The sequence below is a fragment of the Candidatus Cloacimonadota bacterium genome, from assembly GCA_016932035.1.
GTDB lineage: Bacteria > Cloacimonadota > Cloacimonadia > JGIOTU-2 > JGIOTU-2 > Celaenobacter.
In genome coordinates, this window is the sequence record JAFGDR010000009.1 from 57,672 (window position 1) to 107,315 (window position 49,644).

27 protein-coding genes, 1 tRNA gene and 1 pseudogene (1 of these 29 cut by a window edge) are annotated in these 49,644 nt (G+C 37.9%); 27 read left to right on the plus strand and 2 right to left on the minus strand.

The genetic code is table 11. The annotated features are described in order from the left end of the window. From JW794_01225 to JW794_01340, 24 genes and pseudogenes are all read left to right on the plus strand, one after another. Positions 1–696, plus strand: the 3' portion of a protein-coding gene (locus JW794_01225) for a sulfite exporter TauE/SafE family protein (protein ID MBN2016748.1). Its footprint begins 6 nt before the window's first position; only the last 696 of its 702 coding nucleotides appear in the window; the start codon falls outside the window, past its left edge; its stop codon occupies positions 694–696. Continuing rightward, positions 693–1,925: an NAD(P)/FAD-dependent oxidoreductase gene (locus JW794_01230; GenBank protein MBN2016749.1), complete on the plus strand. Its 1,233-nt coding sequence runs from the start codon at positions 693–695 to the stop codon at positions 1,923–1,925. Before JW794_01225 ends, JW794_01230 begins: the two co-directional genes overlap by 4 nt. A gap of 242 nt (positions 1,926–2,167) precedes the next feature. Beyond that, positions 2,168–3,796 carry an NAD(P)/FAD-dependent oxidoreductase gene (locus tag JW794_01235; GenBank protein MBN2016750.1) on the plus strand — a complete coding sequence of 543 codons (1,629 nt, stop codon included), beginning with the start codon at positions 2,168–2,170 and terminating at the stop codon, positions 3,794–3,796. Further along, positions 3,793–4,806 (plus strand): hypothetical protein, encoded by a 1,014-nt coding sequence (locus tag JW794_01240; GenBank protein MBN2016751.1) that lies wholly within the window; start codon positions 3,793–3,795, stop codon positions 4,804–4,806. Before JW794_01235 ends, JW794_01240 begins: the two co-directional genes overlap by 4 nt. 5 nt (positions 4,807–4,811) lie before the next feature. Next, entirely contained in the window at positions 4,812–5,861 is a 1,050-nt protein-coding gene (gene rlmN, locus JW794_01245; protein MBN2016752.1) for a 23S rRNA (adenine(2503)-C(2))-methyltransferase RlmN, read from the plus strand. Between the two features lie 161 nt (positions 5,862–6,022). Continuing rightward, entirely contained in the window at positions 6,023–7,012 is a 990-nt protein-coding gene (locus JW794_01250) for a hypothetical protein (GenBank protein MBN2016753.1), read from the plus strand. A 153-nt stretch (positions 7,013–7,165) separates the two neighbouring features. Continuing rightward, a complete protein-coding gene (locus tag JW794_01255) occupies positions 7,166–8,128 on the plus strand; it encodes a hypothetical protein (GenBank protein ID MBN2016754.1) in 963 nt (320 codons plus the stop codon). 59 nt (positions 8,129–8,187) lie between these two features. Then, entirely contained in the window at positions 8,188–11,535 is a 3,348-nt protein-coding gene (locus tag JW794_01260; GenBank protein ID MBN2016755.1) for a HEAT repeat domain-containing protein, read from the plus strand. 71 nt (positions 11,536–11,606) lie between these two features. Then, positions 11,607–13,271: an HD domain-containing protein gene (locus tag JW794_01265; GenBank protein MBN2016756.1), complete on the plus strand. Its 1,665-nt coding sequence runs from the start codon at positions 11,607–11,609 to the stop codon at positions 13,269–13,271. A gap of 41 nt (positions 13,272–13,312) precedes the next feature. Further along, positions 13,313–14,257 carry a diguanylate cyclase gene (locus JW794_01270; protein ID MBN2016757.1) on the plus strand — a complete coding sequence of 315 codons (945 nt, stop codon included), beginning with the start codon at positions 13,313–13,315 and terminating at the stop codon, positions 14,255–14,257. Positions 14,258–14,391: 134 nt separating this feature from the next. Beyond that, positions 14,392–15,378, plus strand: coding sequence for a hypothetical protein (locus JW794_01275; protein MBN2016758.1), 987 nt, complete (start codon positions 14,392–14,394; stop codon positions 15,376–15,378). Between the two features lie 15 nt (positions 15,379–15,393). After that, the gene (locus tag JW794_01280; GenBank protein ID MBN2016759.1) at positions 15,394–20,835 is read left to right on the plus strand and encodes a hypothetical protein; all 5,442 of its coding nucleotides are present in this window, start codon (positions 15,394–15,396) and stop codon (positions 20,833–20,835) included. Positions 20,836–20,936: 101 nt separating this feature from the next. Next, positions 20,937–24,407, plus strand: coding sequence for a T9SS type A sorting domain-containing protein (locus JW794_01285; protein ID MBN2016760.1), 3,471 nt, complete (start codon positions 20,937–20,939; stop codon positions 24,405–24,407). Between the two features lie 12 nt (positions 24,408–24,419). Continuing rightward, positions 24,420–27,413, plus strand: a complete 2,994-nt coding sequence (locus tag JW794_01290; GenBank protein ID MBN2016761.1) for a T9SS type A sorting domain-containing protein — start codon at positions 24,420–24,422, stop codon at positions 27,411–27,413. 3 nt (positions 27,414–27,416) lie between these two features. Further along, positions 27,417–29,693 carry a T9SS type A sorting domain-containing protein gene (locus tag JW794_01295; GenBank protein MBN2016762.1) on the plus strand — a complete coding sequence of 759 codons (2,277 nt, stop codon included), beginning with the start codon at positions 27,417–27,419 and terminating at the stop codon, positions 29,691–29,693. A 162-nt stretch (positions 29,694–29,855) separates the two neighbouring features. After that, on the plus strand, positions 29,856–32,897 hold the full coding sequence (locus JW794_01300) for a T9SS type A sorting domain-containing protein (GenBank protein MBN2016763.1): 3,042 nt from the start codon (positions 29,856–29,858) through the stop codon (positions 32,895–32,897). Between the two features lie 17 nt (positions 32,898–32,914). Continuing rightward, entirely contained in the window at positions 32,915–34,108 is a 1,194-nt protein-coding gene (locus tag JW794_01305; protein ID MBN2016764.1) for a pyridoxal phosphate-dependent aminotransferase, read from the plus strand. A 52-nt stretch (positions 34,109–34,160) separates the two neighbouring features. After that, on the plus strand, positions 34,161–37,814 hold the full coding sequence (locus JW794_01310) for a T9SS type A sorting domain-containing protein (GenBank protein ID MBN2016765.1): 3,654 nt from the start codon (positions 34,161–34,163) through the stop codon (positions 37,812–37,814). 12 nt (positions 37,815–37,826) lie between these two features. After that, positions 37,827–40,280, plus strand: coding sequence for a PAS domain S-box protein (locus JW794_01315; protein ID MBN2016766.1), 2,454 nt, complete (start codon positions 37,827–37,829; stop codon positions 40,278–40,280). Between the two features lie 243 nt (positions 40,281–40,523). After that, the gene (locus JW794_01320; GenBank protein ID MBN2016767.1) at positions 40,524–40,859 is read left to right on the plus strand and encodes a hypothetical protein; all 336 of its coding nucleotides are present in this window, start codon (positions 40,524–40,526) and stop codon (positions 40,857–40,859) included. Between the two features lie 90 nt (positions 40,860–40,949). Beyond that, complete coding sequence (locus JW794_01325; GenBank protein ID MBN2016768.1) at positions 40,950–42,326, plus strand: sigma-54-dependent Fis family transcriptional regulator; 1,377 nt, start codon at positions 40,950–40,952, stop codon at positions 42,324–42,326. A 197-nt stretch (positions 42,327–42,523) separates the two neighbouring features. Then, positions 42,524–42,847: pseudogene (locus tag JW794_01330) on the plus strand (hypothetical protein). 300 nt (positions 42,848–43,147) lie between these two features. After that, entirely contained in the window at positions 43,148–43,534 is a 387-nt protein-coding gene (locus JW794_01335; protein MBN2016769.1) for a hypothetical protein, read from the plus strand. 180 nt (positions 43,535–43,714) lie between these two features. Further along, complete coding sequence (locus JW794_01340; protein MBN2016770.1) at positions 43,715–44,524, plus strand: T9SS type A sorting domain-containing protein; 810 nt, start codon at positions 43,715–43,717, stop codon at positions 44,522–44,524. A 63-nt stretch (positions 44,525–44,587) separates the two neighbouring features. Here JW794_01340 and JW794_01345 read toward each other — a convergent pair. Next, positions 44,588–44,662, minus strand: a tRNA-Glu gene (locus tag JW794_01345). 124 nt (positions 44,663–44,786) lie between these two features. Continuing rightward, positions 44,787–45,191 carry a nucleoside-diphosphate kinase gene (gene ndk, locus JW794_01350; GenBank protein MBN2016771.1) on the minus strand — a complete coding sequence of 135 codons (405 nt, stop codon included), beginning with the start codon at positions 45,189–45,191 and terminating at the stop codon, positions 44,787–44,789. Between the two features lie 141 nt (positions 45,192–45,332). Here ndk and JW794_01355 point away from each other — a divergent pair, with 141 nt between their 5' ends. From JW794_01355 to JW794_01365, 3 genes are all read left to right on the plus strand, one after another. Then, complete coding sequence (locus JW794_01355) at positions 45,333–45,926, plus strand: hypothetical protein (protein MBN2016772.1); 594 nt, start codon at positions 45,333–45,335, stop codon at positions 45,924–45,926. A 141-nt stretch (positions 45,927–46,067) separates the two neighbouring features. Next, complete coding sequence (acs, locus tag JW794_01360) at positions 46,068–48,053, plus strand: acetate--CoA ligase (protein ID MBN2016773.1); 1,986 nt, start codon at positions 46,068–46,070, stop codon at positions 48,051–48,053. A 193-nt stretch (positions 48,054–48,246) separates the two neighbouring features. Next, the gene (locus JW794_01365; GenBank protein MBN2016774.1) at positions 48,247–49,500 is read left to right on the plus strand and encodes an OFA family MFS transporter; all 1,254 of its coding nucleotides are present in this window, start codon (positions 48,247–48,249) and stop codon (positions 49,498–49,500) included. Positions 49,501–49,644: the final 144 nt, after the last annotated feature.

Below are 49,644 nucleotides of genomic sequence, written 5' to 3' on the forward strand. Positions count from 1 at the left end.
GCGCTTATACAGGGAACAACCGGATTTGGATTTTCGCTCTTTGCTGTTCCGCTACTGACGCTTTTTATCTCACCCAAAATAGTCATACCAATGATCCTTCTTGTATCAATGATCATCAATATTTCAGTTCTGTATAACAGCAGAAAATCTTTCAACTTCAAGGTTATTTTACCAATATTTCTTTTCAGTTTGATCGGCGTACCGATTGGTGCAAAGTTGTTGATCATTTTGCCTGATTATGTTCTTAAAATTATAATAGGTTTCTTCATCCTCATCTTTGGGTTATTATTTTTCTTCAATGTACATTTCAAAGTTAAGCATGAGAAGGTCACTCGTGCGATTGTCGGTTTCTTGAGTGGATTGCTGAATGGAAGTATTACCATGAGCGGTCCACCTGTGATCCTCTTCTTTGCAAATGAGAAAAAAGGTAAAATGCATTTCAGAGCACATCTTGCGTCTTTCTTTCTGCTTCTTACACTTGCAACGATTCCAGTTTACATCTATTATGGATTAATCACAAAAATAGTAATTAATTATACGCTGACCTTCAGTATTTCAGTCATTGTTGGAGTCATTGGAGGTAATTTGTTGATAAAGAAAATACACGACGATCATTTTAGAAAATTGACACTAATAATTATCATCTGTATGGGAGTATTAGCACTATATTCAGGAATAAGGGGAGTCATATCATGAAAATGCTTGATGTAATTGTCATTGGAGGTGGAGCTGCAGGAATGGTTGCAGCAATTTCTTCCGCCAGGAAAGGGGCAAAAACAGTTATAGTCGAACGTTTACCCCGCGTTGGTAAAAAGATACTCGTGACCGGAAATGGACGCTGTAACTTCTCAAATACGAATTTAAGTAAGAAAAAGTATCATGGAACCGATCCATATTTCATAGGATATACATTCTCGCAGTTTGGCAGTAAACAGATCATCGAGTTTTTTGAAAAACTTGGGATACTTCATAAAGTCGAAGATGAGGAAAAAGTATATCCACGATGTGACCAGGCAGGAGCAGTTCTTGATGTATTACGATATGAATGTCAGCGTTTGGTTGTAGAAGAGTTATGTGATCGGGAAGTCTCTGCAATAGTCAAAGAGAAAGATCAGTTTAAACTGCACATTCAAAATGGGGAAGAATATTTGTGTCATTCAGTTATTATTACTGCAGGAGGAAAAGCGAGTCCTCAGTTTGGTTCGAATGGTTCGGGGTTTGAACTCGCAAGCAAACTTGGTCATACAATTGTCGAACCTTTTCCGTCACTTGTTCAGATCAAACTGGAGGATGAGTTTCTCAATCATCTGAACGGCATAAAAGTACACGCAAGAGTATCACTGTATGCGAATGAAAGCCATATTGATACGCAAGAAGGAGAAGTACTGTTTGCAAAATACGGCATGTCTGGTATTCCGGTCTTACAGCTCAGTAGATATGTGTATCATCCCGAGTTGAAAGGAATGGAACTTATTTTGCATGTCGATCTCTTTCCGGAATTACAATTTCATGATCTGAAAAAGCTTATCTTAGAGCGATTCCAGAAGCTTCATTACAAATCGATTCAAGATGCGATGATCGGATTGATTAACAAGCGTATGATCCACGTAATTCTTTCGATAACCACTATTGATAGGGACAAACTTTGCGGTGAATTGAATTCAGTTGAAGTAGACGCACTTACGAATCAATTGAAGGATAGAAGATTTAAGATAAAGGGAACGCTATCATGGCGAGATGCTCAGGTTACCGCAGGTGGTGTAGCGACCGAAGAGATCGATGGGAAAACACTCGAGTCAAAGATCGTACCCGGTCTTTTCTTTGCAGGCGAAGTGATCGATATTCATGGAGACTCAGGTGGATACAATCTTGCCTGGGCGTGGGCATCAGGATATGTTGCCGGAATGTATGCGGGTAAGAGATGAATATCCAATGTCCAATAACCAATATCCAATGATGAAGGTGAATAAATTGAACGAATATGATTCCCTTCTCCTGGTGAGAAAAAGATCAATTTGGGTTGAGCAAATTGGGTTGCGGTCGATTGAAAAATATTCAAAATGTAAGATTGTCGAATAGGGATTTAATATGATAAATCTAAAAAAAAAATATGTTGATTTTAAACTTGGAAATTGGTCATTCCTTGTTGGCTATTGGATATTGATTTATGATCAGAATTGAAGAAATAAAACTGCCGATCCATGCTTCTCGAATGCAATTGAAAGAAGAGATTCGTAAGATACTTCAGTTGGATCCAGACGCATTTGATTATTACAAGTTGATCAAAAAAGCAGTTGATGCACGAAAAATGAATAACATTAAATTTGTGTATACTGTTGATGTGATAATTTCTAATATTACACTTGAGAAAAAAATCATAAAACGCATTAATGAAGCAAAATACAATAAAGTTAAGAAAAGACACAGGATACGAGTTGTCGAACCTTATTCTTATGAAATAGCGAGAATTCAATCCGAAAAAGCATTCCATCGACCAGTAATAATCGGTTCTGGTCCAGCTGGACTTTTTGCCGGTTTGCTTCTTTCAAAAGCAGGACTGCAACCTCTTATTATTGAAAAGGGAAAAGAGGTCGATGAGCGAGTAAAGGATGTTGAACATTTTATAAAAACAGGTGAACTCAACACATGCTCGAACATTCATTTTGGAGAAGGTGGAGCTGGCACGTTTTCTGATGCAAAACTGTACACACTTATCAATGATCATCGTACTAAATATATTTTTGATGAACTGATTGCTGCAGGAGCGCCAACTGAGATCGCTTATAGTGCACGACCGCATATTGGAACCGATAATCTTAGAAAAGTAGTCAAAAATCTTCGTGAGAAAATTGAGCAACAGGGTGGCGAATTATTATTTGAGCATGAATTGGAAGATGTTTTCATAAAAAACGATTCTATTCATCAGATTAAAATAAAAAATGAAATTCATAATGTTTCGCATCTAGTACTTGCAGTTGGTAATGCTGCACGTGATACCTTTGAAATGCTGTACAATCATGATATGCAAATGGAAGCTAAACCCTTTTCAATGGGAGTTCGAATCGAGCATCCACGTGAGTACATCAATAAACTTCAATATGGTGATTTCAATAAAGATAAGAAATTACCGCAAGCACATTACAAACTTGCTGTTCATCTAAAAAATGGAAGGGGAGTCTATACATTTTGCATGTGCCCAGGTGGTTCGGTTGTTCCTGCTGCAACGGAAGCAAGTGGTGTAGTCACAAACGGTATGAGTACGTTTGCGCAGGATAACATAAATTCAAATTCAGCACTTCTTGTTAGCGTTACACCCGACGATTATCCAACCGAACATCCGCTCTCAGGAATCCAATTTCAGAGAAGATTTGAACAGAGAGCGTTCACTTACGATGGAGGAGATTATTTTGCACCAACACAGCTATTGGGAGACTTTCTCGAAGGAAACTCAACATCGCTTTATAAGAGTGTTATACCAAGTTATAAACCAGGAACTCATTCTGGAGATTTAAGAGAGTGTTTGCCAGATTTTGTATATGAGAGTTTAAAAGAAGCAATACCTCTTCTTGATAAGAAAATGCCTGGTTTTGCGTACCCGTCAGCCGTTTTGACTGCAATCGAGACACGCAGTTCATCACCAGTTCGCATCATTCGTGGAGATGATCTTCAATCAAACATCAAAGGGATTTTTCCGGCTGGCGAAGGAGCAGGATATGCTGGTGGGATTGTATCTTCAGCGGTTGATGGCATGAAGGTTGCAGAGAAGATTATTGATTTGTACCGGGGAGCACTATGACAAAAGTACTGTTCATCTGGAAGGTCAGAGATGAGTTAAAATATTATGTAAGCAAGGGGCTTTCGTCGTTGGATGTAGAGCTCATCTTTCCTCAAAACGCGAATGAGGAATTCTATTTGGAACATGCCCAGGATGCAGACATTATCGTTGGATGGCGACCGACCCAAGCACTCCTCGATAGTGCATCGAAACTAAAATTATTCATAAATCCAGGTGCAGGAGTGCAACATCTACTTCAGATGTTTGGTGAATTACAACGAAAAAAAGACATTGTGCTTGTAAATGGACATGGAAATGCATATTTCACTGCCCAGCATATCGTCGGTTTGCTCCTTACATTGATGAACAAGATCATACCGCATCATAATTGGATGGTTGAAGGAAAATGGCGGCTTGGAGATACAGATGCGAAGTCAATACCGTTACGTGATAAGCACATCGGGCTCCTTGGGTATGGGAATGTAAACAAAAGAGTGCATACATTTCTGAGTACATTCGATGTTTCTTTTTCAATCTTAAGAAAATACTGGGATAAGGATGAAGATTATCAATATCCGACACATTTCGATAAATATTCATTTTCAGAGCTGCATGAATTTCTCAAATCAACCGATATCCTTATTATTGCAATTCCATTGACTTCCTTAACTGAAGGATTAATTGGTGAAAAAGAACTGAAACTTCTTGGTAAAGAAGGTTTACTTGTAAGTGCCGGTAGGGGGGCAGTAATTGATGAAAAAAATCTCTATGAAGCACTGAGAGATCGAACTATAGCCGGTGCTGCAATTGATGTATGGTATGACTATCAACCGGAACCTGATAAAGAGGAAAGAAAATTCCCAACAAAATTCCCATTCCATGAACTTGAAAATGTAGTCCTTTCACCTCACAGAGCAGCTTCTCCATTTGACTATCTGCGACGTTGGGATGAGGTGATAGAGAATATTAACCGTTTTGTAAGAGGAGAGAAGAAATTTCTCAACGAAGTGAATGTTGAAGAGGGTTATTAAATTCAATGCTAAATCTTAAATCCTTAACATACCCAGAATTAGAAGAGCTGATTAAATCAATAAGTGGGAAGAAATACAGAGCTACGCAGCTTTTCAAAGCTATACACCAGCAGTATGCTGCTTCAATTCAGGAAATCGATCTGCTCCCCAAAGATCTCAGGAATAAGTTAGCTAAGCAAAACTATGTCGATACACTTGTTATTGAAAAGCGTTTTGATTCACAGATAGATGGAACAAAAAAATATCTGTTCCGATTACATGATGACCATCTGATCGAAAGCGTATTGATGAGATACAAGCATGGCTACAGCGCGTGCCTTTCCACCCAGGTGGGCTGCAGAATGGGATGCCTGTTTTGCGCATCAACAAAGGGTGGGCTGGTAAGAGATTTGAGTGCAGGTGAGATTGTCGATCAAGTCTATCATATTCAGCAAGATGCTGGAGTAAAGATCTCTAATATTGTACTTATGGGAAGCGGCGAACCGCTCGAAAATTATGAGAATGTTCTAAAATTTCTTTCAATTATCCATGATGAAAATGGACAAAATATCGGATACAGACATATAACATTATCAACTGTTGGAATTCCAGAAAAAATAAAACAACTCGCTGATAAGGAATTGCAGATCACGCTTTCGATCTCACTCCATGCACCGAATGATGAACTCAGGAAGAAGATAATGCCGATTGCACAGAAGTATTCAATCAAAGCAATTCTTGATGCATGTAACTATTGTATAAAGAAAACTCATCGCAGGATCACTTTCGAATATGCTTTAATAAAGGGCTTGAATGACTCTGAAGATGATACACGACAACTTGCAGCATTACTGAAAGGTATGCTCTGTCATGTGAACCTTATCCCTATGAATCCGATAAAAGAGTCGGAACTACAACCTTCATCAAAAAAGAAAACTCAACAGTTTTGTGATACACTTACTTCAAAAAGAATAAATGTAACAATTCGTAGAGAATTAGGAGGAGATATTAATGCTGCATGCGGGCAGTTGAGACGGGATTATTATTTAACCACGAAAAGCAAAAAAAATAAATAAAGAAGAGTAAGAGTGTGGATTAACAAAAAATTGTTGACAAAAAAGTATAGAAAATTTTGGGATTTACTTGTTAGTGTATTCATCCTCAAAGCCATAATCTAATTAAATCAAATATTTTAATGATAGAAAAGAAACTAGAATTACATATTGGAGGACAAAGCATGAAAAAAATCATTATTTTGGTTGTTTTAATTTGTGTTTCATTCTTTATGTTTTCGTGCAGTAAATCAACAGACACAGATACAACAGCTCCAACAGTTACCATAACTTTTCCGGCAAATAACCAGCAATTCACACAAGGGGCAGTTATAACAATAACTGTAACTGCAACAGATGCAAGAGGTATTAAAGAAGTAAAATTCTATATTGATGGCACACAAGTTGGAACAGACGATACGACTCCGTATGAGTATGAATGGGATACCGGTGCACTTAAAGATACCACGCATTCTATCTATGCAAAAGCGTGGGATAATAATGACAATATCGGTACATCAAGTACGATCAATGTTACACTAACAAACACAGTCACAGACTATGATGGAAATGTTTATCATATCGTAAAGATCGGCGATCAAGAATGGTTATTGGAAAACTTGAAAGTAACACATTTTAAAAACGGGGATGCAATACCTCAAGAAACTGATAATGCAACATGGGCTGATTTAACCACTGCAGCATACTGCATGTATGACAATTCTACTACATACGGACAGGCATATGGTTATTTGTATAACTGGTATGCGGTTAGTGATACAAGGGGACTTGCACCTGAAGGATGGCATATCCCGTCAGATGAGGAGTGGAAAGAACTTGAAATGGCTCTTGGTATGTCGCAGGCTGAAGCTGATGCAGTAGGTTGGAGGGGTACTGATCAGGGTGGTCAGTTGAAAGAAGCCGGGACAACACACTGGGCTAATCCAAATACTGCTGCTACAAACACTTCGGGCTTTACTGCTCTGGGTGGAGGACGACGCAGCGGATCAACCGGTTATTTTACATCAATCGGGAATTATGCATTTTTCTGGACTTCTACTGAATATGATGCTGATAATATTTGGACTCGCTGGCTTGCCCATGATACTTCACAAATTGATCGAACAGGTTATCCCTTGAAGGGTGGTTACACAGTCCGATGTGTAAGAGACTAAATAGAAAAAAAAATTTGGAGTGTTATGAATATTCATAGCACTCCTTTTTTTATATTTGAATGCTACTTTAATCAAAATATTGACAAATATTTTTAAATAAATACGCATGGGGTATGTTTTTGGCAGTCATATTATAAACTTTTTAAGGAAATGATGAAAAAAATACTACTCATATTTGTTTCTATTTTTGCTATATTGTCAATCTCCTGTAATAACACCGGTCCTGACCCTGAACCAATCACGGTTACAATAACTTCTCCGGAAGATTCTCAGGAGTTCCTTAAAGGGGATATTGTTACGATATCAGCCACAGTTAATGAAAAATCTGATCTATATTTTGTTGCTTTCTTCATTGATGATGTCGATATGGGGTGTGATTTTGAACCACCGTATGAGTATCAATGGGACACTGAAATAGCTAAGAATTCTGATCATAGTATCTATGTAGAAGCATGGGATATGAAAGATAATACCGGAACTTCAAATGTTATACATGTCACTCTTATTACATCAATTACGGATATTGATGGGAATCAATACAATATCATTAAGGTTGGTTCCCAATATTGGTTGAAAGAGAACCTGATAGTTACCCATTATCGAAATGGAGATAGCATTCCAATTGTTACTGTTGATGAGGACTGGATCGTTCAGTCTGATGGAGCTTGGTGTAGTTACAATAATTCTTCGATGTTTGATAAAGTATATGGACATTTGTATAATTGGTTTACTGTGAAGGATGATAGGGGATTAGCTCCGGAGGGATGGCATGTTGCAACACTGAATGAATGGCAGGTATTAATTGAATTTCTTGGAGGTGATGGCGTGGCTGGAGGGAAATTGAAGGAAGTTGGAAATACTCATTGGAATATCCCCAATACAGGAGCAACAAATGAAAGCGGATTCACAGCGTTACCCGGTGGATATCGAAGTACTTATTATGATGGTGAATTTTTTCATTTGGGATATAATGCACATTTCTGGATGTTACAAGAATCAAGCGACATGTATGCGGAATATATTCATCTTCATTATGATTTTCCTAATGTTTTTATAAGTAATGAAGACAAAAGGGATGGTTTTTCCGTTCGTTGTATAAAGAACCAAGAAAATTAAGTTTATTGACAAGCTGTTTAACTAACTAATTTACATCAAAAGATTCAACAGGAAGTTCTATGCGTAGACTTATTTTTTTGTTGTCGCTTATTATTATCTTCATATTCAATCCATTGTTCGGGAAGAAACAAATCCTAGATGTTGAACCCTATCCATACAAATGGCAATTCCAGCAGGATACAAAACCGATTAAAACTGAAATAATTGGAAATCCCTTTGATTATGCTGGAAAACGGATTGGAATTGACGTTCGCAATTTCGAGCTTCCAAAAGCATATGAAAATTCATATCGACTTGCATGCAGATTTCCACTCATTGATTATATCTCGAATCAACCGCTGTATATGAAACAATGGGCTGAAGAAGTAAGTGACACCTTTTTGATTATTCAAAAGCAGAGGCGAATTGAAGTAACCGGATATGCTTTGGAGTTGTTAAGAGATACTGAAACATTTCCTTCCATGAAAATCTCGCATGATGTTGATTTATTCAAAGATTTTAAAGATATGTTGTTCTTTCGCTCCTTTACTTCGGAATATCGTATGGCAGTCTTAAATCTTGTTGAAAACTTTCTTATTGCAAAATCAATGATAACAAAAGCAAAGGAAGATCTGACTAACGAAGATCTGAAGTTTTTTAATGATAATCCCGGTTATTTTCTCATTCCTGATGGAGAACATATGCCTTCCTTAACCGGAGATAATTCAACTCAATTAGACTTCATTAAGCATGCAAGGAATGTTAAGTTCCAGTACATATTCTTTGCCGCAAAGATCATGTCAGAAGCAATTTATAGATATTGGGATACTGTTAAAAACATGGAGGTATCAGACATATATTCAAAACCCGCAGCCTATGAAGAACCATTCATCTATGTGACAAATTCCCTAAGGATCGTAATCAGGGGTATCGGAAATGATGTCTATACAAAAGATGCAGATCTGCTCATTGACGTGGGTGGTAATGATGTTTATCAAAATAATGCAGGGGGATGCAGGTCGAGTTTTGAAGAAATCGCAGTGTGTATCGACCATACAGGAAATGATTTATACCAAGCTGGAGAAGATCTCTATGTGCAGGGATTTGGATTTCTCGGATGTGGTTTTCTCGTAGATTTCCAGGGGAATGATATATATGAAGCAAAACATTTTTCACAAGGAGTTGGAGTCTGTGGTATTGGTGTTTTGTGGGATGTGGAAGGTTTTGACAGTTATGATGCTCACGGAATTTGTCAGGGTGCTGGAATAGTCGGGCTTGGCATGCTATTGGATGACGCAGGAGAAGACCTTTATGATTGTTCCACAATCGGACAAGGGAGTGCAACAACCCTAGGTTTGGGCATTCTCTCTGATCTTGAAGGAGATGATCGTTACTATCTCGCAATTGACGAGTCGAAGGATAAACTCGGCTATCTTCCCGGCTATGGTCAGGGTGGAGCACTTTCATTTAGAAATTACCCATGGAAAAAAAAACTTACTGCATATGGTGGTGCTGGATTACTATTAGATGCATCAGGTAATGATCGATATTGGACAAAGGGCTGGAGTGATCAGGGTGGGAGTTACATCATGTCTTTAGGCGCACTTGTTGATATTCAAGGAAATGATCACTATACGGCTAATACTGGCCAGGGGAGTGGCATTCATATAACTAACGCGATCCTTATCGATAAAGACGGTCATGATATCTACGAAGGAGGATTCCGAACTGGAGGATCGGGAGGAGACAGATCCCCGGGATTTTTGCTGGACTATGCAGGAAACGATGTATATAGATCTCACACTTCTTCTTATGGTACAGGAGTAAAACCTTCAAGTTACTCACTTTTTATTGATTATCTCGGTGATGATACGTATATCTGCGATAATCCAAAGGACAAAATAACATTCAACAATTGGCAGAGTTTTGGTGGTGTATGGCCAGAATCGGATCCCAATAATTGGCCTTATGCATTATGCTTTGATCTTGAAGGTATTGATGACTATCAGGTTCTCTACCACGAAAACAATTGTGAAAGATCGAGTTTTGGACATGGAATTTTTATCGATATGGAATGGAGTGGGGGAGATGTTATCGGTCATGTAGATAACACTTTGAAAGAGCAGCTTTTACCGCAAATTCCTGATGATGTCATTCAATCGGAATACAATGAAAATATTCGAGGATTATTATCTCCCAGTACATTTATGCGATTTCAAACGATAGGTAAACTTATTAGTGACTCTATCAAGGTCATACCGTTACTTGCTGAGATCTTAAACATATCAGAAAATAGAAGTTTAAACAGAGATATACTCGAAATTATTCATTATAAGTTAGTTGAAAATGAAATTAATGAAGCTATAGAACAATCTTTGATAAATTGCTTGAGTTCTCCAGATGATGAGGTGCGATATATTATTGCTGATGATATTGGAATGTGGAATATTGCATGCGGTGAAGAAGCTCTGATTCAGTGTGCACAAACTGATACTTCTGCAGATGTTAGGTTTGCTGCTGTACAATCCCTAATGCGTTTTAAATCAAAAAAAGCTCTTCCTTTCGTACGCAGATTGAGTGAGAAAGATCATTCAGCTGATGTCAGGAGAATAGCTGTTAAATATCTTGGCATCATAGATGATGGCATCGATCCTTTTCCGTTACTGAAATATGCCCTTGAACACGATTCTTCTCCAGCTGTCCGGGTGGAAGCTGCAAGATCACTGGGAAAACGAAATGATGAACGAGCTGTTCCACTCCTCGAAAAAGCAGCTCAGTCCTTTGATGCCTATCTACAACGTGCAGCGGGGAAAAGCCTTGCTGATATGGGGTATATTGAAGGAATAGAGATACTCATTGAATCTCTTTCATTTCCCTCAATCGATGCATTTGAAAACTACAATTATAATATTCCTAATTTTATTGCAATGTACACGGGAAATGATTTTTCTGAACAAGTCCGTTATGATCTGCATACATGGAAGGATTGGTTCGACAAGAATAAGGATTCTATCAATATTGAAGTGAATATTGACATTATGGAAAAGTATAATCTGCTGATTGACTCACTATCCTCATTTGAACAGGTGAGTAAAATTCAGCCACTTGATAATTTCGTGAATAAATATCCTCATTTAATGAAAGCAAAAAAGGATCTGGCTTCGATTCTCAATAATGTAGCATGGGATTTGGTTACTGCTCCTACAGGTACAAGGAGGTATGATCTTGAGAAAGGACTCGAGTATGCGCTGCGTTGCGTCGAGTTAGATCCTCAGCTGAATTATATTGATACTCTAGCTGAAGCATATTTACAAAGCGGATTATATCAACAAGCTCTTGACATATGTAATGACGTTCTTAAAGACCACCCTGAGAATTCAATGTTTATTGACCGAAAATCAGTCTGTGAATCATTTCTCAATAAATAATCATTAACATATTGACGGAAATATTTCATTTTCATAGAGTTGAAATCAACTTCATGAACTAAAGGATGCGCATGGAAAAATTTGATATTATTGATTATAAAAAAGTAAATGAAGTACTACATCAATTAAATGAATTGGTTGAGAAACAAAGCAAGCATATAAGGGAACTCATACATATTGGAGAATCTCTTTCCGCAAAAAATAGTCTCATTAACATCTTCTCTATAATTCTTAAAGAGGCAATGGATTATGCTAACACAGATGGAGGAACGATTTATGTAATTTCTAATGATAAACAATATCTAGATTTTAAGTTACTCTATAATAAATCTCTTCAACAGCGAATGGGAGATATTAATTCTCCAGTAACCTGGCCAAGTGTTCCCTTATATAATTGTGATGGTTCCCCAAATATGAATCATATGGTTTCGTATGTATTCCATACAAAGGAGAGTAAAGAATTTGATGATGTGTACAAACAAGACATTTTTGATAATACTGGTACAAAGAAATATGATATGCGAAATAATTATCACTCAAAATCTATGGCAGCAATACCATTGACAAATCATGAAGACGAGGTATTAGGAGTGATTCAGCTTATTAATGCACAAGATGATGAAGGAAAGATTATCTCTTTCAACGATAATCATTTATTAATGCTCAATTCCCTTGCATCACAGGCAGCTATCTCTCTTTCAAATAGCAGGTTAATAGAACATCTTGAAGAATTACTTCTGCAATTTATCAAATCAATTGCTTCTGCAATCGATAAGAAGTCAAAATATACTGCAGGACATGTCAAACGGGTGGCAACCCTTACAGAAGATATTGCACATGTGATAAACAATCAGGACAGAGGTCCGTTTCAGGATGTTTTTTTTAGTGCCGATCAGCTTAAGGAAATTTCAATGGCAGGTTGGATGCATGATGTCGGAAAAATAGTTACGCCTGAATGTATTATGGATAAATCCACAAAACTCGAGAAGATTGTTGATAGAATTGAAATCGTGAATATTCGCTGTGAACTAATAAAACAGGTCGTTTTTAAAGATTTAAATAAAATGCGCGCTCAAGGAGTTCTTACTGGTAAAAAAGAACGCGAATTAAATATGATCATTAGTCAAATTGAAAAGGATTTCCAGCTAATAGATGAATTGAATTATGGTGCGGAAATTTTCTCTGATGAATACACAAAGGAGATCGAGAGAATCGAATCATTTTCTTATACATCTGATGGCATTGAATATAAGCTACTATCTGAAGACGAAGTAAAGAATCTCAAAATAAGTAGAGGTACCCTGACAGAAGAGGAATTTGCAGTTATGAAAGATCATGCACAGGTTACATGGGAAATGCTTTCACCTCTTCCATTACCAAAGAAGTATGAAAATGTACCCCTTTTTGCTGCATCTCACCATGAAAGACTTGATGGTGGAGGTTATCCAAACAGACTCCCAGAAAATAAAATACCCCTTCAAGCACGTATAATAGCTGTGGCAGATGTTTACGAAGCTCTTTTAAGTGAGCGTCCATACAAAAAAGGAAAAAAACTAAGTGAAGCATTGACCATCATGGCACATATGGTTCTTGAAAATAAATTGGATTGGACCGTTTTAGAAATCCTCTTAGATTCGGAATTGTATCTAACATTTGCACAGAAAATAGCAAAACCTGACCAGATCGATGAAGTGTCCTTAAAAGATATAAAAAAGATATACCATAAATTAGACTGAATATAAATATTTAGTATTTTTTGTAGTATTAAAGGAGTAATATGAAAGAACTTCAAATATCAATTTTATATGTAGAAGATGAACATATCATTCTTCAATCAGTAAAAGATATGCTTGAGGGTAAAGTCAGGAATCTTTATCTAGCGATGAGTGCCGAGGAAGCCCTGGATCTCTTTAAAAAACATAAACCAGATGTGGTGATCACAGATATTAAAATGCCCGGTATGGATGGGCTTGAATTACTACGCGAGATCAAGAAAATTAAACTCGACACAAAACTTGTCGTGTTAACAGCGTTCGGAAAAAGGAATTATCTCATGGATGCAATTTCCATAGGCGTAGATAAGTTTATTCTCAAGCCCGTTGAAGAGGATTTCTATTATAAAGAACTCCAGGACCTTTCCAGATCGATCAAGCTTGAAAAACAACTCAGGCTTGAAGAGGAGCGAAGGAGAAAGGCACAGAAAGAGCTAGAAGAAGCTAATAAACGATTAAGTAAATTAGCACGAACAGATCCTTTGACTGGACTATCAAATAGAAGAGATATATATGAGAAAATAGAGTATGAGATAAAACGTTTTGAGAGAAATAATATTCCCTTTTCCATAGTGATCGGAGATATTGATGATTTTAAGGATGTGAATGATAATCTTGGCCATGATGCTGGTGATTTTGTTCTCTTCTCCATAGCTCGGCATATACGTTCAATGCTCAGAAAACAGGATGTTGTTGGACGATGGGGCGGAGAAGAATTTATACTTATGCTGCCAAACACAAACCTGGAAGGTGCCAAGATCATAACTGAAAGAGTTCGGAAGTCGATTAAAGAAAAAGTTATTCAATATAAAGAGAATGATGTTTCAATAACAATTACCTTCGGAATTTCAGTGTTTGATGAAATGGAGCCAATCAACGATTGCATAAAAAAATCAGATACTGCATTATATAAAGGGAAAAAGGAAGGGAAGAACTGTGTGACAGTTTGATAAATTATTATAATAAATATATATTACTATTAAAATCAGCATATTATAAAAAAACTTGACGCTCCTCCAGACCAGCTTACCTTTTTGTTCAAATTTTTTTGAATAAAAAAATAATTCATGAAAGCAAGAAGAAAATGACCAAAAAAATACTCCCATTTCTCGTTTTTACTATCATACTGTTTGCAGGTTGTGCTGACTTTCTTGAACCTATTATTTATCCCGGGGAATTAATTATTAAAGCAATCATTCCTACAAATGGCTTTGCAAGGGATGTGTTTGTATCAGAAGAATTCATATTTATTGCAGAAGATCAAGCAGGTTTCTCGATCTATGATAAGGCAACAGATTCACTCCTTGTGCAGTATTATGGGAATATCGAGAATGCCAGGCTTATTCAGGCAATCGATGATATTAATCAGGTTTTTGTATACGACAGATACGGTAGCCCAGCTGCTATCATGGTTTATGATTATACCGACCCGAAAAATCCAGTTGAACTACCACCTGTAACTGGCCAGACGGCAAGCATAGAAGATCTCAAATGTGTGCTACGGGCAGATAATAGCGTCGATGTTCTTTGGACACATGCAAATAGCTATCAATATGGAAATTACAATAACATTTGGTTAGGATCCTATGCATATGATTTTCCCAATGCTATTGAAGGTTTTGATATACGTGATACATTATTATTTGTAAGTGGTGAACAGAGAGGGTTGTATATCACCAACCGAAATAATGGCACGATCATCAGTGAAGTGAATACACCCGGAACTGCTGTAGATGTAAAAGTATATGAGAACTATGCCTATGTCGCAGATAAAGAATACGGAATATCTGTAATCGATATCTCCGATATTACACAACCTGAACTTGTTTTCAATTATGACACTTCAGGTTATGCACAAAGATTAGATGTCGATGGAGATTTTCTTATTCTTGCTTCTGGAGGTGGAGGTGTGTATCTGTTTGATATTTCAAACAGAGAACATCCTGAATTTTCCGATCGATGGGATGATTCAGATATTGGATATACGTATGATGTGGAATTTTATGATGGAGAAGTTTTTGTCTCAACCCGTGAGGGTGTGTATCGTATGTCAATTGTATTAAAAAATTAATAATTAGAGGATATAATGAAAAGATTCCTTTTAGTAATTTTGTTTAGTCTTACTATTCTCTCTCTTTCTTACGCTGGATCATTTGAAACTGTTGCTCTATCACAGGATGAAAATGTAATGAAGTGTCAATTCTCAGATTTATCAACCTCGGAGTTACAGTTTGAACTACCGGAATTTAAGCAATACTTGCATTATGAAAAAGATGCTGACTATCTTCAAATCTCGATCCCTTCAGAAGGTTCACTTGTTCTAGAAGGATATCCAGATCTCCCTGTAATAAGCAGACTGATCGCCATTCCTCCCCAGGGCAATGTAAATTTTGAGATTCGTAATATCTATGAAGAGGTGATTTCCAATGTAGAAATTTATCCTTATCAGGGAGAAAATAGAACCGTTGAAAGTCTCCTGAAAAATAAGCAAGTATACAACGGAACCGAACCATATCCTTTGGAGATTATTACTTTATCAGAACCACAGATACTTCGAGATCTCAGGTTGGTAAGAGTTACTATACAGCCATTTCAATATTTTCCAGCAACCAAGGAACTGCGCATCATAAAAAGCGCTGATGTTGAAGTTACGACTACAGGAAATGGTGGAACTAATGCTAAGACTTCTCAAAGAAAGATTTCACGATTCTTTGAACCGATATATAAGTCAATGGTTCTGAACTACGAACAGGTATTACCTGAAGTTGAATACCAGGAACCATGCTATCTTTTTATTTATCCGAATGATACGACTGTTCAAGCATATATGAACTATATTACTGACTGGAAGCATCAAAAGGGATTTCGTGTCGAAACAACCGACCTCGCTCACACTGGTACGAGCTCTTCTCAAATAAAAACCTTTATTCAAAATGCCTATAATACTTGGGCTTATCCTCCAGAGTTTATATGTCTTGTTGGTGATGCAGACGGTTCATATAATATTCCTACAAGTTATTATTCAAGCGGTGAGGGAGATCAATATTATACTCTTCTCGAGGGTAACGATATACTAGCAGATGTTATAATCGGAAGACTTTCTTTTAACTCTCTCCTGGAGTTACAAACAATCATTGCTAAAATTCTAAATTATGAAAAGACTCCTTATATGGCAAGCACAGACTGGTATACAAGGGCTCTTCTCGTTGGTGATCCTTCAACATCAGGTCCTTCATGTGTTTCTACATGCAAATTTGTAAAAGAAGTAATGCAAAATTATTCAAACGAGTTTACTTATGATGAAGTGTATTCTAATCCCTTTGTTTCAGGTATTGCTAATTCGATTAATAATGGAGTAAGTTACTTTCATTATCGGGGATATTATGGCATGAGTCAATGGGATAATACTGATATTTCAAACCTCTCAAACGGTTTTCTTTTGCCATTTGCTGTCTTTCCTACCTGTGGAACAGGAGATTTTGATGGCACAACCGGTCGTTCTGAATATTTTTTGAAAGTTGGTTCACCAAGTACGCCGAAAGGTGCTATTGCGGCAATCGGTACGTCAACCTTAAGCACTCATACTTGTTTTAATAATACAGTATCAGCTGGTGTTTTTAATGGAGTTTTCAGAGACCATATTTTCAATCCTGGTGGGGCTTTAGTTCGTTCAAAACTTAGTTTGTATAATAGTTATCCAACCAATCCAAATAACTGGGTAAACTGCTTCTCATACTGGAATAATCTTATGGGAGACCCAGGAATGGAACTTTGGACAACCGTACCGATTCAAATGGTGGTAACACATCCATCTTCCATTCCAATTGGAACAAATAATATCGAGGTAGTGGTTAAAAATTCATTTGGTTTTCCGTTATCGAATGCATGGGTAACAATCCTGCAGGAAAATGACACAATTTTTGAAAGCGGTTATACTGATTCATATGGTAAAATTGTACTTCCAATTAGTACTACCAATACCGATGATGTTACCATTACTGTAACAAAACATGACCATATACCTTATATCTCTGATTTCAGCATCGGACAAGAAGATAATTTTGCAAGCATCTCAGATATTGAAATCGATGATGATAATAGCGGCTCATCATCAGGAAACAGCGATCATCTCTTGAATCCTGGTGAAGAAGTTGAATTGGTCATTAGCTTGAAAAATCACGGAAACTACTCACTTCATAATGTCACTGCTACTCTTGAAACTGATGCTGCTGGTGTTACTATTACAGATAATACAGAAGAATATGGAACCATCAATGTCGGACAAGTAGTTGCCAGCACTGATGATTTTGATATTTCTATAGCTGAGGATGTTTTAGGGAATACAGAGGTGACATTTGAGCTTCTGATAACTGACAGTGCTTCTAACCAATGGACAGATTGGTTTACACTGCCGATATTAGGTGCGAACCTTGATTTTTATGATTATACGATAATTGATGGCAATGACGGCATCCTCGATCCCGGTGAAACTGCTCAATTGATCGTGACATTGAAAAATTCGGGATCTGTTAGCGCATATTCTATTGACGGGTATCTGCATAGCGATGATGACAATATTGTTCTTAATGATAGTCTTGGATTCTGGGGTGTCGTATACTCTAATGATACTGCAACAAATAATAGTAATACTTTCGAAGTATTTGCGAACACGCAGGTAATACCGGGAAGTCAATATAATCTACCGCTTCATCTTACCAATACAGATGGCTATGATGAAGTAGTCCAGGTATCTCTCGAGGTAGGAGTTGTCGATGTTGGCGATCCGCTTGGACCTGATAAGTACGGCTATTACTGTTACGATGATGGGGATACGGATTACAGTATAGCTCCATTATATTTTTGGATAGAAATCGATCCGGATCTTGGGGGAAATGGCACCGCGTTAAACTTGTATGATTCCGGTGATGATGGAGATATTGCTACAATAGATATTCCTTTCACCTTTACCTTTTATGGTCGATTCTATCATACAATAACTATATGCACAAATGGCTGGATTGCGCCAGGCAGCAGCGAAGAGTTTGCTTTCATGAACAGACCCGTTCCTGAATCACTCGGACCGTCACCCATGATTGCTGCATTTTGGGATGACCTGAGAACAACAAGCAGCAGTGATGTTTGCTATTACTATGATTCTAATTCGCATTATTTCGTTGTAGAATGGTCACATATGAACAATGATTATGATAACTCAGAAGAAACATTTGAAGTTATTTTATACGATCCTGCCTATTATCCAACTCCGACTGGTGACTCAGAAATACTTGTACAGTATAAAATATTTAATAATGTCAATGCAGGTTACTATTCTGGTGGTTATATCAATCATGGAGAGTATTCAACGATAGGTTTGGAAGATCATAGTGGACTGGTTGGTCTGCAATATAGCTTCTGCAATATCTATCCCCCTGCTGCAAGAACACTCACAAATGAATCAGCAATTCTCTTTACAACTCGTGGATCTGAAATTCTCGATCCGCCAGTTGCAAATGTAACTCCTTTACAGTTTGAATTTGACCTTGATCAAGGGCAGGTAGGACATGATGAACTCTCAATCTCGAATCTCGGAGAATCTAATCTGATCTATTCTATCGAAAAAGATTATAATACTGAGCGCGATGCAGGTGGACCGGATAGTTATGGTTATATGTGGTCAGATTCCAACGAACCCGGCGGACCTGTTTATGAATGGATTGATATCAGTGGAATTGGCACAGAAGTTTCTTTTAGTCATAATGATGTTGCATCAGGTCCCTTTGATATTGGATTCGATTTTGACTTCTATGGTGAAACTTATGATGAGTTTATTTTAAGTCCCAATGGATGGATCGGATTTGGTAATGATTGGGATGATTATCATAACTATTCAATTCCAAGAAATGATGCTCCAAAACCTGCGATTTTTGGTTTCTGGGATGATCTCGATCCTCTGCAGGGTGGTGATGTATACTATTATTCCGATGGTACAGAAAACCTTATCATCTGGTTTGATCATGTCATACATTTTCCAGGTAATACAAACGGAACATATGATTTTCAGATCATAATCTCAAGCGACAATACGATAAAATACCAGTATAGAACTCTCAGCGGGACAATCACAAGCTGTACTGTCGGTATTCAAAACGGAACAGGCTCGGTAGGATTAGAAGTCGTCTACAATGGTAACTACCTTCAAAATAATCTTGCAGTAGAGTTCTACAGAGTAATCGATTGGCTCAGCGTGTCTCCTTCGAGTGGAATCGTTTTTGAAGACGATACACAAATAGTAGATATCGATGTCGAAACTGATGAACTCGAATATGGTTATGAGTATTATTGTGACCTTTACTTATCAACAAATGATCCTAATCTCACCCAAACAGTTATTCCAGTACATCTTATAGTTGGTGATATTGAACAGGGAACCGTTCAGGGAACCGTAAATTTGTTTGGAGGATCTTCTTCTCCAGATGATGTGACTATTACAATAGGGAGTACATCATTACATCCAGATCCTTCAGGATGGTATAGCACAGTAATTCCTATTGGAAATTACACATTATCTGCCACATGTCCTGGATACGACAGTTATATTCTTGATATAAACGTTCAAGCTGATCAGATAATAATTGTGAATCCTGAGCTGGAATACATTGAAGCACCAGAGAATGTATGGGTTGAATTGTCGGAAAATTATATTGCGACAATTATATGGAATGATGTATCACAATACGATAAAGCAAGACTGTTCCAGTGCTACACGCTTGCACGGCAGATTGATGATGGCAGCTGGATTATCCTTGAGGAAGGTTTGCATGACACTATTTTTGTCGATAATCTTTATGGGCAATCTGATGGTGATTATAAATACGGAGTGAAAGCAGTGTACGAAAACACTCAAAGCTCACTCGTGGAGTCAGAGACATTACCAATCTACCGTTTTGTCGATGTCAGGTTTGAATTTACCCTTTCTAATGGGCAAACCCCTTCTGGAATTCATTTTAACCTAACAGGTCTGGATACGATCTACACCCAGGTTTTTAATGATTCAACTGGTGTTAATGGACTCATATCGTATCAGGATGTATTCAAAGCAGATTATCATGTGACCATTGAAAAGACTGGATTTGAAACCATCGATGAAGTCATCACGATAGATGATGAGCATACAAACTTTCAATATGCACTTCAATATATAACTGATATTGGTGATACTCCAACTCCTCTTGTAAGTAAATTAGAGCAAAATCACCCCAATCCTTTCCATCGCATCGGTTACGGACATTCTGGAACTGAAATAAACTATCATATCCATAAATCCGCGCATGTACAGGTTGAGATATATAATCTCAAAGGTGAACATGTTGCAACGTTAGTTAGTGGCAATATGACACCGGGAATTTATTCAACCACCTGGAATGGATGTGATGAGCAAAACAAGACCGTTGGATCCGGTATATATTTCTATAGACTTATGATCGATAATATCCCAGTAGAAAGCAGAAAGTGTATTCTTATTAAATAAATCTGATCCACAAAGGCACAAAGACACGAAATAGAATATATTATTCTTTGTGTCCTTGCACCTTGATGGCAAATAAATAAATGAAATTTTTGGAGTTTTTCATGAAGACGTTTTTCATATTAACTATTGTTCTATGTGCAGTGAATATTGCTTTTGCAGATACAATAGAAAAAATTTACTATTTTGATGATCCACATTTTATCTCTGTCGATGGTAGTTATCAGGTAGTTGGTTTTGAATCAACTATTCAATCCGCACCGGCAGGATATCCATCTTTACCTTACCATGCGATTTCATTACTATTACCCCCTGGTCATGAAGCAGTGGACATTGAGGTTTTGCCTGAGGGCAAAGAAACTCTTGCGGGAACTTACTCTCTTTATCCAGCCCAGTATGTTCAACCATATTCAAAAGAAAAATCAGGGCAATTTCTCTTAAATCAAGACATTTATAATCAAAGTGGATCATATCCTGATAATATAAGAGGACAGCTCTCAACTGAATATATGAATGGTTTCGGATTTGCTTTTTGTGCTATTACACCGATCGAGTATGTTCCAAAAGAACAACAACTTTCATATTATCATACTATTACCGTGAGGATCACAACCCAGATACATTCAAATAAATCATCACTTGCCATACCATCTACAGTATGTGAATCGCATTTTGAAACGATTCAAAAATTGGCTCAAAATCCTGAGATGATCACGAAATATGAACGAGATCTTCGTGACGGAGAATATGAAGTTCTCTTGATAACTCCTGAAGCATTCATAAATGATTTCTCGGACTTGATCGATATGTATCTCACTCAAGGATTACGGACTGAAATTGTAACTACTCAGACGATAGCATCAACTATGACGGGTGTTGATCTTCAGGAAAAAATCAGGAATTATATTATACAGGAATATCAAACAAACGGAATCCGATATGTCATTCTCGGCGGAGATGATGAACATATTCCACATCGGGGTTTTTATTGCGAAGTCCAATCATCATCGTTATATACTGATGATGATATCCCTGCTGATCTATACTATTCTGCACTTGATGGAACCTGGAATGATGACAATGATAATCTTTGGGGTGAAATAGGAGAGGATGATCTTCTTCCGGATGTGTCGGTTGGGAGAATGTCATTCAGCAATTCTGCTGAACTCGCAAACATATTGAATAAATCAATGAGTTATCAGGAAAATCCTGTACTTGGGGAATTGACAAGCCCGATCTTTGCTGGTGAAGATCTGTATAACAGCCCTCAAACCTGGGGTGGTGATTATCTTGATCTTCTGATTGGTTTACGTGAAGATAATGGATATACAACCAATGGAATCCCAGCAACTCAAAATATTGAAAAATTATATGACAGAGATCTTGGGTACTGGAGTGCATCCACACTGATAAGTAAAATAAATGAAGGAAAATCCTATGTTCACCATTCGGGTCATGCGAACCAGACATATTGCATGAGAATGGATGACAGCGATATAACAAATGCTAATTTTTCAAATGTAAATGGTACAACTCACAATTATACACATATTTATACTCACGGTTGTCTTTCAGGTGCTTTTGATTCAAATGACTGTATTGCAGAAGATATAGTGAATTTAGAGAATTTTGCAGCATCATTCATTGGAAATTCCAGGTATGGCTGGTTCAACGAGGGACAGACAGAAGGTCCATCCGAACATCTTCATCGTGAGTATGTTAATGCATTATATACACTAAGGAAAGACAGAATCGGAGAAGCGCACCTGTATTCGAAGATCAATACTGCTCCATGGGTGAATGCACCGGGACAGCATGAAGAAGGCGCTTTGCGATGGTGTTTCTATTGCTGTAATGTGATTGGGGATCCTGTCTTGTCCATCTGGACAGATGAACCGATCTCCATACAGGTTACTTATCCAGATAGCATTTTTATCGGTCAAACGCAAATGCAGGTTAGTATTTCAAGTTTTAGTAATGTTGAAGGTCTTGTCTGTACGATCATCAAGGACGGTATGTATCATGCTTCAGGAACAGTTGACGCAACAGGCCTGGCAACAATCGATATTGATCCCATCTTTACAGATGTTGGGACAGCCCAATTGATCATTACCGGGTATAATTGTCTGAAAGCGAGTTATGATATAATCATAACCCCCAGCTCGGGAGCATATGTCATCATTGATAGTGTTGCCACAAAAGACTCGAATAACAACATGCCTGAGTATGCAGAAGAAGTGAGTTTTGATTTTGTTTTGAAGAATGTCGGAACTCAGGATGCAACCAATGTAACCGCAACGATCAGTTCTGACGATGAATATATTTCCTGCTCATATTCTGCTGCCAATTTTGGTACAATTACAGCAGGTGGTATTGCTTCACAAGAAGATGTTCTACCGATCATAATTGATGAGTATATTCCGGATCAGCATGTCGCTTTATTATCTATGAATATTTCAGCAGATGATAAGCAGTACTGGGCAACACAGTTCTCAATCATTCTTAATGCACCGGTTTTGGAAATTGGACAATGTCAAATAGACGACAGCGCAGGCGATAATGATGGTGTGCTCGATCCTGGAGAAACAGTATTACTGACAATACCAACTCTCAACTCAGGCAATGCTACATCTCCTTCAGCCTCTTCTACTCTTAATTGCACGAACAACTTGATCACGATACAAAACTCATCTGTAAATCTCGGTGCAATTGCATCTGGAGATGCTGCTAATTCAGTTTTTACCGTTAGTGCAAGCGATCAAATAGAAGAAGGTTCAGCTGTTACATTCGATTTTTCAGTCGATGCAGGTTTGTACGATATAGATGAAGCGATCAGCATGACGATAGGATTAATTATCGAAGATTTTGAAACCGGAGATTTCAGCATGTTTGACTGGTATTTTAATGGAGATGCTGACTGGACAATATCAAATACGGATGTATATGAAGGTTTCTTTTCAGCAAAATCCGGTGCAATCGAACATAGTTCTGAGACATCTCTCAAGATTGATGTCGAAGTATTTACAGATGGTGAAATCAGTTTCTGGAAAAAAGTATCCTCAGAAAACAATTATGATTATCTGCAATTTTACATTGATGGTTCGCTGCAGGATGAATGGAGTGGTGAGTCATCCTGGTCTGAAGAATCATATAGCGTATTAGCCGGCGTGCATACTTTTGAATGGCGCTATGACAAGGATGTCTATGTAACTGGAGGAAGCGACTGTGCATGGATCGATTATATAATCTTCCCGCCACTTGGTGCACCAACAGCAAATGACGATCCATCAATAATAGCTCAAAATTATCTATCTGAAAACTTCCCGAATCCTTTTAATAATTCAACCCATATACATTTTGCGATAAAGCAATCATCTCATGTTACGATTGAAATCTATAATATTTTAGGACAAAAAGTTCGAACGATAGCTGATGATGAATTTTCTGCTGGAAATCATGAAGTACAATGGGATGGACGGGATGCTTTTGAACGAAAAGCTGCAAATGGAGTATATTTTTATAAAATGAATACAGATACATTCAATCAAACAAGAAAAATGATATTGATGAAATAAAAGGAGATTTGAATGAAAGGTGCTGCAATAGTAATAATAAGTTTGTTATTCTCATCTTTACTTTTTGGTCAAACGATCTGGGAGGATAATGGTATTCCGATACGTCAGGGCGTTAATATAGAATGGTATCGATCGGGTACATCATTGGAGGATGGCTCAGTAGTATATGTATGGTCTGACACTCGTCTCGGAGATCGAGATGTTTGGGCACAAAGAGTTGATATCAACGGAAATCTCCTCTGGGGTGCTGATGCAGTCATGGTTAATGGCGAGATCAATCGACAGGAAGATCCAGTTGTCATCAATACAGGTGATGGAGGAGTCATTATTGCTTGGGTAGATTTCAGAAATGAAGATGCCGGTGATGTGTATGCACAAAAGCTTGATGGAGATGGAAATCTTCTCTGGAATGAAGCTGGAGTACCTTTATGTCTTGCATCAGATGTTCAAATATCTCTCAATATTGTGAATGATGCCAATCAGGGTGCATATGTGATCTGGCTTGATTCCCGAAATCCCGGCGGAATAGATATTTACGGTACGCATGTTAATGCTTCCGGCGATATTGTAACAGGATGGGATGTCAATGGAAATCCAATTGCTGCTGAGAATGGTGCTCAAGATGGACACACATTCTGGGAAGATGGTACTGGCGGTGCAATACTTGCCTGGCATGATACCCGAGTTGCAACCGATGAGAATCTCTATATGCAGCGAATCGCTTCTGATGGAACATTACTGTGGGGAGCTGGTGGAACGCTTCTTTGTGGTGCCACTGATACTCAAAGCAATGTGAAAGTATGTCCTGATGGAACTGGAAGTTTTATTTTTACATGGCGTGATAAACATAGTGATCCGAATGGAGATATCATGGCAATGCGCGTTGATCTCGATGCAAATTTCTTATGGGCTGGAGATGTGCCCATTTTCCAGGATGCAAGTATTCAAAAAGATCCAAGAATAACGCAGTCTTCAGATACAGGAGCGATCATTGTTTGGGTGGATTACAGAAATGATCCATTAGTTTCAGATATTTATACTCAAAAAATAAATGTTAGCGGTACACTCCTCTGGGGTGTAGATGGTATTGCTCTTTGCACAGCTGAAAATAATCAGCTCGAACCTCGTTTGACAAATGATGAAAACGGAGGTTGTTATTTTGTGTGGACAGACGGAAGAAATGGGGGACATCCACACGAAGATATATATATGCAACACGTTAGTGGTACAGGTACGATTGAATGGGAATCAAACGGACAGGTGATCTGTAATGCATATGGAGAGCAGTTCTCACCTTTGCTTCGCGGAGACGGAAGCGGAAAAGTCTATGCTATTTGGGGTGATAACAGACAGGGTTCCACAGGACTTTACTTCCAGATCCTCAATGGTTCAGGAACAGAGTATCTGACAGAAAATGGCAAATTGATCTATTACGGTCTCTGCGGTGATGCAAAAAATTATTTATTATACCAGGGTTTAGATAAATCATTAATTCTCTGGGAAGATAGTAGAAGTCCATATACTGGTAACCAGCTCTATATGCAGGCACTTAATAATGATGGAACTATAGATCTTGCTGTTAATGGTGCAGCACTTACTGGTCCAACTGGTTATGATCAGGAAAATGTCGATGCAATATACATAGTATCGGAGGATGAGCTTGCAGCAGTTTGGGAAGAGAACAGAACTGGCTTTAAACAAATATATGCTCAAGCCGTTGATGGACAATGTTCTCATCTCTGGTTATCAACAGGTTTGGCACTTGGCGATTTTGTATGCGAGCAGCAGAATCCCAAAATCTCTGCAGTAGCTGGTTCAAGAACAACTGAATACTATGCAGGATGGTCAGATTATAGAGATTTCATGGATCCAGGAATATTTGGACAGAAGATAGTCGATGGTGTGCTGCAATGGAATGATGAAGGGATTGAGATAGTCAACAGATCTGGTGAAGATAAACTTACGGATGTTGTTGGTCTTTATTATATCTTTCAGAGCGGTGCTTGGAACAATCAAAATATATATGTAAAAAAAATTGATAGTAGCGGAAATACTGCAACTGGGTGGTCGGATGATGGATTGGAAATCTGCGGTGCAGCGAATAATCAGAATAATGCTACGGGACTTCTTGTACCGGAAGGTCTATTCGTCATTTGGGAAGATTCTCGTGATGGTGTTCTGGCAATCTATGGACAAGTCGTGACAGAAAGCGGTTCGGTGCTCTGGCAGGCAGATGGTGTGCCGATAGCAAGCTACGATAATGACCAGTCCGCACCGGCATATATTTATGATAATGATTTGTATGCTGTTTGGGAAGATTTCCGTAATGGTGTTGATTATAATATTTATGGTCAAAAGGTGCAAACATCTGATGGATCAATGCTTTGGAATCCAGATGCAGTGCCGATAGTTGATGAAGCAGGTGATCAAACCATGCCGTCAATTACAAAGGTTGGAATCAACCTGTTCGTTCCATGGCAGGATTTCCGAAACGGATTGAATGCAGATATTTACGGGCAAAAAATTTCATTAGACGGCACTGATGTATGGACATCAGATCTACCTGTGTGTACAGCTATCAAGAACCAATCCGGTCCATTAACCGTTCCCTTTGATGATTATTACGCCAGTGTAATCTGGCAGGATGCGCGATCAAGCGGGAAAGCAGATATTTACAATATCTATGCACAAAAAGTACAGATCAATGAAACCTCTGTTGATGATCCACAATCTTCAAATGTTTCTCTTATATCTCATTATCCAAACCCGATAACAAACTCCGTTTTTTTCGTGCTTAAGAATAATGTGTTGCATCGAAATAACCGCATTGAGATCTATAATCTCAAAGGACAAAAAGTATACTCATATGATTTTGAAAAAGATCAGATTGAGCATATATGGGATACCAGGGATTTAAGGGGAAATCCAGTTGCAAATGGAGTTTATTTCTATCGGTATTCAAATTTCAGTGAGTCAACATCACAGAAATTAATTATTTTGAGATAGATCATGAAAAAATTTATTCTTTGTTTTCTTTTTTTGCTATTTGCAGTCTCATTGTATGGACAGATCGGATTGCCAGAGCGGTACCATACATATGATGAGATCAAAGCTGAGCTGGATTCTCTGCAGGCACTCTATCCGGATCTTGTCTTTGTTGATTCAATAGATGTGTCAGCCACTGATTCCATACCAATCTGGGCTGTAAAGCTATCTGATAATGCATCAGTAGATGAAGATGAACCTGCAGTTCTTTATGTGGGGCAATGTCATGCTGAGGAGGTTCTGGGCGTTGAGATCAGTATGTATATGATCAACGAGATTCTCACCCATTTCTATCAAACACCATATGCGATATGGCTTTCCGAACTCGAGATATGGTTCATTCCTTCCATAAATCCGGAAGGATTGCAGGTTGTGATGGATGGCTGGGATGTTTCATTCCGAAAGACAAAAAGGGATAATAATCTAAACGGTATCTTTGATTTTCAGGAGGGGCCCGGACATGATATTGACGGTGTAGATCCGAATAGAAACTATTCTTATAATTGGGTGCATGGAGACACACTCTATGAACCAAGTGGTGAAGAACGCTATGATTATTATCGTGGTCCTTATCCCTTTTCCGAAGGCGGTACGCAAGCAGTTCGAACCTTAGCAGATGAACAACATTTTCTCTATTCAATAAACTGGCATTCATCAAGAACAGGTAATTTTTCTGAAAAAGTTTTCTATTCATGGGAATGGGATGGTGTTAAACGATCTCCGGATTTCGAATTCAATAAAATAATCGGAGAAACAGTTGCATCACTTATAGAAACTGAAGATGGAATAGCTCATTATGAACCTTCACCCTCAAGAGGTAGAAATGGATGTGCTCATGATTGGTTTTATAACACCTATGGAACAGTACAACTTCTAATTGAATGCGGAACTGAAAATCTACAGCCGAATGCTGCACTTGTGGACGACACATGCGAGCGCTGTAAACTTGGTGCTTACTGGCTCATGAACCGAGTAATTGGTTATCAAACCGATGCAGGAATGCTGACAGGCCATATTCAGGATGCTCAAACAAAATCACCATTAGTAGCCGAAGTATATATAAATGATCATGATGCAGTGTATTTCACTCCTCGGCATTCTGATGAATTGTATGGTCGATATTGGCGTTTGCTGGAACCCGGAACATACTCGGTAACCTATAAAAAAAAGGGATACCAAGACACAACCCTTACAAGTGTAACGATCAATAATTCTTCCTGGACTGTGAAAAATGTAGAGCTTGAACCGCTACCACAAGTTACTGTTGTTGGAAATGTTCATAATAACGGCACTCCTCTTACATGTGATCTCATCCTCTCTGATGGATATTTCTCAGAAACGCTTTCATTAATAGGAGATTTTTCGTTTAATTACCATACAGGAACCTATCAGGCAACATTTATTTCAGACGGATATGTACCGCAGATTATTGATATTGTTATCGATGATAGCCTGGAAAATTTAGATATAAATTTTCAGCAGCAAGTTGTAATATTCGAAGAAGATTGGGAATCCGGTATGGATGAATGGACAGCTGGAAATTTTTGGTGTCTGTATGAAGAACCATACGAGGGCACATTTGCTTTGCGTGATAATAATGACAGGTTTTATCATAATGGTATAGAATCTTCGATTAAGACGAGTTCATCAATCAATCTTAATGGTGTGAATGAGGATGTTGTACTTAATTTTTGGCATAACTATCATACAGAATGGGAGAATGATATCTGCTCGGTTGAGATATCACTTAATAACATTGACTGGACTGCTCTTGCATCATATTCAGGTGTAAGTCACGGCTGGGAACAAGTACTAATTCCCATCAAAGATTATGTCGATTCTCATGTCTATATTCGCTTTACTATCTCAACAGATTCCTATTTAAGCGATCCGGGCTGGCTTATCGATAATGTGAAGATTGTATCATCACAGGGCAATGGAATCGAAGATCCACCTACTCCGCCGCAATATATATTACAGCAAAATCAACCCAATCCATTCAGATTTATAACATTTTTCCCTTATGAAATTAACAACTCCAAGAGTGAAGATATAACTATTTCTCTTTACAATATTAAAGGGCAGCTTGTTAAAACTTTTCATATCGAAGAGAAAAACTCAATGATTTCATGGGATGGAAAGAATGAAAAGGGAGAACCAGTTGCATCAGGTATATATTTCTATCAATTACTAGCTGATGAAGAGGTTATTGCTACCAAGAAATGTGTTTTATATAGATAACTATTTCGGGAATCCATTTATAGTGAAAAAGTTTACAACAAAATACCAATACAGAAAAAAAGAAAATATTTCAGAAAGGTTTTGTTCATGAAAAAGACCATATTTTTTATTCTATTCGTTCTTATTACAACAACATTTCTCTTCGCATGGCGACCACAGGAAATGGAAGTAAAGGTATATCTCTCATCTGAAACTGATTATCAGACATTGTATAATCTCAAACTGAACGGAGATGTCTATTCAGGATTCGCGAGAATATTTGTTACTCCAGATGAATTTGAAGAACTTAAAGAAACCAATTTGTCATATGAAATAATTACTCAAGATCTGGAAGCTCATTCAGAGCAGATCAAAGAATTAAGAACAGACTGGCTCTGGTATGATGATATTATTGCTTTGATGGATAGCTGTGCAGCAGCATTTCCTTTTATTTGTAGGAAAGAATATATCGGAGAAACGGTTGAAGGACGAGAAATTTCCGCATGTGTTATCAGTGATAATGTCTCATTGGAAGAAAATGAACCGGAGATCATGTTTGATGGGGGAATACACGGAGATGAACTCTGCGCTGCAGAAAACGTTGCACGAATGATCAGGTACCTTTGTGTGAATTATGGCTCGAATACACAGGTTACAAATATTGTCAATAATACTGAAGTGTGGCTTTATCCGATGGTCAATCCTGATGGACGATATCATGTTGTGAGATACAATGCAAATGGTGTTGATCTTAACAGAGATTGGGGTTACATGTGGGATGCATGGGGAGGAAGTCCTGGTCCTTATTCACAAACTGAAACCAAAGCGCTCAGAAGTTGTATGTATAATCATCAATTTGTTGTTCATACGACGTATCATAGTGGAACTGAATTTATTTCACATCCCTGGAGTTATCGTTCAAACCTATGTCCTGATCATCCACATATAAATCAGCTTGCAGGTATTTACTCAACGAGTTCGGGATATGCAAACCTCGATTACGGACCAGGTTGTACTGGCATGTACCCGATCAATGGTAGTTCAAAGGATACAAATTACGGTGTAATGGGTTCAATAAGCTGGTCAATGGAGATTTCATATCAAAAGCAACCTCCGACTTCACAAATAGTCTATTACTGGAATCTCAATCTCCCCGCAATGCTTACTATGATGGAGTACTGCAATTACGGACTCAATGGACTTGTTACCGATGCAGTATCTGGTGATCCTGTATCAGCTCTTATCTGGGTAAACAACTTCATGCCTACTTATACAGATCCTCAAGTCGGCGATTTTCATAAGTATGTACTCAATGGAAATTATACTGTCACAGTTACTGCCAATGGATATGAAAGCCAGACGATGAATAATGTCACTGTTACAGCAATGAATGCTACAACAATTGATTTTCAATTGCAGCCATCAGATGACGATGCTTTTTACGGATACAAATTCGCCGCAAGCCAGATCCCTGACAATAATACAGGTGACGAAGGAAATACACCCGCATGCCTAGGCCAACCAGATAATATAAATTATTCGATAGGTAAAAATGGTTGGTGTATTATTGATATGCAGTACCCGATCGTAGATGGACCATATAATGATTTTACTGTATATGAAGGTGATGCATCACCAGAAGGATATGATTGTTATGTTGCAAACTCGATCGATGGACCGTTTTGTATCGTCGGTTCTGGAATTGGTACAACAGAATTTGACCTAGGTGATTCTGATATCTCGGAAGCTCAGTTTATAAAAATCGTTGATGATGGTGATGGCACGGCAACGGCAAATGATGCCGGTTTTGATCTTGATGCGATTTCTACCGAATTCATTCAGGGAGCAAATCTTGTAATTGATGATTATTATGTTGATGATTCTGCAATTGGAAATGGAGACGGTATTCTCGATCCGGGTGAACAAGCAATTCTCAATATTATTGTAAGAAATAATGGAACAGAAACCGCACAGGATATCCTCTCAATATTGAGTTGTACTGATCTTTACGTTTCTGTTAATGGTGACCTGGAACCATTTTCTAATATCGAACCGGGTGAAATGGACACCTCATCTGTATCAATTGCAGCTTTAGCATCGACACCGGATGGACATCCTGCTTATTTCTCTCTGGATCTGCACTGTAACAGTAATGCATTTTCCGGAATGTATGATATTATCCTTCATGTCGGTTCAGTACCATGCGAAGATTTTGAAACTGGTGATTTTAGCGCATTTGACTGGCAGATGGGTGGTAGCATGGACTGGACCATCGATACTATCAATCCATACCAGGGTTCATATTGTGCAAGATCTGGAGCAATAGGACATAATACAACGACTGAGATGTCTGTTACACTTGATGTAAGCAGCGGACAGATTTCATTCTATAGAAAAGTTTCTTCTGAGAATACCTATGATTTTCTTCAATTCTATATTGATGGTGCAATGCAGGGACAATGGTCAGGAGAGATGAACTGGTCTCAGGAAGTGTACCCCGTTAATGCTGGAACTCACACTTTTAAATGGGTGTATGACAAAGATTATAATACGATAGGGGGTCAGGATCGGGCATGGGTCGATTGTATCTGTTTTCCTGCAACATCACCCGATTATCCTATTTTCTATTTAGCACCAACATATATTGATTTTGGACAGGTGTATATCGGTTCAGATTCAACAGCTCATTTCACCGTGCAGAATGTTGGCGGGGGAACACTCCAGGGTTCGATAAGTACACCTGTCGGATTTAGTGTCATGGAATCAGGTGGGAGTAATCCTGGAACCACCCTTGATTATAACCTGGCTGAAGGTCAATCACAGGAATACGACCTTATCTTTTGCCCAGCACTTGTTCAATCCTATGAAGATAGTGTGCAGGTTACGATTCTACCGTTCCAGTTTGAATATATTCATGTCTGCGGCAACGGCATTATTCAAACCGGAGTGCCGAATAATGATAATTATGCTGAAACAAAGCTGCTCGGTAATTTTCCAAATCCAGTTGGAAGATCGACGGTTATTTCCTATCAACTTAAAGGTAGCGCTCAAATTCAGGATGTCATGATCGATGTTTACAATATTCATGGTGACTATGTTATGACGGTAAAAGGAAATGCTGGAAAAGCAATTCTGGATTGTTCAGAAATTGGCAGCGGTGTATATTTTTATAAATTAAAACATGACAATACAGTGCAAATCAGAAAGATGGTTATCATCAAATAACTAAGAAATGAGGTAAGATGAAATTATCTACTCGTGCTATAGAAATTCAGGCATCACCTATACGAAAGCTAACACCTTTTGCCGATGATGCAAAAAAGAAGGGCGTTCATGTATATCATCTCAATATCGGGCAACCTGATATTGAAACACCCAGAGAAATCTTGGATGTGTATAATCATTTTGATGGAAAGGTACTTTCGTATGGTCCTTCACAGGGGTTGTTGAGTTATAGGCAGAGTCTTGTGCGCTATTATAATAAGCATCACATTCCTATCAGTATTAAGGATCTGATCGTGACAACTGCCGGCTCTGAGGCTATTATCTTTGCTCTGCTTGCAACCTGTAATGTCGGAGATGAAGTGATCATACCTGAACCATTTTACACAAATTATAACGGATTTGGGACTATTGCAGGAGTAACCATTAAACCTCTTACAACCTATGCTGAAGACGGTTTTTCACTCCCTCCAGATGAAAAAATAATCGAGTGCATAACAGAAAAAACAAAAGCAATTCTCTTCAGTAATCCAGGTAATCCAACCGGTGCTGTTTATTTGAAAAATGATCTTGAACGATTAGCGAAGATAGCACTCAAATATGATCTCTATCTCATATCTGATGAAGTGTATAGAGAATTCATATATGACGGTCTTTCTCATACAAGTATTCTACACATTAATGGGATCGAGGATCGGGCAATAATGGTAGACAGCATTTCCAAGCGATATAGCGCATGTGGTGCAAGAATTGGATGTATTATATCAAGAAATAATGCTTTAATGGAATCTATCCTGAAATTCGCACAAGCACGTCTTTGTCCACCTACAATAGACCAGTTAGCAGCACAGGCTGCAGTTGATATTGAGGATGCTTATTTTATCGATGTTCTCAAAGAATATGATAAAAGACGAAATATTGTTTATAATGAAGTACATAAGATCGAAGGTATCGTGTGTGTGAAACCGCAAGGGGCGTTCTATATGATCGTGAAGCTGCCTATCGAAGATGCTGAAGATTTTGCTCAGTGGATGCTCGAGGAGTTTTCTGATAATAATGAAACCGTTATGTTTGCCCCGGCAAAAGGATTTTATGCAACTCCCAAAATGGGAAGAGATGAAGTTCGCCTTGCATATATCCTCAATGAAGATGACCTGAAATGTGCGATGCATTTGTTCCGAAAAGGTCTTAAGGAATATATAGAAAAACATTAATGATCGGAGTTTTTAAATGAAAAATATAGTGTTGATTAGCATATTTTTATTCGTGAGTACAACGTTAGTTGGAGAAGTAATTGATCTATCTCCTGCTGAGACATCTGTAGATGTTATTCAGTTTGATGAGTCAAAGGTTACACTCCATGTTTCTCTTGATGAATTTGAACGCACTCATCAGAACAAAGAGGGGTATTCATTTGATAATCTCTTTGTAGATTCATGGAGTAGATTGCGGAAAGAGGGATACCCGGCATTACCTTCAATTCGCAAAATGGTGATGGTTTCCCAAAATGGCAGTATTGATGCTGAAATAACATCAGTAAAATCAACAATCATTTCTAATATTCACCCCTATCCTGCTCAACCTTCAGCAGTTGATAATGATGCATTTGCGACTCCTCCTTTTACCTATAATGAAGATTTCTATAATTCTAAAGAAACCTACCCGCAAACTGTTTATTCTATATCAGATATTCAAACCATTCGAGGACTTAGTTTTGTATATGTTACGATCACACCGTTCCAATTCAATGCATCTAATAAATCTCTCCAGGTTATTGAAGAGCTGGATATAACTTTATCCGTTAACGGAACATTTGATATTGATGATAGATTGTTCTCACCATATCTCAGCTCGATCGTTATGAATAACGCGGTAAATCCTATCTACGAAGCCCCTGAACAGACTGTTTCAAAAGATGTTGATGGTGCTGATCTTATTATTGTTACAACATATGATTTCATGGATGCTGCTGAGACGTTGAAGGAATGGAAATCACAGAAGGGATTTTATACTGATATAGCATATCTGGAAGATATTGGTTCGACTGCTCAATATATTTATACATATCTCTTTTTGGCGTATGAGATTTGGACATTACCTCCATCATTTGCCCTATTCTTAGGAGATGCGGATATTGTTCCAACTAATTATGTGCAGGATCAGCTTTCAGGTGGATATCTTGGTACAGATCGCCCTTATGCATGCATGGATGGTGACTTTCATCCTGATATGGCATATGGGCGAATCTCTGTCGATGATGAACAGCAGGCTTTTGTTGTCATTAACAAAATAATTGAATATGAAAAAAATCCTCCGGCACTCTCTTCATTTTACGAGAATACCACTCATGCTGGTTATTTCCAGGATGATGAATATGATGGGTATGAGACTAGACGCTTCATCAAAACATCTGAGGAAATGCGCGATTTTTTTCTAGTGGAAAATTATGATGCGAAGCGAATCTATGTTACAGAAGGTGGTGTTAATCCTACGAACTATAATAATGGATACTATGCGAACGGTGGACCTATTCCATCAGAATTACTCAGAGCCAATGGCTTCTTGTGGAACGGGAATGAAACTGACATTACCAATGCGATAAATACCGGAACTTTCCTACTTACACATCGTGACCATGGTTATACTGCCGGCTGGGGAGATCCTGCGTATAATATCGGCAGTATTGGTCAACTCACCAATAACGAACTCCTCCCGATGGTTTTTAGTATTAATTGCCAGACCGGTTGGTTTGATAGTGAAACTGATAATGATCCAGGTACGTTTGAGTGTTTCACTGAAATGTTCCTGCGAAAAGAGGATGGAGGAGCAGTAAGTACAGTTGGTGCTTGCAGAAATTCTCTGAGTGGTTATAATGACTTTCTTGCATTGGGTATGATCGATGGAATGTGGGATAATTTCTTTCCGGATTTTGGCTTTGAAACCGGCGGTTACCTGGGAAATGTTCTCTATCATGGTCTGCTGGCAATGGAACAAATTTGGGGAGGTTATTCAACAGAATATCAATTTAATATCTTCCATGTTATTGGAGATCCAACGTTGCAGGTCTGGCGGGAAGAACCTCTTGAAATAACTGCTACACACGATAATGGTTTTACGTTTGATATAACCTCTATTCCCATTCTTACAAATATCAGTGAGGGTATTGCTTCTCTTGTTGTGGACGGTGAATTGATCGGTAAGGTTGAATTTGATTCTCCAATTTTCGACCTGTACCTTTCAGAATCCCTCTCAGAACCTCAAACAGGTGTCATTACAATTTCGGCAAGAGATCATAAGCCATATCTTGGTACAGTGACTTTCATTCCGCCAAATGGAAGCTATGTTATTATAGACAGCTTTTCTGTATCAGATGTTAACGGTAATAATGATGGTGAGTGGGATGCAGGTGAAGAAATCGTTCTTACGTATGTTTTAACAAACGTAGGAAATGAAGATGTTGATACTGTCTATGTACAGATCGAAGCTGATGATGTTTTCCTTCAAATAAACCAACCATCCGGCACAATTACGGGTTTACAGCCCGATGAATCGATCCAATTCAGTACAAGTGCATTCATCTCAATGGACTGCGAACACAACCAGAGGATAATACTTGAAGCAACTGTTGATAATGATGGCTCTGAATTTATTGATTCACAGGATCTATATGTTATTAAGCTTCCAAAGATGGCAATTCCAGTCGATTCAGTGTATTATGAAGTATCTGGAAATGTTGTAGAAAGCATTCCTTTCGAGATACAAAATATCGGCGCAGACACGCTTTACTGTAACCTGGTCAATCATTCACATCAATGTGCTAATATTGTAGAAACTAATGCTTACTTGACTATTCCACACGTGAGTGAATTTGAAAATTTAAATGAATTCACTGTCATGATGTGGCTAAAGCTCGATCAAATTACTCAACCAGGATTCATTTTGAATAAGGGAGTTATTAATGGCGATCTGAGTTTCACGGTCTCAATGACGAACAGCTCTACACTCCTTTATAAGTTCAGAGATGCTTCCGGTGCTGATCTACAGAAGATTGTGACCATAGATGTAAATACAAGCGATTGGTTCCATCTTGCTATTACGGTAGATAGTTCATCAATTACCTCATACATCAATGGTGAACTTCTGTCATCAGATAGTTTTTCTTCACCAATATATTCTACAGTTTCAGATATCCTTGTTGGTTCATATGTAAATTCTGTTTATGAGTTTGAAGGATATTTAGATGAACTGGCGCTCTATACTTCAGCTCTTTCACAAACTGATATACAAGACAGATATTGTTCAACGATTAGAGAAAATTTTCCTAATCTCCTCAGTTACTATAGATTTGATAACGAAACTCAATTAACGGATTATACGGGGTACAACGACCTTGTTCAGCAGGGTACTGTAACCTTTGATTCTGCGGGTGCACCAATATATACATGGTTTGGATTTGGCTGCTCAGAACTCGTTATCGAGCCGTATCAAACTGAGTTTGTCGATATTACATTCAATACTTTTGGTTACAACCCACAACTGCATTCTTCGTATGTTGAGATAGTCTCTAATGCAGATAACCTGAATGATCTGATGATCCCCATCGAGCTTCTCTATGAGCCATACGGTATTGATGATCCGAGTTCGAATAACACCTTTACTCTATCTTATTCAAATCCCTTTACTCCATCAGACCAAATACACTTCAGTATAAAGACAGCACAGCATGTTTCTCTTGATATTTATAACCTTAAAGGGCAGTTCGTAAAAAATCTTATCGACGAGATGCTTGTTCCTCAACAATATTCATACCAGTGGGATGGAAGGGATGCTGTCGGTAAAACAGTTGTGAGTGGTGTGTACTTCATTCGCATACAGACGGAAGATCAATCTCGAATAAAGAAGTTTGTTTTTCTAAGATAGTACTGGAGGGGAATGGACAAGAGAAAAAGCAGGATCATAGTACTAATATGTAGTATCGGTTTAATTTTTCCGCTTTTTTTACTTGCCATAGAAAATGCTACATTGATCGATTCTCTTATCATATCAGGGAAGATGCATATGAACAGAGGAAGGTCCGACTATGCAGTGTACCTTCTTATGAATGCATTACAAAGAGCAAGGGATGCAGGGGAAAGAGAACGGCTGAGGGAATCGATGCAACTTCTTGCACAAGCACATGAGAACCTCGGGGATTATAAAACTGCCAATATCTACCTGAAAAAAATGCAGCGTATTCAGGACAGTTTATTTGTTTTTCAGCTAGAAAAAGCAGGTTATATCAAAAGTGACTCAGTTCTTACTCTGTCCCATCATGAATATATCGGGAAGCTCGAATCATCCAAAAAGCGTCAATTCTATGTGTTCTTCATAATTTTAATCATGATCTTATTCGCTTCAACGCTCATTATCGTGTACAATTATCAGCACACAAAAAAGCGGATGCAAAAGATCATTGATACTAAAACGAATGATCTGAAAGAAGCAAATACGAGATTGGAAAAGGAAATTATTGAAAAAACAGAAAGCGAAGAGAAGTTCAGAACAATTTTTGAGCACGCTCCAGTAATGATCGATGCTTTTGATGATATGGGTAAATGTTTGCTCTGGAACAGAGAATGTGAAAGACAACTTGGATGGTCTGAGGAAGAAATTATCAGTGTGAAAGATCCTCTCAATATACTATATCCAGATCGAAAAATCAGAGAAAAAGTCTTCCAATGGATAGTAAATGCAGATGGTACCGTTCATGAAGATACTGTAACAGCAAAAGATGGTTCACGCAAGGTACAATGCTGGTCTAACTATAAATTATCTCCTGGTTTTTATCTTTGTGTTGGATTTGATATAACCGAGAGAAAGACTAATGAAGAAGCGCTCATGAGTAGCAAAGAACGGTACAAGCAACTCATGAATAATTCACCCTCCTTGATCCTTGAATTCGATGTGAACAACCATTCCATAATTAGTTGCAATCCTGCTATGGCTGATAGTCTGGGTAGTACCGTTAACGATATTATTGGTAATGATATACGAGCCTTCCTGCCTGATGCTATTTTTAGAAGTCGATACAAAGTTGCGATGGAAGCGCTGAAAGAGAATAAAGTAGTTGTTTCGGAAGATAGTAATAAAGGAAGATATTTCTATAATACTGTTATACCTGTAGTATCTGGTGAGAGAAAAACACTGCAGATAATTTCATATGATATAACTGAACGAAAGAAAATAGAAATGGAACTCAAAGAGAGGGAAGCTTTCCTTCAATCATTGATCTATAATATTCCTCTTGACTTTTATACTAGAGATAAAGAAGGTAAGGTTATAATGCAGAGTGCTAAATCCATTCAGAAATGGGGTGATCTGAGGGGATTGACCATCAATGACCTGGATATTAAAGATTCTTTGAAGAAGTTATGGAGAGAAGCAGTTAGATCAGCACTTTCCGGAAATGAAGTTGAAGAAGAATATACAGTATCAAAAAAAGATGCAACTCATTATTTCAAAATGTACGTTTCTCCTATTATAAGGGGAGACGAGATAACAGGTATCCTTGGAGTAGATATTGATATAACTGAAGAACGGGAAAATGAGAAAAAATTAATTCAGTTGAAAGATAATCTGGAAAGCGTGGTGGACGAGGAGATTAAAAAGAGAAAAGACCAGCAGGAACTCCTTATTCAGAAATCGAAGCTTGAATCCCTAGGTCAGCTCGCAGCAGGGATTGCACATGAAATTAATCAACCAATAGGACTGATAGCTCTTGGATTGGACAATGTTCTTGAAAAACTTGGGAATGATAAAACAATTTCTGTTACTTACCTTAAAGATAAGATCGAGAATTTCTTTAAATATATTGATCGAATTAGACAAATAATTGATCATATTGGAACATTCTCCCGCGATCAAAAGGATATTATTTTTGATGAGTTAAATATTAACACGATCATTGAGCAAGCTCTGACTATGATTAAGCATCAATATAAAGATCATAATATCACTTTTAATGTAAAACTCGATAAAAATATACCAATTATTCTGGGTAAGGCCTTTAAAGTTGAACAGGTCATCCTAAACCTCCTTTCAAACTCTTTTGATGCACTTGAAGCTCGTAGTCAACGTGAAACTGGATTTCAGAAAAACATTACAATCAAAACATTTAAAAAAAGAAAAACGGTTGTTGCAGAATTCACAGATAACGGGGTTGGGATTCCGAAAAACGATATTGAAAGTATTTTTGATCCTTTCTATACAACAAAAGGGCCTGATAAGGGTACGGGACTCGGTTTATCTATATCATACGGAATTTTGGAAGAGATGAACGCAACAATATCAGTTGATAGTATTCTCAATGAATTTACGACTTTCACAATAGAATTTCAAGCTAACTAAAGATAGACTGTATTATTTTAACATCGCCTGACCGATATCGGACAATCCACGAATAATCACCGTAATTAACTGCCTTAAAGCTAATTCCATACAATTCGCCAGAAAAATATTAAAAATAATTGACCGATATCGAACACTAAATATATTGGTAAAAAACATAAATATTTTGTAACTGACAGTTGATAGGCCGGTTAACGATATTGGCACGGTATTTGCTAATATAAGGAGAAAAGAGCTTGTCATATGAATATACTGATTGCAAATTTCGATCATGAGAAAACTAGAGAGCTGAATGAATATTTCAGTTCTCACAGGCACATGGTATATTCGGTAGATAACGATCTGGAAGCAGTTCAGGTATTAAATAATACAAAAGTGGAGCAGGTTTTGATCAATATTAACAAGATATTGAATTTTGGATTGATAAACTATATTAATAATCATTATTCAGATATTGTGATTGTTATTGTAACAAACAATTGTGTTGAGCAGGCAATTTCAATAATCAAGAACTGCACTTACGATATAATCCATGAACCCCTCACATTATCTGCCCTAAGGCAAAAACTCCTAGTATAAAGCTATGATTGAATCACATATGCATTATTATGTTGGCTCGACTTATCACATCTTGAGGAGGAAGCACGAGGAGAAAGGGATACTTTCTCAATGGAAGAATTAAAAATCCTCATTCTGGATGATGAAATGGGATATCGTGAGGGGATAGAGGAATATTTATTAACCCAGGGCTTCACTGTATTCAATGCAGAGAAGCCCTCGGAGGGATTTAAAGTTTTAAAAGAACATCCATGTGATATTGTCATTCTTGATATTAAACTTCCTGAAATGAATGGAATCCATGTACTCAAGAAGATAAAAAAATTATATCCTGAGACAGAAATCATTATGATAACCGCTCATGGAGACATGGATAGTGTTATCGAGTCGCTGAGGAATGGTGCAACAGATTTTTTCACCAAACCTTTTAGACTGCTTAACCTGAAAACCGCAATAGAACGCACGAAGAGATATATCAGTCTTCAAAACCGAGTTTCAGATCTCAAAGCGCAATATAATAATCTTGTACATCAAATTCAGAAAGCGGATGGTACAATGATTGTAGGTAAAAGTAAATCTATGACTGAGATCCTGAACCTCATGAAAAAAGTTGCGAGTACGGATAACACTACAATCCTCGTAACCGGAGAAAGCGGAACAGGAAAGGAAGTCGTTGCTAGAGGTATTCATACGCTCAGTTCAAGAAAAGATCATACTTTTCTCGATATCAACTGCAGCTCGATCCCTGACAATTTGTTTGAAAGCGAATTTTTCGGTCATAAAAAAGGAGCATTTACCGGTGCAATCGAAAACAAGCCCGGCTACTTTGAAGTTGCAAATCAAGGGACAATTTTTTTAGATGAAATCTGCGATATGCCCAATCATATGCAGACTAAACTTCTTAGAGTACTGGAGGGAAATGTTTTTAGAAGGGTTGGGAGTAATAGGGATATTAAATTCGATGTGAGGGTTATCTCAGCCACCAACAAAGACATTGATCAATATGTAAAAAACAATGATTTCAGAGAAGACCTCTTATATAGATTGAATACATTTCGAATCCATATTCCTCCTCTTCGTGATCGTAAAGATGATATAAAACCATTGCTGAATCATTTTGTGAAAATCCTCTCAAAGAAATTAAAGAAACCAATAAACAAAGTCAGTAATCGAATTTATGATTACTTATATGATTATGATTTTCCTGGAAATGTAAGGGAACTGAGGAATATGGTTGAAAGAGCACTGATCATCTGTGACAATTCAGTTCTCAGGCTTGAGCACTTTGCTCATATTATTGAAAAACCTAATGCAAAATATGACAGCTCACTTAGTTTATCTATTCTTGAAGATCAGGAAAAAGAAATGATCTTAAAAGCATTAGACAAATCGGGCAACAATAAAACTAATGCAGCAAAATTGCTTGAGATTTCACGATCTGCACTTAATAGAAAAATAGAAAAATATAAACTACAGGAGAAGTTATGAATAAGATCTTATTAGCCGCAGTAATTATTTCGATCATTATCGTCTTTGGTTTTGTTATTGGCTTCTTTCATAAAAGAAAGGTAGATTTGAATATATAGTAATATAGATAGAATCAGCCGAAATACTTATCATTATTGATATTTCTTGACAATTCATAATTCATAATTTTCTAAAACAAAAATATGCTGGAGGTTTAGATGAAAAATAAATTTTTTGTTTTCATTTTAATCTTACTCATGGCAATACCATTATGTGCACAATCAATAATCTGGCAAGAGAATTTTAATACTAATCCCGGAACTTGGGGACTGGATTCAAACTGGAGCATTCAAAGTGGTGCCTTAGTATTTGTATGGTCACCTACAGTTGCTCCCTATGATCTTAGTGCAACATCACCATTTATCAATTTACCGTTAAATGTGGGGGATCTAACCGTTTCACAGTATATTGACGAGTATTCGACCAATGCAGGAGAGGTTACAAACATCGAATTAATTCTACCAGGTAGTACTGAGATACTTTGGAGTTTCGATTTAGTCGGTAATGACTGGGGTTATCCTGGCGGCAAAGACATTAGTTTTTCATTATACCCTTATGCAGGTCAGCAGGTTCAACTCAGATTTAGAAGCTATGGGGGAAGTACATTTAATTTAAATTTTTGGTACATTTATAATATTGCTATCAATGCTTCTCTCGACCATGATCTTGCAGCAACAAACATTTCCGGCAATAACATTCTTAATGTCGGACAGCAAGGATTATGGAATGTGACAGTCAAAAACACCGGGCTTAATACTGAATCCAATTATGAAGTAAATCTCATGCGGGAGCCGGGCATCGTACTCGGTACTACTATAGCATCTGCACCTCTTGCTCCTGATCAGGAAGTAGTCTATCCATTCAATTGGACGCCGGATATAAGTGAAGTGGTGAATCTATATGGTCGGGTTACTTTATCTGGTGATGAGTTCATGGATAATAATATGACGAATCCATTTCTGGTTAATATTTATCCTGATGATCCGTTTAATGTGCTTGTTTGGGATAATGACAACGCTTCGGATATAGATGGTATTGGTACACAGGTTTTCCTTGAAGAAGCCCTAAACGCCAATAATGTCACGTATGATACCTATACGTATTTACCTACCGACCTTTCGCCATTCGACGCCATTTTTGTAGCCCTCGGAATATATTGCCTTGGTTGAGGTGGAACGTCTCCAGGTTCCGTCGGAACCTCTGATCAATCGAGATTAATTGGATATCTTAATAGTGGAAACCCGATCTATGTTGAAGGCTCTGATGTGGGTTATTCTCATCAAGGAACAGCGTTTCTTTCGAGTTTAGGATGTTCATTCGTTGCTAATAACACGCAAAATGTCGGTACTATGACTGGTGTGTCAGGCACTGTTGGTGAAGATTTTGTTTTTCCGTTTACACCAAACGCTGATGCGAACTATTCTGTTGATGAAATCGGTTCACTTTTCAGGCATATTGCTTTCAATTCTGATGGCGGTTATTCTAGAACTATAGCATATAACGGATATAATTACAGTGCAATAACAACAGCACCAATTCTCGGCGGTATGGAAGATACTGAAAACAATACAAAAGCAGACCTTATAGAAAGATATCTCGGCTACTTGCTAAAAATTGATGGTGTTTTCAGAGGAGTTGTCACCGATACCTATACGAGTGATCCTATTCAAAACGCAACTGTGAACATTGGTATTTATTCAGGCACTACCAACCAATATGGATTATGCTCTATCGAAGTTCCTCCAGGCTCGTATGCAGTAAGTTGCACACATCCGAATTATGCTAATTTTCTCTATCCATCAGAAATTATCATAGAATATAATGATACATATTGGATGGAAATTGAAATGAATCCAAATGTTTCCATTGATGATAATGAATTTAAAGATCAAATTGCCCGTATTTATCCTAATCCGTGCACCTCACATTCTACTATCGAGTTCTATGTTAAAACTGCGGGAAATATTGATATTGCACTCTATAATATATTAGGACAAAGGGTTAGCACTATAATTCACGATTATTTAGAGCCAGGTTATCATGAAGTATCATTTGATAATACATTAGAAGAACGTTCAAAGCTTACATCCGGAATTTATTTCATGAAGTTGAGTTCTGATACTCATACCAGCGTTCAGAAATTGTTGATCGTAGAATAAAAAAAACATTTTATAAATAAGAAGCCAGTTCGTAATGTGAACTGGCTTTTATTTTTTAAAATTTGGTAGCCCCAAGGGGAATCGAACCCCTGTTACCGGAATGAGAATCCGGCGTCCTTACCCCTAGACGATGGGGCCACGGCGGAATTGTTTATTTTATAGTGTAAATTACTGTCAAGAATTTGAGAAAATGACACACTCCGTCTTCCGATTTCATCGGAATCCACCCTTTTCGGGAGGTGTGTAATATCTTAATTATAAACTAGGCAGGGAATATCAATCCAATCTCCCTTTTAGCACTTTCAGGTGAATCTGAAGCGTGAACAGCATTTTCAGTAAAGGAATCAGCAAAAAGAAAGCGAATTGTTCCAAGTGCTGCTTTTTCAGGATTTGTATTTCCAACTAATTCTCTTAGTTTTGCTATTGCATCTTCACGAGTAAGTACAGCGCCGACAATATCGCCGGAAAGCATGAATGATTTAAGTGTCTCAAAGAAACTTTTCCCAATATGTTCTGCATAAAATTTATCTGCTAATTCATTATTCATTCGGAACATCTTGAGTTTCTTGATATCGAATCCGTTATCTTCGATCATCTTTAAAATTCCACCAATTACATGTTTCTTCGTTGCATTTGGTTTAATAAGTAATAGAGTATCTTGTTTCATTGTACCTGACTTTCTGCTATTTTTAACGTGAAAAATAATTGCACAAAAATATACGCAAGAAAAATATTGGTTTTCTATAAAAAATCCCCATTCAATCTACAAAGAATGGAGTAGTATATCAAAAAGAAATGCGGAGTTGAAATGAATATTGAAAAACTAATACAAGGAAATAAAGACTTCATCAGGAAATTCAGTAAGGAAAAAGAATTATATCTGAAGTTAGCAACTAAGGGACAATCTCCAAAGGTATTATGGATAGGGTGCTCTGACTCGCGGGTTGTACCGGAGTTCATTGTAAATGCAAAAGCCGGAGAGCTGTTTGTTGTGCGAAACATTGCCAATATCGTTCCTCCGCAAAGTGCAAATGATAGGAATATGAGTACCATTCTCGAATATGCCATACTTCATTTAAAAGTTGAACATATTGTCATATGTGGTCACACATGCTGTGGGGGTATTACTTCCTTAGTAAAGGAAACATCCTCAGATTCCAATATATCTGCATGGCTTCGATATGCACGACCAGCGCTTTCATCAAAAAAAGATACATCCGAATCGATCAAAGAAACGATCGAAAATAATATCCTCTTGCAAGTTGAAAATCTTCTTTCATATGATCTCATACGTAAAAATCAAAAAAATATAAAGATCCATAAATGGCTCTATGACATACATACCGGAGCACTCTTACATCATGATGATAATATCAATTGCTGGAAATTTGATGCAGAATAATAAAAAATTAATCATACAAAATCTATAAAACATGTTAAAATTAATAAATCCTTTGAAAGTTGAGAAAATTCTTGACTTCAAAATTATGTGTAACGGGATAGCGATAAATTAAATCAATAATGACGGAGGAAAACTAAAAAAATGGCTGAAAAAAAAGGAATTGATACGCTCATGAGCAAAGGAAGAACCTTCCCTCCACCAGAGAGAATCAAGAAAAATGCCTACATCGATTCATTGAAAGAATACAAAGAAATGTGGGATAAATCTATCAATGATCCTGATGATTTCTGGCTGGAACAGGCAAAGTCACTCGACTGGTTTAAAAAGCCGACTGTGGGACTAAAATATACCTGGAAAACAAGAGAGCGAATTATCAAACATACCTGGTTCGAAGATGGTGAACTCAATGTAAGTTATAACTGTCTGGACAGGCATCTCGGCACACCAATTGCAAAAAAGACCGCAATACTCTGGCAGGGTGAAGCTGAAGACAAAGTCAAGAAGTTTACGTATGAAGAACTTCATCATGAAGTATGTAAATTTGCTAATGTTTTGAAATCAAAAGGAATCAAAAAAGGTGATCGTGTTGCGATCTATATGCCTATGGTACCTGAGCTTGCAATTACGATGCTGGCATGTACCAGGATCGGTGCGATCCATTCGATCATTTTTGGTGGCTTCAGTGCAGATGCTATCCGTGGCAGAGTTAATGACTCAGATTGCAGAATGCTCATCACCTCAAATGTATCGCTTCGTGCAGGAAAGCATATTCATCTTAAAGATATTTCAGATGAAGCTCTCAAAGAAACCCCAACAATTGAAAGCGTGATCGTTATCAAAGTGAATGACGAACCATGCCACATGGAAGAGGGCAGAGACTTCTGGTATCACGATGAAATGGCAAAAGTAGATGCAGTATGCGAACCGGAACACATGAATGCAGAAGATGAACTCTTCATTCTTTATACTTCAGGTTCAACAGGAAAACCAAAAGGAGTTGTGCACACAACTGGTGGTTATCTTCTTTATACTGCTTTAACACACAAACTTGTTTTCAATATTCATGATGATGATGTATATTGGTGTACGGCTGATATCGGCTGGGTGACAGGACATAGCTATATTGTTTATGGACCTCTTGCAAATGGTGCAACATCAATCATGTTTGAAGGTGTTCCTACCTATCCTGATGCTGGTCGTTTCTGGCAGATTTGTGATAAATTCGGCGTAACAGTTTTCTATACAGCACCCACAGCGATCAGAGCTCTTATGAGACTTGGTGATGAATGGCCTGCTAAGTATAAACTCAATACGATGAGAATTCTTGGTACTGTTGGTGAGCCCATCAATCCAGAAGCATGGATGTGGTATTACGAAAAAATTGGACATGGAAACTGCCCAATTGTTGATACCTGGTGGCAGACGGAAACAGGCGGCTTTATGATCACACCTCTTCCTGGGGCATTTACACTCAAACCGGGTAGTGCATCCAAACCTTTCTTTGGTGTCGAACCCGCAGTTCTTCGTGATGATGGCACTCCTTGTGATGTCAACGAAGGTGGAAAACTCTGCATCCGCAAACCGTGGCCCGCTATGATGAGAACAATGTGGGGAGATCACGAACGTTTCGTAGATACATACTTCTCCATGTATAATGACATCTATTTCGCAGGTGATGGCTGCCGTATCGATGAAGATGGTGACTATTGGTTACTTGGCAGAATCGATGATGTTGTGAATGTTTCAGGTCATAGGATTGGAACAGCTGAAGTTGAAAGTGCACTTGTCAGTCATCCTGCAGTTGCAGAAGCGGCGGTGACTCCGATTCCCCATGAGATCAAAGGACAGGGGCTCTATGCGTTTGTCACTCTTGTTGGTGGAGTTGAGCCAACCGATGAATTGAGAAAAGAACTCATAAAGCATGTACGTTCTGAAATAGGACCTATAGCTGCTCCCGAAGCTATCCAATGGGCACCAGCACTTCCTAAGACACGTTCAGGTAAGATTATGCGACGTATTCTTCGAAAGATTGCTGAAAAGAGTACTGACAATCTTGGTGATGTTACAACGCTTGCAGATCCAAGTGTTGTTGAGAAACTTATCGAAGAACGCAAATTGATCGACTAATTGATCAAATAATATATCAATCAAGCCGGATTTGCTCACTCAGCCTATCCGGCTTTTATTCATAAAAATGCGAACCAGGAAATACACAAAAAAAGTAAAAATAAGATTAAAACATTCATGAAAATGTTTTTTATAAAAATCCTATTAGTGTCTTTTGTGCTTTTCGTGGTCATAAGTAAAAGCAGGAGAAAAAATGGCTGAAAAGAAAATTATGAATAGATGGCTGGCAGTTGTCGGCGCTATCATTATACAACTTTGTCTCGGTGCGATCTATGCATGGTCGGTTTTCACAAAACCACTTGTTGATGCAGGTTGGACAAAAACACAAACCCAGGCAGTCTTTGCTGCAGGTCTTGCTCTTTTTGCTATTGTCATGGTTATTGCTGGTCGCCTTATGCCGAAATGGGGTCCTCGCAAACTTGCAATTTCAGGAGGAATCGTTCTCGGTCTCGGATATTTCCTGGCAGGTCTTGTTGGAGGAACTAACTTCTGGTTGGTATTCCTCTTTGTCGGCATTATCGGTGGATCGGGTATCGGATTGGCATATGTTGTTCCTATTGCAGTTGGCATGAGATGGTTCCCCGATAAGAAAGGATTGATCACTGGTCTTGCTGTTGCAGGATTCGGTTTTGGTGCATTACTCTGGGTTAAACTTGCTGGCACATGGGGAAATCTTATTGCGGTATATGGTTTGAGTAAAACATTCTCAATATACGGCATTGTATTTTTCCTGGCTGTTTTGGTTGGAAGTATCTGGATGAGTTTTCCTCCTAAAGATTGGAAACCAGAAGGTTGGATACCTACTGAAGCAGATAAGAAAATTGATGATCTGAAGTATCAGCTCAAAAGTGGACAGATGCTCAAAACTTCACAGTTCTACATGATATGGTTAACCTTTGTCTTTGGAGCAGGTGCCGGATTAATGGTAATTGGTAATATTAAGCTTTTTGGTATTGAAGAACTTGTTAAAGCAGGCCTATCGGAAATATCGGCAAGTGCTATAGCCGGTACAGCAATGGCGGTTTTCTATGCTCTTGCAAACGGTCTTGGCAGAATTGTCTGGGGTGCATTGAGTGACAAACTGGGACGCAAGACATCGATAGTTATTATGATGCTCACGCAAGGTATATTCGTTATTATATTTCAGTGGATCGCAGGAATTCCTGCACTTCTCTATATCGGTGCAGCATTGATCGGATTCAACTTTGGTGGTAATTTCTCATTATTCCCAACAATTACTGCTGATACGTTCGGTACAAAATATATTGGACAAAATTATGGCTGGGTATTCCTTGCTTATGGAGTGGGTGGTATCTTTGGTCCGATCCTAGCTGGCAAACTTGGAGATATGGGTAACTTCCAGCTTGCATTCATTATCTGCGGTGTGCTCTGTATCATAGCAGCAGGAATTATTTCTCGTGTTAAACCTCCAAAACAAATAGCATAAGATACATTATACTAAAATGTAAAGGTGGAATAGTTAAATAGCTGTTTCACCTTTACTTTTAGGTAATTGACTAATTTCCGGACCAAGCTAAAAGATAGGCTTGGTTATGAAAGAAAAAGTAGAAAGAGCGATTCATGGTTTTTG

Coding starts and splice junctions, on each gene's coding strand:
- JW794_01265 (MBN2016756.1), top strand. CDS start 11,607: ATGGAAAAATTTGATATTATTGATTATAAAAAAGTAAATGAAGTACTA.
- JW794_01230 (MBN2016749.1), top strand. CDS start 693: ATGAAAATGCTTGATGTAATTGTCATTGGAGGTGGAGCTGCAGGAATG.
- JW794_01270 (MBN2016757.1), top strand. CDS start 13,313: ATGAAAGAACTTCAAATATCAATTTTATATGTAGAAGATGAACATATC.
- JW794_01320 (MBN2016767.1), top strand. CDS start 40,524: ATGAATATACTGATTGCAAATTTCGATCATGAGAAAACTAGAGAGCTG.
- JW794_01325 (MBN2016768.1), top strand. CDS start 40,950: ATGGAAGAATTAAAAATCCTCATTCTGGATGATGAAATGGGATATCGT.
- JW794_01365 (MBN2016774.1), top strand. CDS start 48,247: ATGGCTGAAAAGAAAATTATGAATAGATGGCTGGCAGTTGTCGGCGCT.
- JW794_01250 (MBN2016753.1), top strand. CDS start 6,023: ATGAAAAAAATCATTATTTTGGTTGTTTTAATTTGTGTTTCATTCTTT.
- acs (MBN2016773.1), top strand. CDS start 46,068: ATGGCTGAAAAAAAAGGAATTGATACGCTCATGAGCAAAGGAAGAACC.
- ndk (MBN2016771.1), bottom strand. CDS start 45,191: ATGAAACAAGATACTCTATTACTTATTAAACCAAATGCAACGAAGAAA.
- JW794_01335 (MBN2016769.1), top strand. CDS start 43,148: ATGCGGGAGCCGGGCATCGTACTCGGTACTACTATAGCATCTGCACCT.
- JW794_01260 (MBN2016755.1), top strand. CDS start 8,188: ATGCGTAGACTTATTTTTTTGTTGTCGCTTATTATTATCTTCATATTC.
- JW794_01340 (MBN2016770.1), top strand. CDS start 43,715: ATGACTGGTGTGTCAGGCACTGTTGGTGAAGATTTTGTTTTTCCGTTT.
- JW794_01255 (MBN2016754.1), top strand. CDS start 7,166: ATGAAAAAAATACTACTCATATTTGTTTCTATTTTTGCTATATTGTCA.
- JW794_01285 (MBN2016760.1), top strand. CDS start 20,937: ATGAAGACGTTTTTCATATTAACTATTGTTCTATGTGCAGTGAATATT.
- JW794_01275 (MBN2016758.1), top strand. CDS start 14,392: ATGACCAAAAAAATACTCCCATTTCTCGTTTTTACTATCATACTGTTT.
- JW794_01300 (MBN2016763.1), top strand. CDS start 29,856: ATGGAAGTAAAGGTATATCTCTCATCTGAAACTGATTATCAGACATTG.
- JW794_01280 (MBN2016759.1), top strand. CDS start 15,394: ATGAAAAGATTCCTTTTAGTAATTTTGTTTAGTCTTACTATTCTCTCT.
- JW794_01295 (MBN2016762.1), top strand. CDS start 27,417: ATGAAAAAATTTATTCTTTGTTTTCTTTTTTTGCTATTTGCAGTCTCA.
- JW794_01315 (MBN2016766.1), top strand. CDS start 37,827: ATGGACAAGAGAAAAAGCAGGATCATAGTACTAATATGTAGTATCGGT.
- JW794_01355 (MBN2016772.1), top strand. CDS start 45,333: ATGAATATTGAAAAACTAATACAAGGAAATAAAGACTTCATCAGGAAA.
- JW794_01235 (MBN2016750.1), top strand. CDS start 2,168: ATGATCAGAATTGAAGAAATAAAACTGCCGATCCATGCTTCTCGAATG.
- JW794_01290 (MBN2016761.1), top strand. CDS start 24,420: ATGAAAGGTGCTGCAATAGTAATAATAAGTTTGTTATTCTCATCTTTA.
- JW794_01240 (MBN2016751.1), top strand. CDS start 3,793: ATGACAAAAGTACTGTTCATCTGGAAGGTCAGAGATGAGTTAAAATAT.
- rlmN (MBN2016752.1), top strand. CDS start 4,812: ATGCTAAATCTTAAATCCTTAACATACCCAGAATTAGAAGAGCTGATT.
- JW794_01305 (MBN2016764.1), top strand. CDS start 32,915: ATGAAATTATCTACTCGTGCTATAGAAATTCAGGCATCACCTATACGA.